The organism is Kitasatospora sp. NPDC032121 (genome assembly GCF_055580145.1).
In genome coordinates this window covers 1-54,012 of sequence record NZ_JBVILX010000023.1, presented here as the reverse complement: position 1 = coordinate 54,012, position 54,012 = coordinate 1, and the positions used below count along the sequence as shown (strand labels likewise).

Sequence of the window (54,012 nt, the reverse complement as noted above, 5' to 3'; positions counted from 1 at the left end):
AGCCAGGTACTCACGGACCCGTGTATCGGGATCGTTGATGAGCTGTTCCAGCATCTCCCTCGGTGCAGTGGCGGCGTGGATAACGAGCGCGGCCCGCACCGCCCCGTCCCGATGGGCGGCCAGTCGGATGCGGAACTGGTCCGGCAGCTTGTCGTTGAGCGCCAGGCTGTGCAGGAGCCAGTGGTCGTCGATCGCGAGAATCTCGGCGATCATGTCATCGGTAAGGTCCGGTCGCTTCGCCACCGTCCCCATGCCCCTCCGCCATGCGAATAGTCGCCGGACCATAGGAGCTGGCAGGGCAGAATTCATCGCCAACCCGTCCATCACCTTGTCGAGGTGAACCGGAGTCAGAGCGTCGTCATCCATGCGGCCAGCATGTCAGGCGGGCTTCTATGCGACGCCGCCAGGCGACAACCACGACGGCCGCTTCGAGGGATGCGCCGGCCACCGCGGTAGGCGCCAGGGCATCGCCACAGGCACGGAAAGCGGCTCGGCCGTCACCCATACAGGCGTGGGCCGAGCCGTTCACCACACCAGCCCATGGGGCCCGGTGGTGCGCGTCGCCCGCACCACCGGTGGGGTCGGGGTCCAACTTCGACCCCATCGCAAATGTGTAGCGCGCTTGACATCGAGGGGTCGGCGGGCCATGCTCAATGTCAAGCGCGCTACACATCAAGTGGCGTCGGCAGTCAGGGGATAGACATGTCGCACACGGTCACGGCGGAACAGATCCGCGAACTGTGGGAGGCCGCCAGCTCGGCGGCGGTTATCGACCGGGGCGAGGATCTCGCCCCGGTGACGAAGGACGACCTGGCCGCACTTGCCGATCAGATCGACACCGACGACCAGGGGCGCCCGCTGGCCGACCAGTGGGAGGTCCTGGCCGACCAGCTCAACGCCGAGGGCGAGTCGGAGCCGGCCGGGCCCGCCGCTGACGTCCTCCAGGCCGTCGAGGACGCGCGCCGCTACCGGGACAAGGTGAAGGCCGACGCGGACCGAGCGTTCAACGAGGTGATCCGCTCCGCGATGCTCAACCGGAAGGACACGAAGGTGAGGGTCAAGGACCTGGAGAAGGCCGCCGACCTCAGCCGTGCCCGGCTCTACCAAATCCGTGACGGGCGTCGCTGACCCATGGATGCTGCCGACGCCGCCTCCCGCCTAGTCACCCGACGGGAGGCCGAGTCCCTTCTCGGCTACGCCCCCGGCAGCCTGAAGGCCGTGATGCAGCAACAGCGGGACCGCTGGCCCGAGCCGGTAGCCTGCCGCAGGCGCGACCGCGCACTGCTGTGGGAGCTGGCCGCCCTGCGTGCCACCACCCGGCCGGCTTCTCCGGTGCGCTCGCGGCGCCCGGACGGCGCCGACACGGACGGGCTGGTCACCTGCCTGGAATGCGGACGCCGCTTCCGATCCCTCGCACCACACCTTGCCCGCATCCACGACATGTCGGCCGCCGAGTACCGCGCCGAGCACGCGCTACCCGCCAGCACGGCGCTGATGGCCACGGACGCCCGAAACGCGCTGTCGGAAGCCCGTATCAAGGCGATGGCCGCCGACCCGGGCCTGCTCGAACCAATGCGGGCCTCGAAACCCGCGCCCGAGGTACTCGCCCGCAGCTCAGCCGCAGCACGCGCGGGCACCGACGACCTTCCCGCCGTACGCGCCGCGCGCAGGTCCGCAGCCCTGCGTACGCTCCCGGCCGCCCAGCAAGCCCGAAGGAACGCCCTGGAGGCCACGGCCCGAGCGGCTGGCTTCGCCTCGATGGCGGAGGCCATCGACGCCACCCGCGGGCTGCCGAGCCGTGCCGCGGGGGAGCGGATCGGCGTCGGGGCGAGCACCGTGAAACGCTGGCGCCGACAGTCCTCACTGTGAGGCCACAGGTCGTCGGGTTCATTCATGATCCACACACTCGCACGCGCCGCTGACACCGGCCCTGGCAGGCGAGCCGCCGGCCTCAGCCGGGCCGTCAAACCCGCCTGTCCATCGGTCAAGACCACGGGTCGAAAGCCAGCGGTCCCAGGCAAAGGGGCATCGACTCCTTCTTGTCCCTTCTGCGGGCTGGCCCCGGTCTCAGTTTGTCTGGTCCGTCGGTGATGCTGTCGGTGCGGGATGGCAGGCTTCGCCCATGAGTTACGACCTTGCTGTCTGGGAAGGCGAGCGGCCGGCAGATGACGCTGCCGCAGGCCAGCGCTTCACCGATCTGTACAACGAGTACATCGCCGCGGGCAGGCCTGACGTCCCTCCGGCGGAGCGAATCGCGGCCTATGCCGCCGCGCTCTTGGAGCGATGGCCCGATCTCACCCAGGATGAGGACGACATCTCGCCCTGGTCGACCGGTCCGCTGATCGGAGAGGCAAGTGGCCCTCTGATCTACTTCCCGATGCGCTGGAGCATGGCCGAGGAGGCGTCCGCCTACGCGGCGGAAGTGGCCTCGTCAATGGGCCTCAACTGCTATGACCCGCAGACACAGCGACTTCGACTCTGATAGCCGCCAGGGGAAGCCAACTCTCCGCTGAGCTGGATCAAGTCGGTCGTCCGAACCAACCACCCGAGGGTGCCAGCCGTCAGCGGGCGCCGATCACCAGCTGCTTGACCAGCCGCACCGTGTGGGGTGCGGACAGCTGGCCGCTCTCCGTCCCGACAGCGGCGCACATGGTGATCAACAACTGGACGAACGCCACCGGGCGCAGCGACTCCTCGGCTTCCTCCCACACCAGGTGAGCTGCCCGGACACCGAGCTCTCGGTGAACGGCCAGCAGCTCCAGCACCATGGACGTCACCCGGTCCGGCGTCGCGGTCGCGGCCTGGCGCAGCCGGGCGACGCTGGCGTATTCGTCCAGCCGGCCGTAGACCGGGCGGCTGGAGAGCATCGCCAGGCAGACCAGGGCTCCCTCCCACAGGGCGTCTGTGCCCCGCTGGTCCAGGTCGTCGAGAAGGGCTCGGACGGCGGCGGGATCGCCGGTGCGTACGGCGGTGTCGGCAGCTTGGTCGATGAGGTCCTCGACGGACAAGGCCCCGGGGCTGGAGGGCGACTCGTGGTCGGGGGGATCGGCGTGCATGCCGAGACGGTACCCGTGCCGGTCTGCCGGCGCCGCCGCCGGACAGGCCCGCCGATGCTCGGCCCCGGCGTCCAGGTGAAGACCAGAGGGCCCTGCAGGAGAGCGTGCTCGGCTTCACCGCCGCCTGCCAGCACACCCTTCACCCCGAGGAGTCCGCGGACCTCGTGCCTCGGCACTGGTCGGTCTCACGGTTCCGCCGGCAGTAGCGCGGCCCCCGGGCTTGTGGTCTGTCAGCGACTCGACGTTGTAGACGGGCGTCACGGTCGGCGGGCGAGCCACCGCAGGGCGTTCGGTCCGGCATCAGCGGCGGTGACGGCGTCGCCGAGCACCTCCCGGTTCCAGAGCACAATCTGGACTGTGCCGTCGTGGTACCAGCCCGGTCCTGTGGCCAGCCCGATTCCGGGCTTCCCGGCGACCCAGCCGTGGACCTCGTCCTCCTGGTGCTCGTAGCCGTACAGCGACGCCGTGATGGCTGCCGGCCGACGGTCCTTCACCCAGTAGAGCGGGTGGTCCAACCAGCTGGGCAGGGAGTCGTAGTTCCGTCGCACGGTCTTCCCCAGCAGCCAGTCGGGATGGCCCCCAGTGCGGCCCAGCCGGACCCCGTGCTCCTCGGCCCAGGCGATGCAGGTTTGCATCCGGGTCGACCAGGACTGGTCCTGCCGGCGGCGCTGCTCCTCCGGTAGGGCCCGCCACTTCTGGAGACCTGCCATCGTGGCTGGTGCGACCAGCTCGTATGGCTCCTGCCCGGACCTGCTGCCCGGGATCACCCGCCGCCTGCTCCTCGTGTTCGTCATGGCCCAGGACCGTAGCGGCTTCCTCCTCTCGTCGGTGGCTACGTAGGGCACTGTCACCGGAGTTGGCGCATCAGCCCAGTTCAGGGCACCCGAGTTCGCCAAACTTGGCCACCCGGGGAGTCCAAAACGATCACGGCCCACTACCGGGCCCGCCCCGGTGAACCCCGTCGCCCCCCGCTCAGAATCCGGTAGAGGGGGGGTCTGAGAGGCCACCGGGGGGCGGGACCGGACCCGTACCGTACCCCGCGCGCTAATCCGGCCGTCCTGGCCCCGAGACAGGTCGCTGTCCCAGGCTTCCGCTGGGCCTATTCGACGGGTCGGAGCCTCCCTTCGATCTCCCCACTTCGGAACGTGGCCTACCTGCCCTGCCAGGCGAGCCGGAACTGGGCGGCAACCTGAGAACCGTCGCGGTAAGCCCCCGCCCGGGGTGGTCGGCCGCGGAGCGCTCTGCTACCGCACCCTGGCCAGCGCCCAGGCGGCGCTGGACCCGCCACTGCCGCCTGCCCTGCGCCGCCGGATCCGCCGTCAGGGCCGTAGCCGGCCCCGCCGTCGGCCCGTCGCCGCACCAGCCGGACCGTGGACGGTCCGGCCTGGGCTTCCCTGGCAAGTCAGCATGTTGAGATCATCAGCGGTTGAGTTCATGTCGGAGGGCACTCGCGTAGCGGTGAGGGGCGTCGCCGAATTCCGCGAGCGCCCGGGCACTGAGCGTCGCTCCCAGCCCGGGTTAGTGCTCTGACCGGCAACGTTCACCGGGGGTGCGAGCCGTGCTGTGACCCGAGCTACGGTGAACACCGGGCGAAAGTAGTGGTGTTCGGAGGGGAGGCCGACATGGCGGCAGTCAACGTTCCGGGACCTGAACCGGACTGGGAGACAGCCCCGTCGTACCAGGGCAGGAAGCGCAACCCTGCGTTCCAGCCGAGCATGTGGGAGTTCGCGGCCAGCTCGTTTCAAGTGGTGGCGGGGCTGCAGCCGCGGCTGGAGGCGCTCGCGGCGCGGTTGCGACTGACCGTCGAACGAGGCTGGGAAGACCTCGGCTACGTGGACGTTGCCATGTTCCGGATCGAGGAGACGGACTTCGCTCTGAGCGAGCTCGAAGGAGCGCCGGTCCCGTATACGTTCGTCTGGGTGAGCCGCGCGGTGGACGATGTGGAACCGGCGCTTAATACCCTGCTCAACGCCCTCGGCATTGGTCGCGAGGCGTTGGCGTTCCGCGGCAGCGTGGAGACCGGCTTCGATAGCTGCAATGGCTGGCCCGGATAGGGCCGCAACCGAGCCTGCCGCTCACGCGGCTTCGGAGAATCCCCGGCCCGAAGGCCAGTCACCTCCGCGCGGGCGGGGCGCACCATGTCTGACCAGGCATCTTGTGTCCAATCATCGGGCCACCTCCGCGCGGGCGGGGAGGAGCCCGAGCTGGTCGACGAGCACTTCGTGAGTCGATCCGTCCACCCGATGTGGCACCTCTGTCGGGACGACGGAGGTGCCACACCGGGTGATGCCTACTCGTCGTCCTCGTCGTCCTCGGACTCGGCGGTCCACCACAGGTCGATCCGATAGGTTTCCAGAGTCTCGTGGTGGGTCGCGAAGACGGTGTCCGAGTTGAGTTGACCTTCCGGAGTGGCCAGTTGGGCACGCAGTCTGCTCTGCTGGTCCTCGGCGGCCCCGCGTCCCTTCCAGGAGACACGGCCCTCGTACAGGCCGGGACGTGGCAGGTCGAAGCAGCCGGCGATCTCGGGTGAGAATGCGCGGATGACCACGCATCCTGTCGGTGTGTCGAGTTCAACCTCGCGTTCGCCCTCGGCTCCCCAGTCGCTGCCGGTCGCTGCCGGGCCGTCCCACACGCGAACCAGGATCTCGGCGGGGGCAGTGCCCTGGAGGCTGTGGACGTAGATCTGGGAACCGGTCCCGGCGACCACCTCCCGCCGGCTCCTGACGAGAGCTTCGTTGCTCGGCACGGTGGCATCGGAGTCGTACACCACGATCTTGCCGTTGTCAGGCCACGCTTCGGTGCGGAACTCGAAGAGGACGGGCACCACTTTCTCCTCGCTGCTCTGACCAGCAGTCGGCTACGGAATGATCTTCACGTAGAAGGAGTCACCGTCCAAGAGCCGGTTGACGGAATAGACCTCCCCGATCATATTGCCGCCCTTGCCGTTGTCGTCCCCGTCTATGAGCCGTGCGGAAAAACTGCTCCTCGGCCCGACGATGCGCTCCCCCTCCAACGCGGTGGCCCCACGCACGAGTCTTGAGTTCTAGGGATCGTTGCAACACCCCAGCTGGGGAGTGCAATGACCTTCGAGACCCGCACGGACCGAAGGGGGCAGGGACGACGGAAGCTGGTCCATGAGCGGGAGGAATACTTCCGGCTCATGGACCAGGGCCTGAGCAGTAGGGAAGCCTGCCGGATCGTCGGGATCAACTCCCGGACCGGCAAGCGGTGGCGCAACGGCAGGAACCCCACTGGCAGGACAGCAGGGGCGCCGCCCGTCCGGCGGGTGGCGCCCTCATCCGGTTCGTCCCGGTACCTGCGGGAGGTGGACCGGATCCACATCGCTGACCGGCTTCGGGAGAAGGCCACGATCCGGGCGATCGCCGCCGAGTTGGGCCGCAGCCCGTCCACGATCAGCCGCGAGATACGGCGCAACCGCCATCCCGACAGTGGCGCCTACCGGCCATACGCAGCCCAGGCCCGTGCGGACGAGCGCCGGCCCCGCCCCAAGCCAGGCAAGATCGGCCAGAGCCCCGAGCTCCGGGACTTCATCCAGCACCACCTGGACCGGAAGTGGAGCCCTGAGCAGATCTGCCAGGCTCTGCGGGACACCTTCCCCGAGCGGCCGGAGATGCACGTGGTCCACGAGACGGTCTACCAGGCCCTCTACGTCCAAGGCCGCGGCGAGTTGCGCCGCGAGTTGGCCGGCGCCCTGCGTACCGGCCGGGCCCGTCGCAAGCCTCGCCGCCAGGCCCAGCAGCGCCAGCCGCGCTTCATCGACCCCATGGTGATGATCAGCGAGCGTTCCGCCGAGGTGGAGGACCGGGCGGTGCCCGGGCACTGGGAGGGCGATCTGATCATCGGCAAGGACGGTGCTTCTGCGATCGGCACCCTGGTCGAGCGCGCCACCCGCTACGTGATGCTCCTGCACCTGCCGAACGGCCGCACCGCCGAGCACGTGCGCGACGCACTCGTGCAGACCGTGAAGACCCTTCCCAGCCACCTGGTGCGGTCGCTGACCTGGGACCAGGGCTCCGAGATGGCCGCGCACGGCTCCTTCACCGTCGCCACCGGCGTCCCGGTCTACTTCTGTGACCCGGCCAGCCCCTGGCAGCGCGGGTCGAACGAGAACACGAACGGCCTGCTGCGGCAGTACTTCCCCAAGGGTACCGATATGTCAGTCCACGGCCCGGAACACCTCGTGGCGGTCGCTGCCGAACTCAACGGCCGCCCACGCAAAACGCTCGGCTGGGAAACCCCAGCCGAGCGCCTGCATAAACTACTCGCGGCCTGATCAAACGACCACGTGTTGCAACGACCCCTAGAAACTGCCAGTCGTGCGTGGGGCCACCGGTGGGTGATGCTCCAGAGCGAGCGCCGTCTGATCCTCAGCCAGGAGTCGGTTCCGCGCTACCGGTACCGCCGGAAGGACTACGCTCAGCCGGCTTGCTGGATCTCCAGGTCACGACCGATGCGACGGTCGTAGTAGGTCACCTTCCAGCTCCGGCCGAGCTCCGTCGCGAGATCCTCGGCAAGGGCCCGGCCAGTCTCATAGAACTGATCCTCGGCTTCCTGCGACGCAAATCCGGACGACATCGGGTCATCTCGACACAACGTTTCGTCATATGCGTCCGACCAGGCGTCCAGGCGGCCGATCAGCCCCGCACTCAGTGCCAGTGCCGGTTCCGCGGGAGACAGATCTCCCGCGTCCTCACCGGTCAACCACAGTGGGTAGCACTCATAGTCCGCAAGCACGCGGATCAAACGCTGTTCAGCCATTCGGCACTCCAGTGCCCTTCATGTTCACTCCGACGATGAATCCGTTGCTTCCCGTGGTCACCGCAACCGTCTGGGCCTTCACGTTGAACTCGACCTCGTAGATCGGCCGTCTCGCACCTTCCAGGCCTGGATGACTGTCGACCACTCCGAGGGCATCGCCTTCCGCGAGCAGCTGGCCGCCCGCCTCCGTGAGCGCGAACTCGTCGGGAGCCGCTGATGACCACGACCACCGGGGCCGACCTAGCCCGCACTGCCCTGCGCGCCGCCCGCCAGGCCGCCCGCACCAGCGGCAACGCCCCCGCCCAGCGCACCACCCGGCAGACCACGGCCGCGCCGCGGCGAGGCCCGCGCGAACCCGGGTCGATCGCGGACGTGTTCCGGCACTTGCCCATGCGGCTTTGGGTCCGGCGACCATCTTAGGGAGGTGAAGTAGGGCGTCGCGTACCGTCACCTCGGCATCGAGCCCCGCGAAGCCGCTACGGGCGTACTCGGCCAGGTGCAGCACCCGGCCGACTAGTGTCCGTCCGACCCGCGGACGGTCAGGCCGCCGCGATGCACGGGAATACCGGCAGGCCAGAGGCCTGGCGCGAACAGTATGATCACGATCTATTTGTTCGTATGGAGGGGTTCAGGCGTGGAAGCCGACGTTGTCGTCGAGAAGGGGGCCGAGCCGGTCAAGGCCCGGGTAGGTCTCAAGGTAGTCGCTGCGGCCGGCGTGCTGGGCGGCGCGGTCCTGGCCGGGCTGTGGGGGACAGGGCAGTTCGCCAGCCCGACGGAACCGACCGAGCACGCCGAGCCGGCCCAACCGGTCGAGTGCACGCCCCCGGAGCCGAGCGACCCTCAGCGGTCCGCGGCCCTTTGCGCCGCACTGAACCGAACCGACCTGCCCGCACTGCTGGGCACGCCGACCGACCCCGTCGTGACCGCGCGCCCGATACCGCACAGCTTCGAGTGGAAGCCGACCGTGGAGGTGCGCCTGAAGCACTCGGCCGTGGCCCTCGCGGAGGGCTACGCCTCGGTCGACGAGCAGTTCGGGATACATCATCCGGACTCCATCACAAAGGCGACCGTCCTCGGCCACCCCGCTGCGATCTACACGACCGGCACGTCCTCCATCTCCCCCGAGGACCCTGGGCACGGCGAGCTCGTCACTGTGCCCGGGCCTGATGCCCAGACCCTCATGGTCGCCCAGGATCCCGACGTCTCCCTCGGCCCGATCTTCGAACTCGCCGTCATCCGGCAGGACGGGACGGCCACCGACCACGAGACGCTGATTCGACTCGCTGAGACCGTACTGCCGACCATCCCCGGCTGGGTTGCCTCCTGACATCCGTCACCACCGGCCGGGCCGGGTGCAGCGCTCACCTCCGGACGGGCAGCGGGCCGCCGATCGGCCACCGCGGGACCTCCGGGCTGCCCTGCCAGGCAAGTGGTGGCTCGTCGGGCGGGGTGTCCCTCTCGGCGTGCTAGAAGGTGGTGGGTAGTCACCACACGACGCGGACCGTCGTCCCCCACCTGGGGAGCTCCCAGGTGGGGGACGACGCGGTGGGCGGGCAGGCCTCTGGGGGCGCAGGACCACGACGAGCGGTCGTGCGGCAGGTGCACGACGTCCTCGCCCGCGAGGTAGACCGAGCCAGGAACACGGACCTCGCTGTTGCCTCCATCAGCGCTCTGTCCGTGAGTGCGGTGGTCAGAGGCTGCTGGTGATCATGGTTCCGGTGTGGTTGCCGGGGATGGCGGTGAGGTCGAGGGCCTCGGGGGCAGCCCAGGTGCCGTCAGCGTGGCGGGCGGTGAGCAGGACCTTGTTGTCGGTGGTGGCGATGGCGAACTGAGCATCGGTGTCAAGGGGGGCGGCGCTGATGCTGGTGCCGGTCACGTTCCCGATGACGCCGCCGAGGGAGGCGACGGGCTGCCAGCTGCCGTTGGCCCACCTCAAGGTGTGGTACTGGCCGTCACTGGCGATAAAGGCCAGGTTGAGATCGAGACTCTGACGGGAGATGGCGACGGCGGTCACGGGCGCGGTGGCACCGGCGGCGTCGGCGACCGACCCCCACGCACCCCAGCGCCCGGCGGCGTTACGCAGAGTGTGGTAGATCTTCCCACCCGACACGGCGGCGATGTGCAGGTCACCGCCGGCGGCCCCGGCGGCCGAGATGGACGTGATGCCCTTCAGCGGACCGGCGACATCGGTGACCACACCGAAGCCGCCCCACTGGCCGGCACCGTTACGGACGGTGTGGAAGAGGATGTCGTCGGCGACGACGACCACGTGCAGACTGTCACCGATGGGGGAGATGGAGACCTGCGTGATGTTGCCGAGGTCGTTGAGTGCGATGTTGAGGTCGACGAAGCGCTGCGCCCAGCTGCCGTCGAGGTTGCGGATGGCGTAGTGCAGATGCCCGTCACCGCCCAGGGCCATGATGTGGGTGGACGTGTTGATGCCGGCGCTTGCGACGGCCCGCACACCGCCGATGTTCCCGGCCGCGGCCTGGACGTCCTCGTACGGGGTCCAGGAACCGTCGTAGAGACGGGACGCGAAGTAGAGGTTGTTGTCGCTGCGGATCAGGGACTGGGTCTTCCAGCCCACGGCCTTGGCGCGGGTCTGCTGGACCCAACCGACGATGTCGTCCACGCGGGTGTTGTAGGCGCCGGTGCGGGTCTCGGTCTCGCCGGCGCAGCCGCCCTGCCAGGACTGGGAGGCGACCGCGACGAGTTCGGCCTTGCCGCCGGTCTCACGGATCACCGGAGCGCCGGTGTCCCCCTTGCAGAGTGCCGCGCCGCCGGTGCCGGTGGTGCCGATACCCGTGGTGGTCACGGTGTCGAGTGAGAAGGCGCCCGTGTGCATCGCGCCCGGCCGCCACTCGGTCTTGGCGCGTCCGAAGCCGGGTGCGACCAGTGTCTGTCCGGTGACGGGGGTAGTGGCGGCGAGGGCCACCGGGGCGATGCCGTCGACGGGAGCCGCGAGGCGGGCCATAACGAGGTCGCGGTCCGTGCGCGGTGTCAGGTCGGCGATGGCGACGCTCTTCCCGCCGATGGTGGCGGTGGTCGTCCACTTCGGTGCCCCGGCCTGCAGCGTGTTGGGCTGGGCGGGGTTATCGGCGAAGCAGGACGCAGCCGTGATGATCCAGTTGCGGTCCACCAGGGCGCCGCTGCATGCGCGGAAGTTGTCGCCGATAGCCAGGTTGGCGGTGTAGGCGTAGGCACCGCTCGAGGCAGCGTCGCCGGTGACGGCACCGGCAGGGGTGGAGGCGAAGGTGGCCAGCGTGCCGGCGGCCACGGCTGCGGCGAGCACACCCGCGCGAAGCGAGCGGGACGAGGTCGTGTGGGACATCTAGGAATTCCTCTAAGGGGTCTCGGACCGTGGCGGTCCGGGCGAAGCTGATGTGGGTGGCGTGGCGGCTTCCCCAGGATCTGTGGTCAGGATCTCTCTGGCCGGTGCGGCTGAGCGCATGATGAGCGCGCCGCAGCATCATGCGCCGTTATCTGTATGACGCAAGGAGCGGCGGACGAGCTCCTCCCTCGACGCAGTCCCAGGGGGGAGTGATTCGGCGGATGTCAGCCAGTGACGCGCAGCTCGATGAGGACTGCGTGCTGACCGCTGTCTCCCGCCTCGCCGAAGGTCGTGTAGTCGTTCTTGGGCGCGCTGACGACGCTTTCCTTGCCACTGGAGGTGATCTTGGCCTGGACGGGGTGATCCTCGGTCCAGATGCCGTAGGCCTCCGGAATCTCCATGGTGAGGTATCCCTGCTTGGCGTTGACTGCGAAGCAGTAGTTCTTCTGGCCGGTGCGGGACTTGACCATGATGTCGTACGCGGACTTGCAGTCGGTCAGCATGATGTGGCCGTCGCCCTGCTTCAGGCTGATCTTCTGTTCCTGGAAGATCCTCTCGGAACCCGGGTGCACAAAATCCTCGACGGCGGGGGGCATCGCGTCGCTGGCAGTCGAAGCCACTGTGGCGGCGGACTGGGGGCTGCTGGGTGCGGCCTGGGCGGTGGTCAGGGCAGTGAGTCCGACGACTGTCGCCAGGATGGCAACCGGGGCCAGGAGCTTCGGGGTTCGGTGCAGCGGCATAGGTTCCTCCGTGGTTTCAGACGGGGGCGATATTTGGATCGCACACGTAAAGCCTGAGTAAGGTACCAGTAGAGTCTTACTCATCGCTGACTGGCCATAGGTATCTCTTCATGCCTGCCGCTATGGTCTTTTGACGATCCGACAGCTTCAGTTAGCTCTCGAAGGTTTCCGGGGGCGGTGTCTACCCGTCAGAAGAATTCGGACTTTTCGGGGGATCTCGGCGGTTGATGAGGGGATTCTTTCCCTGTGATCTCTGTCACACAAATAGTGAAGGATATTTTCTGTGAGATGGCCCCTGCGCTCGTGGAGAGCGCCAGCCGACACTGCACGAAATCGGACCGTCCGTAGAGCGCTGGTGCCAGGCGTACGCGGCACGTGTGCTGTTCTGTTGCCGGTAGCACTCGCGGCCGGCCTGCTCGGGAGCACTCCGGCTGTGGCCGACGGAGTCGACGACTGGTACGCGACGGCCGGCCGCGAGGCGGTCGTGGTTCTGTGGACTTCTGGCGGACCCGGGGTCAAGGCCGCGGCCGAGGTCGCACTGACCGGTTCCGACGAGGACGTGAGGAAGTTCCTCCTCGGAGCGAAGGAGATCCAGCAGGACGACGACCTGGTCGAGGTCAGCCAGATCTTCAACGTGGGCGGTCCGGGTGTGCGCGAGGCCGCGAAGAAGGCGCTCAAGGGATCCCCGGACGAGGTCCGCGCGTTCCTGAAGAGCGGTTGGAAGGCAGCGCTTCAGGACGACCAAGCCGTTGAGGCTTCCCGCGTCGTCCACTACGGCGGGTACGGGGTCAGGGAAGCCGGCAAGGCGGCTCTGAAGGGAACCCCCGAGGACGTCGCGAACTTCCTGAAGGCCGGTCAGTACGTCGAGCGTGAGACCGACAACGAGGTCCTGGTCTCTCAGATCATCAACTCCGGCGGCCCCGCGGTGAAGGCGGCGGGAAAGGCAGCCCTGATGGGAGGGCCGGAGGACGTCCTGGAGTTCCTGGAGGTCGGGCAGTTCGTGGCCCGCAACCGGGACCAGGAGCACGCCACCATCGAACAGCTCGCGCAACAGGCCGAGCAGGCCGGGATCCAGGCGCAGGCCGCCAAGGAGGCCGCGGAGCAGGCCTCGGTCGGGGCTGTCCAGGCGTCGAACCAGGCCCTGATACTCGCCCAGGCGGCCGCCAAGGAAACCGAGGGGGCCAGGAACGACTCCCAGAAGGCCGCGGCCAAGGCCCAGCAGGCCGCTGACGCCGCCCGGGCTGCGGCCGGCGCCTCCCAGCAGGCCATCAACGCGGCGAGCGCCGCGAACCGTTCGGCTCGTGTCGCGGCACTCGCGGCGGCGCAGACGGCGAGCGCCGCGGCAGCGGCCGCGAACGCCGCCTCCGTGGCCTACAAGGCCTCGATCGCCGCCGCCGGCGACGCGGGCAAGGCCGAGGACGCTCGGAATGCCGCTGGCGCCGCCCGCATGACGGCTGCTTTCGCCGCGAAGTCCGCAGCCGCCGCCAACGCGGCCGGTGACGCTTCGAAGGCCGCGGGAGAGGCGGCCAAGGCGTCCCTGAGTGCGAGTTCCAACGCGGACGCCGCCGCGGACGCAGCCGATGCCGCGAACGCCAGCGCGAAGGCGGCCGGGGTGAGCTCTGGCCGGGCTTCTGCGGCGGCCGCCGAGACCCGTCGCCACGCCAACGAGGCCCGGCGTGCCGCCGGCGCCGCGCAGACCCTCGCCAACCAGTCGGCCGCCGCAGCCTACGAGGCCCGCGACGCCGCGAACTCGGCGGCCAACCACGCGACCAATGCCGCGAACGCGGCCGACCAGGCCGCCGACCGGGCCGGCCAGTCAGCCGACTACGCCGCGGAGTCGAACCGGCAGGCCGAGGCCGCGAAGAACGCGGCCGAAACCGCCAGCGCGGCGGTCAAGGCCGCCCAGACGGTGTTCACGGTCGCCCGGGCCGCCGAGGCGCAGGACCTCGCCACCCGCACCGCCGCCGACATCGAGAACGCGAAGTCCGAGAAGGACCAGACCGACAGCTTCGTCACCGAGGCCGCCGCGAGCACGATCGAGAACAGGGGCCTGGACGCCACGGCGGCGGACCTGGCGGCCGAGGCCTCCAAGCCCGGCGCCGACACCAAGGCCGTGGCGGCCAAGGGGCGCTCCCTCGCCCTGAAGGCTATGAAGAGCAGCGGCCCGTGGAGCCAGGAAGCGGCCGCCCGCGCGCTGTCCGGCGATGACAACGGGATGCTGGAGTACCTGCGCACCGGCTGGAAGCAGGCCGCCCAGCAGCAGATGCGCGAGAACGTCCGCCAGATCAGTACCCAGAGCGAGTACGAAGACGTGCGTACCGCGGCCGCGAACGCCCTCAAGGGCAGCGACCAGGAGGTCGCGGACTTCTACACCACCGGTCAGTACGCCGCCGCGGACACCGAGTACCAGGTCCGCATCTCCCAGATCTACAACGCCGCCGGGCCTGGCGTGAGGCAGGCCGCCAAGGAGGCTCTCGCCGCCGAGGATCCCAAGGTGCGTGCGGCCTTCCTCGCCAACGGCCGGTACGCCGCCCAGAACGACGACGAGCAGGTGACGGCGTCCAAGCTGTACAACGCCGGCGGGCCCGAGATGAAGGCCGCGGCGAAGATCGCGCTGGCCGGTCCCGCGGATGAGCTGCACGACTTCGTCCAGGTCGGCCAGTACATGGCCGCCCGCAAGGACCAGCTCACCGACAACCACGTCGACCAGATGCAGCGGTTGATCGCCGAGGCCTCCCAGAGCGCGGCCAAGGCCCAGGAGAACCGCTGGATCGCCGCCCAGGCCGCCTTGACCGCCAACAACGCGAAGGACCAGGCCCAGGCGGCCGCCACCGAAGCCGGCAAGTCCGCGCAGCAGGCGCAGGGCTACGCGCAGGACGCGGCCAAGGCCGCCACCAGCGCAGAGTCATCCGCTTCGAGGGCGGCGAAGTCGGCCGCCACGGCACGCAACGCCTCCGCCGCCGCCAACCGCGATGCGGCCGCCGCCGCGGAATCGGCCGCCAGTGCGCGGTTCTCGGCGTCCTACGCCCGTACCTCCGCTGCGCAGGCCACCGACTCTGCGGCCAACGCCCGCGCCTCTGCCCTGGCTGCCGGCAAGAGCTCGACGGAAGCCGACGCCCTCGCGTCCCAGGCCTGGCAGGCCACTTTGGAACTGCGCCAGGCCGAGAAGGCCGCCGAAGAGCGCAAGGCCGCGGAGCAGCGCAAGGCCGAAGAGGCAGCCAAGGCCGAGGCGCAGCGCCGCGCCGAGCAGGAACGCTCCAAGAAGCGTTGCGAACCCCCGGTCAACCACGAGATCCGCGGTTTCCTGCCCTGCGCTCTGTCCTCGGGCGGGCAGTTCTACGTTCCTCCGCCGACGATCGACCCCACCTTGAACAAAGCTGTCTGGGAGCTCACCGGTCTCAACGACATCAAGGCCTGCGTCGACAATCCCAGACTCGGCAGCTGCACCGCCGCCATCGTCACGGTCCTGCCCGTCGGCAAGCTCGCGATATTGAAGAAGGCCGAGGAAGGCGTCGAAGGCCTCCTCGAAGGGGCGCGCTTCCGCCAGATGAAAAAGCTGGCGGAAGCCTGCGCGCGGAAGGTTCCGAAGACGCACAGCTTCCCCGCCGGTACCCCGGTCCTGATGGCTGACGGGTCCGCCCGCCCGATCGAGCAGATCCGCATCGGCGATCAGGTGCGCGCCACCGATCCTGAAACTGGTAAAACCACCACCCGTCGCGTCGACGCCACCATCTACACGCCCGACGATCGCGATTTCACCGAGCTCACCGTTGCCTCCGAGACCGGTGCGCCCGGCACTGTTGTGTCCACAGCCCACCACCCTTTCTGGGCCGAGAACCAGAGTGCCTGGCGCGACGCCGCGGACCTCACCACCGATGACACCCTGCGCACCGCTACCGGCCAAGCTGTGGGCATCACTGCGACCAGGCACTGGACCACCCTCCAGCCTGCCTACAACCTCACCGTCGACAGCGTCCACACTTACTATGTTTTGGCCGGGGAAACGCCGGTGCTGGTGCACAACACTGGCCTTGGCTGCCTTGAGGGCGAGCGAGATTATGATGTGTACCACCCGACGACCGGAAACAGGGTCACCGACATTGATCACATCAGCAATGGCGTGCTCTGGGAAGAGAAGAGTGCAATTTACGGTGATGAAACGTGGATTTCCAAGCAGATTGACGGAAAGCTGAAGAAGTATCTCGAGGCGCGCCAGTACATGCCTGGATACGAAAACGCCCCCATCGGTTTCCGGCTAACCAACTCTTCGATCGACCCGCGCTTCCGCTCTGCGCTTGAATCGCAAATTGACAATCTAAGGAAGGCGAACCCTGGCGTGGACATCAGACTGGAGTTTGCCCAGTGAGCTACTATTTCGAGGTCGCAGGGGAAACGGTATGGGAGCCCTCCCTTCGCATCGGAAACTGGTATGTATCCTTCGCGGATGCTGCAGCACAGCTAATCGAGCGTCCCAATGGCTTGGCGCCTGCGGATGATGACACATGCGCCGTCGATGTGGAAGTATTCCATCATTTTGTCGAAGGGCTGATCGAGTGCTACGCCTCAACGCGACACCCCGTACAGCATGGTTTGATGCGCGGCCTGCTTCTCGCCTCGATTGTAATGTTGGAACGTGCGGGCATTGCGATCGCCCCGAGGGCCGAGAGGGTGGCATCCGTCCTGGAAGAGGCGAAGACCTTCGCGCGATCGATGTAGGGGTTGCCGCATAATCCTCGCAGCAACCTGCTCAGCAGGCGGATGGCTGGCCCCGAACTTATCTTGGGAAGTATTTCAGGGCTAGCTGTTACACCTTCCCTGATAGTCCAGAAGTGCACAAAAAGAACTGGACTTGGAAGTATAGCGGGATCCTCCACTGAAACATATTTCAGTGGAGGATCCCGTTCGCCTTGACGGCAACACCAACGGAACGGCGTTCTACTGCGCGCCCGGTGAGGACGGCGCCCACGAGAAGGGCGGGGTGGAGTACGAGGGCGGCCGGTTCCGCCGCAAGCACCTGGTCCCGCCTCCCGCGGTCGAGTCGCTGGCGGAACTGAACGAGCGGCTGGTCGCGATTGACATCGCGGAGGACGCCCGGCACATCCACGGCCGGCCGACCTCGATCGGAACGCCCTCCACGGCCGAGTACGCCACCGCCACGAACGGCCCAGCCCTGGCTCCCGCTCACGCTGAAGCAGTGGCTCTCAGAGGGCGTTTGAAGTGAGTGGATTGCCCTTTATGTTCTAGTAGGTTCCTCGCCAGGTTGGTGGGGTCTCGTCCGTTATGCGCTTGGTGAGGTTGTCGATCGAGGCGATGTGGATCATGGCTTCGGAGCTGGCCGGCAGGGTCTCGTAGTCGCGGGCCAACCGGCGGCGCTGCATGATCCACCCCAGACGGAGTTCTGGTTGCCCGTCGAGGCGGACGTCGGCAAGTCAGACGTCGAGGGCCAGACCCTGGCCGGCGGGATCCGACGCGACCGCGAAGCCGTTCTCGCGGCACTGAACACCACGCTCACCTCAGGAGCAGCCGAGGGAAACGTCACCAGGATCAAGCTACTGAAGAGGCAGATGTACGGCCGGGCCAACTTCGACCTTCTACGCCGTCGCATCCTCCTATCACCATGATCAAGCAGCCGAGACCCCTCAATCAGCGACAGAGCCCAAAAATTGAGCCAGAACCCGAAGTGCTGAACATGTGCGTTCTCGTGAACAAAGCCACCATCGCACCCGCGGGGGTCAGCCGGCGCAGTCCTTCCCGCGTAGGCGGGGAAGACGACCAGTGCACCGAGTGTCGGCAACGGGGAGACGACTAACCACGACGGCGGATCAAAAGCGGGTCACCCCGCGCTGGCGCAGCCGGCCACCGGCTGAGGCCCGCGGCGTTTCGCGGAGGCCGTCCTCGCCTCGGTCGCCGTCCCGCCGCCCGGGCCGGAATCCCGGTGCGCCGTCCCGACGGGACTACAGCACGACCCGCCAGCCGATGCGGTGGTGTCCGGGGGCGTGTCGGTGGGTGTCCGGGACGAAGTGGTGGAACGGCCGGCCGGTGGTCAGGCTGTCCGTCAGGGCCGTGAACATGTCTGTGAGGCCGGTGGCCCAGAGGCTGCCAGCGGCGTCGCCTGAGCCGAGGCCCATCTCGTAGACGTGCCCGTAGACGGGGCCGGGGAGGTGGTCCACGAAGAGCAGGCCCCCGTCGTTCGGCAGCGCGATGGGTACCCACCAGTGCGCGTGGCTGACTAGGACGCGCCAGTTCTCGGGGCCGAAGGTCTCCCCGGGGAGCACCTCGGCGAACTCCCGGTGGCGCGTGAGGATGTGCTCTGTGGGGATCAGCCGGTGTCCTAGCGGCAGGAAGGATCCCGCGGGGTACGTCTCCCCGTCGGGTGGCTGCGCGAGGCCGTCGTGCAGTTCGAGTAGGGCGCGCAGCTGGGGGTGCAGGGTGAAACCGAGTCCTTCCTCCAGGCGTGTGATCCGCCCGGCGTCGGCCGGCGGGCGCAGGGCCGCGTGGTCGTCGGGGGAATGGGCGGCCAGCCAGGCGCTGAAGTGCTGCCAGGCCGCGGTGAGAGCTGCGGTGTCAGTATCGGTCACACCGGGACCGTAGGACCGCGCACCGACAGACCGGTCGGGCGTCCCTCGGCTTTCCCCTGGTCGGGAGCAGAAGGAGTGAACAAAACCCGAGCCGCCGACGGCAGGGCGGCCCGGCACCGTCCGGGCCATCGACGTCGTCCGTGTCGGCCCCGCCCCTGCGCTGCGGCTCGGCGCTGCAGCGAGCGGCCTCGGCCTCAACACGTTCACCCTTGCCACGCAGATCAACCGGATCGAGCGAGAGCTCAGTGGACCACTGCTGGTGAGAGCCGAACGAGGACGGCTGATGACGCTGACTTCGCATGTCATGACCCCTGAAATTCGGTCGTCCGAACCCGGCACACCCAACCGCCCGAGGGTGCCGGCCGTCAGCGGGCGCCGATCACCAGCTGCTTGACCAGCCGCACCATGTGGGGTGCGGACAGACGGCCGCTCTCCGTCCCGACGGCGGAGCACATAGTGATCAGCAGCTGGACGAACGCCACCGATCGCACCGGCTCGTCGGCTTCCTCCCACACCAGGTGAGCCGCTCGGACACCGAGCTCTCGGTGAACGGCCAGCAGCTCCAGCACCATGGACGTCACCCGGTCCGGCGTCGCGGTCGCGGCCTGGCGCAGCCGGGCGACGCTGGCGTATTCGTCCAGCCGGCCGTAGACCGGGCGGCTGGAGAGCATCGCCAGGCAGACCAGGGCTCCCTCCCACAGGGCGTCTGTGCCCCGCTGGTCCAGGTCGTCGAGAAGGGCTCGGACGGCGGCGGGATCGCCGGTGCGTACGGCGGTGTCGGCAGCTTGGTCGATGAGGTCCTCGACGGACAAGGCCCCGGGGCTGGAGGGCGACTCGTGGTCGGGGGGATCGGCGTGCATGCCGTGACGGTACCTGTGCCGGTCTGCCGGCGCCGCCGCCCGACCTCCCCTTCGGTCTTCCCCACCCCAGGCCGGCGGGCCACCTGCCCTGCCGGCCCGGCCGGGAACGGGCGGCAACTGCGAGCCGACGCGGACCGCGGCAGCTTAGGTGGCTGGGCGCGGCGTGCTCCGCCCCCGCACCCGTGGCCAGCGCCCGGCGGCGCTGGACCCGCCTACCTTGCGGGGGGCTCCTCCCCCCGCGCCCCCCACCAGCCCTGCGCGGGCTGGACATGCGCTGCCGCCTGCCCTGCGCCGCCGGTCCGCCGTCAGGGCCGTGGCCGGCCCCGCCGTCGGCCCGTCACCGCACCGGACCGGGCCGTGGCCGGCCCGGCCACTGGGCAGTTGCCATCGAGAAGGCGGCCGGTGTCAGTGCCGGGTCGAAGCACCTGCCGCCTCGGTCTGCGCCAAGTACTTCGGCCTGCGCACCCACCGAGTGGTTGGCGACGCCACATCCCACTTGGCCTGCACTTTGTTGACCTTCGGGAGCTGTGAAGTGGCCTGTCGGGGTGTGGCGTGGCGGTGGTGGGCTGGGTGGGTGCGGAGGTAGGAGAAGGAGGGTGGCAGAGGTGTTGACGTTGGGTTCGGCGGAGGTCGGCGGGCCTTTTTATGTAAGAGGGTTTCCGGGTGATCATGCCTCTGAGCTGCAAACTTGGAAAATCAAAGGTATGGCTCCGTCGACATTTCGTGGTCTGGAGTGCCACTGGGAGCCGACATTCGGCGCCAATGTTTCGCAAAACTGCGAAACATTGGGTCTGTCCTGCCTGACGCCCACTCGCGGCCGTCGTGATCATCCGCCCAGGTCGGACCACCGGCCCGGCCACCGGCTCCCCGGCAGCCGCGACACGTGTTTCGCACCAACACGCAGAATCCTTCGCACTGCTGCGAAGGACGTGTAGCGTGACGCTGACACCATCAGCAAAGGATCACGGTCTTGGCACAGGCAGAGCGCGACACCACCCGCCGGCAACCTCCCGGGCGCACCCGCCAGCCGCGACTCCAGCCCGCAGGCCCCCAGCACCAGCGCGACCTCGCCGCAGAAATCGTCCGCGGCTACGCCGGAGACCTCCCCAACGGCGTCTACGAAGCCCGCACCCGCTTCTACCGCCGCGCCCCCCACGAAGTCCTCGGCGCCGACGGCTACGCCCTCCTCAGCCGCTACTTCGCCCGCTACGTTCTTCCCCAGGCCCTCATGTCCGGCGAGATGACGAAGCTCCAGTGCGCCGTGCTGTCGAACATCGTCGGCCGGGCCGAACGCGGCGTCTGCCACGCCATCCAGCGCGAGATCGCCGAAGAGATCGGCACCAGTCGCTCCAGTGTCAGCCCCGCCCTCAAGCACCTCGCCGCCCGCAACTACATCCGCAGCGTCGGCCGGGGAACCTGGCAGCTCAACCCCCTCATCGCGTACAAAGGCAACGGGGACGAGCAGCAGAGCTTCCTCGCCGAACTCCGGGCCCTCGCTCTGGAGAACGGATTCCCTGACATCATCGGACTGGAAGCCCTCCGGAACAGGGACAAGGAGTCGCCAGCATGCTGATGGTCACCGACCTGTTCGGGATGCTGCGGCGCCTCGAACTCACCCCCACCGCGACGAACGTCCTCTCCGTCATGGTCGAACGGCAGAACCCCGGCGGCGCCGTCCCCATCACCCAGCAGGACATCGCCGAAGAACTGCAGATCCTCCCCTCCGTCGTCAGCCGCGGCATGACCCTCCTCGTCGAACGCGGCCTCGTCCTGCGCAAGGGCTACCGCTACCGCCTCCACCCCGCCATCGCCGGCTACAGCTCCGAACTCGAGATGCAAGCCGCCATGGCCCGCGCCGCCCGCGAAGGCGTCCCACCCATCCTCATCCCCGACTACCAGGCCGCCCCGCCCAAGGCCGGCCGCTCCCGGCTCCGCGCGGTCGGCTGACCGCCAGGGCGCACACGGGGAGCACAGGGCACCTCAAGACGAGCCCGCGCAGCGGCACTACCAACTCCACCCCCGCCGCTTCTGGGAGGGCAGCAGCGCCGCCCAGTCCGCAGCTTGCCCCCCCCAGCTGAACGCGCCGCCCATCGCCCCGGATGACAAGGCCTGCGCAGTGACTGCACGGCGCGGTGAGAGCTACGTGGGCCGGACCGGCCGCAGCTCAGGCGTCCCCGGACGTCCCGGCATACGACCCGGGTACCGACCGACATCGCCGGAGGGGGACACTGGTACCGAGCCCGCCCGTACGAGATGCCCGGAGGACCTGTGAGCGCAGCGCCCCTGCACGGCCACCACGACGGCCAGCAGCCCATCCCGCGTACCCAGGACGCCGTCGCCGCCGCGCTCCCGCCCGCGCAGCGGATGGAGTTCTACCGGGAGATGGGGGAAGCCGACGTCGAGACGATCGGGGGCGTCCTGAAGCGCTGGTGGCTGCGTGCGGAGCTCTACCGCGACCCGGAGGGCGACCGCATCCATGCCGCCGTCCAGGCCGGCACCGCCGCCGGCACCTCCGCCTCCGCGCTCCTTCGCCGGCTCGGGGCCCAGTGAGCGACGACCACGACGAGTTCCCGGACGACCAGGACGACCCGGTCACCGTCTCCCCGGCCGTCGAGGAGTTCCTCGGCGACCCGGACACGCCCGCCGACGTGTTCTCCGCCGTCGTCGCCTTCCTCGTCGACCTCCGCGAGACCCCCTTCCCCCACCTGAGCATGCCCGTCCCCGGCCGACCCGGCATGCACTCCGCGCCCCTGCGCAGGGACCTGGGCCTGGTGGAGTACGCGGTGAACGAGGACTCGGATCCGCCGCGGATCTACGTCTCCCGGGTCTTGCGGGTCGACTGAGCAGATTGTTCTCGCTGTGCTGCGGGTCCGGGCCTCGGAAGGGAGCGGACCCGCGGTTCGTTGTCGGCTTGCAGGGCTGACGGTGGTGTCAGGGCGGTGAGCGTGTGCTCCAGGGCGGTGGACCAGGCTTTGAACTGGTGGGTCTGGGCGTAGAGGATCCGGGTGTCGCCGCTCCAGCGCAGGATCGGTTCGAGGGCGTTCCTGGCGAGGGGGAGTGCGGCGGCCGGGTCGGGGTGCTCGCAGTGGTAGAGCCTGCGGAGCGTGGTGACGGTGTGTTCGGCGATGAGTTGGGCGAGGACGCGTCGTTGCTTGTCGTCCCGGGGGTTGTTGCCGGGGGTGCCGAGAACGACGCGGATACGGACCCTGCTGGCGGTGGTGAGTTCCGCGGCGAGAGCGGCGAGGCCGGCCAGCGCCTCGTCCCGGGCGACGATCAGCCGGGCGGAGGCCAGGTCCTCGGGCGTTGTCCTCGCGCTGGCGCGGGCCATCGGCACCATGGCCTCGAACGAGAGCCGGGCCTCAGCCCTGAGCCGGGCCTCGGTTCTCGCCCAGGCCGCCGTGAGCCTCTCGTCGTCCAGCGTCTCCAGCAGACGCCGCAGTGCCTTGAGTGGATCGGTCGTGCCCTTTGTGGTGATCACGTGGTCCCTCCCCTGGTGGGGATGGATTCCCCGTGGAAGGCGGGGCACACATGGGGACGGAGCACAGGGAGACGGCCGTCCCGGGACGACCGGAGGACAGGGGCAGCGGCAGGTGGGCCTGCTATTTGGGGCCGGGCGCCCGGGCCGGGCGGTGTGGCTGCGGCAGGGTGAGCGTGATCTCGCGCTCGGGTGAGGTGAGGGTCACGGTGGCGTCGCCGCGGCCGATGGCCTGGTCGATCTTCTTGATCTCCGTCCAGGTGAAGCCCTGACGCCGATACTTGTTGCGCTGACTGGGCTTCATGTGACGGATGTCGTCTTTGCCGGCCGTGGTCATGCCGGGGTGCCAGGCGGCCGCCGGGCCGCTGGTCATCTTGCTCACTCTGCCTCCTTGCCGGGTCGGTCAGTGTGTGCCGTACACCAGCCCTTGCCGCCTGGTGACGAGAGAGCGCCACCGTGCGCGCACGGCGTCGGGGCCGTCGTACCAGCGGGCGTCGGAGGGGTACTGGAGGTCGCGGTCGGCCATGAAGTGGGCGATGTCGGTGTAGTAGGCGTAGTCGTGGCCGCGGGTGAGGTGGTCGAGGTCGCGGATCGCGGTGTCCAGTGCGTCGTTGTCGTCGAGGACGGCGTGGTGGAAGCACACGGCGAGGGCGAGGGTGGTGCGGGCGGCGCGCACGCCGGAGGCGCGGACCTCCGTGTCGAGGACGGTGGCGCGGTCGAGGAAGTCCTGGCCGCCGGTGCCGGCGTCGCGCAGGAGGGCGGCGATGCGAGTGGTGAGGGTGGTGGCGCGCAGGTCGAGGCCGGCCAGGAGCTGGGCGGCGAGGTCGAGGTCGTCGTCGGCAGCGGCCGGGTCGGTGAAGGCGCGGACGAAGGCGAGCTGCGCCTGGGAGGTCGCGCGTTCGCCGGCGACGGCGTGCTGCTCGGCGTCAGTGCGCGCGGCGAGGTAGGCGGCGGCGGCCTGGTCCATCTCGGCGTGGACCCACCACAGGTCGCCGAGGACGCGGTGCTGGCGTCCGGCCCAGCCGAGGTTCTGGGCGGCGGCGAGAGCGGCGGGGAAGTCGCCGTCGAGGCGGGCGAGGTGGGCCAGGCCCCGGCGGGCGGCGGGGGCGAGGCGGGTGTCACCGGCGGCGACCTGCTGCATGCCCTGCCGGGAGGCGCTGGTGCGGCCGAGGTCGCGGCGGGCCTTGGCCCGGTAGTACAGGGCCATGTCGGTCAGATCCGCCGGGAGCAGGCAGCTGTCGACGACGCGGGTGAGGCGGTCGGCGGTGCGGGTGCGGTGCTCGCGCTGGCGGGCGGCGAGCGCGCTGAGGGTTTCCACCAGGGCGTCGGCCGGGGTCTCCAGCGCCGCCACGGCACCGGCCGGGTCGTCGGCGGAGGCTTGCCCGGCGGGTGCGGGCGGGGCGAGGGGCTCCCAGACGGAGTCGGAGACGTAGGACCAGGCCGCGGCGGCGAGCCAGCCGAGGTCGAGGCGGTGGTCCCGGGCGAGGGCCAGACCTTGGCGCAGGCAGGCGACCAGAAGCGTCCGGCCACGACTGGTGCCGACGGCCCACTGGTCGCCGATCGCATCGAAGGCCCGGGCCGCGGCGCTCGCCCAGTCCTGGTCGGACCAGCGGTCGTCGGTGTGGTCGTCGGCCCGGCGGATCGTCGAGCGCACCACCGCATGCAGGTGGTAGGGCCACATGGCGAGCGGGTTTTCGCGGACGAAGGGCCGCTCAGCCAGGCGCAGGGCGGCAGCCTGGTGGGCCATGCCCGCGGCCGTGGCGGCGAGCGGGACATCGAAGGCGTCCAACAAGCTGACGGCGCGCAGGACGTGCCGTTCGTCGGGGGTGAGGTCCTGGAGGGTGCGGGCGACGAGGGCGGGGAAGTCGTGGTCGAAGTCAGCCGGCTCGGGGGTGCGGGTGCGGCGGATCTCCAGGAAGCGCAGCACGGCGAGGTCCAGGTACAGGGGCAGGCCGTGGGAGCGGGCGGTGATGACGCGGCGCAGGTCGTCGCCGATCAGGGGCCGGCCGTCGGCGGTGGTGAGGCGTCGGGCGAGGTAGTCCTCGCAGTCTTCGGGGCTGAAGTCGCCGATCAGGACCTGCCGGTCGGCCGCTGCCCGGGTGCCTGCCAGGACGGCTCCGGCGCCGTCTCCGGCCTCGGGGCGGGAGGCGTTCCGGGCGGAGGGGATGTGGGCGGCGAGCTGTGGCCAGGCCGCGGGCCCGGTGTAGTCGAGCTGCCCCTGCAGCGCCTCGTCGGCCCACTGCAGCCGGCTGCGGCCGGTGACGATGAACTGGACGTTCGGCATCAACCACACCACGCGCTGGATCAGGCGCTCCAGGTCACGGTTGGTGCGGTCCCCGGTGTCCTCGAAGGTGTCCAGCAGTACCACCGGCACGACCGCCTGCTTCGCGGGCAGCCGGTGGACCTCGTAGGCGAGCAGGTGCGGATAGAAGGAGAGCGCCTCCAGGTCCGGCTCCGCCTCCAGCAGGTCCGCCAGCCGCGGACAGCCGGCCAGCGCCCGGGTAGTGGTGCGGCGCTCGCGTACCGCCCGCACGACGGCCGTGGCGACCTGCCCGACCGCGGAGCCGACCATGCCGGGCAGCGCGAGCTCCTCGGCGGCCTTCGACAGCGCGGCCTGCACCTGGCCGGGCAGCGCCTTCGCGAAGCGGCTCACCAGCCCGGCACGGCGCAGGTACTCCTCCAGGCTCTCGCCGGGGTGGTTGTGCTCCCAGTATCGGCCCAGCGCAAGGTCGAACGCGGGCAGGGCGCGGTCCAGGCCAGCGAGCGCCAGGCGCAGGGTGAGGACGAGGCGTTCGAAGTCCGTCCCGGCGGAACGGGAGAGGTCAATGCGTACCGGCAGCAGCCGCGGCGCCTGCGGCCAGGTGGGCTCGCCCCATTGCGCGGGCCGGTGCTCGGTCGCGGTGAGCGCGGCCTCCAGCTTCCGCGACAGCGTGGTCTTGCCGACGCCGCCGATGCCGTGGAACACGAGGATGTTGCGCCGGGCCGTCTCCAGGTCCTGGACGTCGAAGCCGTCAGCGGTCACGTGGGCCAGGTGCTCGGCGAGCGCGGCCGCGACCTGCGCCCACTGGCTCTCCCGGTTGGTGAACGCCTCCTCGGTGCCCAGGCTCCGGTCATTCGAACCGAACAGCGCCCTCAGATCCCGCCCCGTCATCGACGACTCCCCCTCCGCACAGACCTGACCAGGCATCAACCTACGCCCTTACGGGCCGCGCCGGCCGGGCGCAGGCACAACCAAGCGGGGACCGTAGGCTCCGTCCTGTCAGAACGCGCTGGCCTGCGCATCTTCGAGAACGAGGCGGTTTGCTGTGCACGACCCTGAACCCCCTGCCCACCTGGCCAGCGCGGGCGCCGGCCCCGGCACACCGGACAGCACCGGGCGAGACGGTGCTCGCCGCCGGATCGCGGAAAAGATCGAGGAAGTCGCGGCCTGGTACACCGAGCAGATCCATGCCGAGCGTCGGCGCCCCGTGGCCGACCCCGAGCGCGTCGAGCGGCTGCTGGCCGAGCGTGCCGCCAGCACCAAGGCGCTGCGCGACCTGCCGGAGATGACCGGGGCGGAGCTGGAGCGGATCGAGGCCCTTTACGACGCCAGGCTCAGCGAGATCACCGGGGCGTAGGAGCGCGGCGCCGGGAGCGCCACGGGCGGGGTGAAGGCGAGCCGACCGGGCTGGAGTGCGGGCGGCAGCAGAGGCCAGGCGAGGCGGGTGATCGCGTCGATGTCCCGCCGGTACTGCGGCAGCGCCATGCGCAGCTCGCGCTGGTGGGCGAGGAATCGGTGGGCCTCCTGCTCGGTGTAGGGCCGCACCTGCCCCGCCCGGACGGCGAGTGCGGCACCGCCCGGACCGGCCCACCGGCTGTCGGGGCCGAGCGTGTTGCGGAAGACGGCGGTTCCGTCGCGTCTCACCACGCTGAGGTGGTCGACCAGGTGCTGCTCCTCGACGGCCTGAACGCAGTCCAGTACCGCCGCGAGGCACCGGTCGTGTCCGGTGGCGGTGGTGAACCGGCCCGGCCGGGTGCCGCACCGGCTGACCTCGGCGTAGCGCAGGGCGGTGCCCTGGCGGCTGTCAGCCGCGCGGACGTCCAGGACCAGCAGCTCGACGCGGTACCCGGTCCGGCGCCACGCGGCGGCGTCGTCGAGGAAGGAGGCCGCGCTGCCGGGGGCGATCTCGATCACCGCGTCCGCGCGCCGCTGGCGCACGTACGCCTCGGCCCGGGCCTGCCACGCCTTGTAGTCCGCGCGGATCCGGGCCGAGGCGGTGCGCGGGTGCTCGCGCAGCAGCCGGAAGTAGTCGGGATGGGCCGCCTTGAACAGCTCGCCCGCGATCCACACCGGCCGCCGTGCGCGCAGTGCTCGGCGCACCATCATCGTCGCCTGGGTCTTGCCCGCTCCGGGTGCCCCCATGACGTACACGACCACGGGCCGCTCCTGCGCCACGATCTCCCCGAGGTCGGGGACGATCAGGGTCTCGAAGGTCCACTCGTGCTCGTCAGCGGACAGCCGGTGGTAGTCGACGCCGGGCGGCCCGTCGATCGGCTGGGCGGGTCGCCGCACCGGCTCGGCCAGCGCGGCGACCCGCTCCGCATTCCGTACGACGGCCAGCACCTGGTCTGCGGGCAGCCGTGCCTCCGCCCGCACCAGAGCGCGTTCGGCACCGGACAGCGCCCGGCGGAAGGACGCGGTCTCCACGGCGTCCCACCATCGGGCCCGCTCGGCCTCCACCGCTCGGGCCGCGCCGCGCGGCCGTGCCCACGTCCCGTCGACGAGCTCGTTGCCGTACAGGGGCTCCAGGCCGCGCCGCACGACGGTGACGCGGTCGACCAGGTGCTCGGACTCCAGCACGCCCAGGGTCCGGCTCAGCTGGCGGGCGCACTCGTCGTGGTTGGCCCACGACACGTACCGCCCGGCCCCGTCGCCGTCTCCGAGGTAGCGCTCCAGCACGCCGAGCTGACTCCACGCCAGGGCGCACGCCACGGCGACCACCTCGATCTGGTACCCGGCCGCCCGGTACGCCAGCGCCTGGGCACGGGCCTCGTCGGGGTCGGCGAGGGCAGTCTCCACGAGCGCGTCCAGACGGCGGGCGCGCACGTGTTCCTCCACGGCGGCCTGCCAGCGGCGGGTGTCCGGCCGGACGAGGACACCGGCGGTGCGCACGTCCTTCCCCAGCAGCGCCTCGTAGTGCCGGTGCGCGGCCTTGTAGAGGTCGGCGCCGACGCGTACGGCGCCGCCGCGCAGATCGAGCACTGGCATCAGCAGATCGCCCAGGGTGGTCTTCCCGCTGCCGGGCGGGCCTGCCACGAGCAGCACCACCGGCTGCTTCTGCGGCACGGCGTTGCGGGTCCAGGACGGCAGGATGACGCCGCTCAGGACGGTGCCGTGCTCGGCATCGGACAGGTCCGTCGTGCCAGCGTCCCGCTTCTCGTGCACTACCGCTCCCGTTTCGCGCTCGGCATGCGGCAGCACACCACTGAATCCAATGGGACAACTTCAATAATGATTCGCGGTGACGTGGTCGTCAAATGACAACTACAGTTGCCCCATGGATGAACCGGAAACCGAGCCCCCCACGGCCGAACAGGCAGAGCTGATCCGCGCGGTCGGGCAACTGGCCCAGGACTGGATCCGAACGCGGAACCCAGCGACCAACGATTCCCACGCCGGCGAGCTTCGCCTCCTGGCCGTACTCAAGCAGATCGACGAGGCTTGCCAGGCCGCCGCCGCCCAGGCCGCCGTCGCCGCGCTCCAACAAGGCGCGGATTTCGAAGACCTCGGCCAGGCCTGGGGATTCAGCTGGCAGGCCGCCTCCAAACGCTGGGGCCACCTCGCCCGCGGCGAGCACGTCGCGGTGGTCATCTCCCGCCGCAACCGCGTCCACCGCGACGGCTACGGGGAAGTCGGCGGCGAGGAACAGTACGACGCGGACCGCGGAGCCTGGCCCGTCGGCGAGGAAGTCCGCCGCAAGGCCCGCTACGCCGTGATCGCCGTCGACGGCATCGTCCAGCGCGTCTACGAGATCACCGACGGCTGGGAACCCGACCAGAGCTCGCCGAAGTGGCACTTCAGGGGCAAGCTCCTCAACGACCCCGAGATCGCCGCCGCACACGACGCCGGCGACCTCCCCCTCACACCCGGCGACTCCTGCCCGACCCAGCGCGGCCGGGCCTACCGGCCGCACTGGTTCTGACCGGACAGGACCTGGGCGCGCGCCGGGCCCCTGCTTGGCATGTCTGCACCCGAAAATGACGAGCCGCGCTTCTCGTAGTACGGGACAGGCGGCTACCGCCCCGGTGCGGCACCGTCGATCGCGGCCAGCAGCCGGGCATGGACGGCGCCGGCCGCCTCCCGGGTCGCCGGGTCCTCGCTCTTCAGCTGGGGCACGATCAACTCGGCGGCCGCGGCGAGGACCGGCACCGGGACGGTCGCCTCGCGCAGGTGGAGAAGCTGGGAGGCGGCGCGCTCGCCGGGGGTGGCCTGGGCGCGGGCGTCGGGGATCAGAGAGGTGAGGCCCCGGGGCAGGGGCTGGGTGCTGGTCACCCGGTCATTCTCCCGCGCCCCGGGCGTAAGTGATCACCACGGCCGGTCGTCGGGTTCCTCGTCGGGCAGGGGGCCGTGGTGGTGTCGGGTGATGGCCTCGATCAGCGCTTGGCGAGTTCGCCGATCGCGCTCTGCCAGGGGCCAGTTGTCCGAACATGCTGCCCACCAGCTCGTCGACGGCGTCTGCCGGGTTGGTTCCGAAGGAGCGCGCTTTGGTGGCGTCTCGCCGAGGACGTCCTCGTCGTCCAGGCCGTCGAAGGCGTCGCTCCACGGATCGGCCCGCTGGGTGGGCGGGTTCTTCCCGAGCCGGGGGTGTTCGTGGGTGCGGCCCGTAGCATCTGAGTATCTGTACGGATGCGTAGCGCACACAGCAGGTCTAGCGTCCTGCGGGGGAGTGGGACTAGGCGTCCATCTTCGGGGAGGGGAACCCACATGGGTGACAACGCCACTGGCAGGATTGCAGTTCAGCCGACGGACCTGCGGGCCTCCGCAGGTATCGCGAAGGGTCTGGGGGAGGAACTGGGCACGCCTGTCCAGAACGCGGTGACCGCCAGCGAGACCGTCTCCGGCCAGCTCGCCGGCTGGTCGATCGCCGGCGGACTGGCGCAGTTGGGCACCGGCTGGTCCCAGCCGCTCGGTGACCTGCGTCAGCGCCTCGCGGACACCGCGGCCAACCTGAACGCCAACGCCACGGCCCATGAGCACAAAGACCGCGCGATCGCCGGTGCGTGGGCCGTCGCACCGCAGGGGGACAAGTGAGCCTCTACGAACTCCTGACGAGGTTCGACCCGCACGGCCTGCATGACGCGGCGAAGGCCTGGACGGCACTGGGTCACGCCGGGGAGAGCATCGGCCAGCGGCATCGTAGCCAGGTCACCGGACCGCTGGCCGGCACCTGGGAGGGGGACGATGCGAAGGCCGCGCTCTCGTACATGGCGAAGACGGAGCAGCAGCTGAACATCGTCAAGATGGAGGCGGACGCTGCGGCTCGGGTGCTCACCACCGTCGCCGACCGGATCTACCAGGCGCAGACCAACCTCACCAACGCCGTGAACCGCGCGGTGGACGCCGGCCTGAACGTGTCTGCCGACGGTGTCGTCAGCCTCCCGCCCGAAGGAAAGGGGGAACACAACGACCCGGAGGCACAGAAAGCACGGCAGCAGCTCGGTTCGGAGGTGAAGGGCTTCCAGGACCGGATCAACACCGCGCTGAAGGACGCCCAGACGGCGAGCGATCAGGGCAACACGGCGCTGGGTCGGCTCAGCTCTAATGCCCTTGACCCGACCCGGGTGAACGGCGCACTCGCCGGGGCCAAGAATGCTGCCGCCGCCGCGATGCAGGACCTGGGCCTGGTCGACCCATACATCCCGGACGGCAAGGACCCGGAGAAGTCCGCCGCGTGGTGGAAGGGGCTCACCCCGGAACAGCAGGAGGCCTACCTGGCCCTGCACCCCGACAAGATCGGTAGGCTCGACGGTCTTCCCGCGACTGTCCGAGACGAGGCGAACCGCCTGGTGCTCGACGAGAAGCTGGACGCCTACCGGACAGGGAAGCCCACCGACTTCGGCATCGACGAAGACGAGTACAAGTCGCGGATCGCTGCCATGGAGGAGATCCAGAAGAAGCTGACGGCGTCCGACGGGAACGTGGAGCCACACCGGATGTTCCTGCTCGGACTCGACCCCGAGGCACACAACGGCCGAGCCATCGTTGCCACGGGCAACCCCGACAAAGCCCAGCACACGGCGGTCTTCGTACCGGGTACCGGGACCGTTTTCGCCGGAGTACCGGGGCAGATGGACCACATCCGGCGACTCCAGAAGGCCGCCGAGGACGAATCCGACGGCCAGAACGTCGCCGTCGTCTCGTGGCTGGGCTACGAGACACCGAACTGGCTGGACGGCTCGGTAGCCGAGGGGGACCGCGGAGATGCCGGGGCACCCCTGCTGCGTAACTTCACCAAGGGCCTGCGGGTGGCCGAGGGCGAGAACGGCACCTGCTCGCATCTGACCTTGATGGGGCACAGCTACGGCAGCTACGTCGTCGGGGTGGCCGCACGCGACGGCGGGGCGAACGCCAACGACCTCCTCGCGCTCGGCAGCCCTGGCATGGGAGTGCGAGGCGCGTGGCAGCTCAACGTCGACCCGAAGCACGTCTGGGTCGGCACGGCCAAGGACGACTTCATCCAGATGGTCACCGGCACCGTTCTCGGCGACAGTCCCCAGTACAGGGACTTCGACGCGCAACGCATCCAGATCGATACCAGCGGACACGGCGGCTACTGGGACATGGGCCCCAACGGGGCAAGCGAAAGCCTCAACAACCAGGGACGCATCATCGCGGGCCGCCCGCCGACGCTCGCCCCCACAGTCCCGCACTGACCCCGCAACCAGTCCACCCAACCGCCGACCGGCGACTCAGGAGCACCATGGCTGCCAGCGTATCCCGCACCCCCCGGTGGTTCACCGCCACCGCGCTCCTGCTCACGGTACTCAGCGGATGCTCGTCCGCCCATCCCGCCGACAGGAGTGACACACCACCCGTGAAATCCAAGGCCGACGCTCAAGCCTGGGCGCACCAGATCACCGAGCACATGGCCCAGACCGCCGGAATCCAGACCGACACGTCGACCATCGACGCGCTCTTCACCCCCTGCACCGGCAAGAACGGCGAAACCGCCTCCGACGACCGGTACATCCTGATGTACAGCGTCAAGAGCACGGTGCCGCGTGCGCAGCACCCGGACGTGGTCAGGAAGGTCCGCGACATGCTGGTCCGCGAAGGCCTGACGGTGAAGGGCTACCGCGAGACCGTGGACGGCAACCCGGACGCGCTCGTCGACGCCTTCCACCCCAGCAGCCGCTACTCCGCGACAGCGTCCACGTCGGGCACCGCGGACCGCATGTACCTGCGGGTCATCACCCCCTGCCTACTCCCTCCCCCTGAAGAACCGTCCCCTACGTCCTAACGCCAGCCACCGCGGAGGAAGGTCCGAGAACGGCGAGGCCCCACCAGCCAGGGCGGCCTCGCCGCTTCAGCAAGCGGGGCGAAGGCGATCCCGCCGTCCGGTGACGAGAGCGCGCCACCGCTCCCAGACGGCCTGGTCGCCTCGCGCAGGTGGAGAAGCTGGGAGGCGGCGCGCTCGCCGGGGGTGGCCTGGGCACGGGCGTCGGGTTCCTCGTCGGGCAAGGGGTCGTGGTGGTGCCGGGTGATGGCCTCCAGCAGCGTGGCGCGGGCCCGACGCCAGCGGACGTCCTTGGTGCGGCTGGCGTTGGCGGCCGGTGACCACGGCGGCGGAGTGCGGGGCGTCCGGACGGTGTCGGCCAGCACCCGTGCGGTGCCGGCCCGAGCGCCCGGCGCCTGGTCGTGCTCACCCGGCCAAGCCGGTGGCGGTGGTGGCGGCGCGGCCGGCGGCGGTGGCGGCGTCCAGCTCGTCGGCGAGCAGGGTGAGTTCGCGCGGCAGGTCGCCGAGCACGCAGGACGGCATGGCGGCCGCGAGCGCGCACACCGCGACCAGCGGCATCCGCTCGCCCGGCGCGAGGTCGGGCAGGGCGCCGGTGTAGGTGGCGCCGAGCAGCACGTCCGCGCCGAGCGAGTAGCGCAGTTCCTCGGCCAGCTGGCCGTCACCGCCCGGGACCACCTCCTGGTGGCTGGCCCGCTCGATCCCCGCGGCCGCGTGCTCCAGGGCCAGGGTGTGGCGCTCGTCCTCCTGGCGGCTGGCCAGCTCGCGCACCCACGCGGCTGCGGCCTCCCCGGCGTCGCGGCCCCGGTGGAGCGCCGCCAGCTCGACGGGGCCGGGCACCTGCTCGTCGGACCCGGAGGCGGGCTCGTCCTCGGCACGGTCGGTCGGGAAGGGCAGCGGCGGCCAGTTCAGCGGGGAAGTCGTCATACCGGTGCAACCGCCTGCCGGACCGGACGGTCACGGGTGTGGCACCGCGGGTGCGGCCACCCCCGTTACACCCGCGGTGCCGCGACCGCGGCGGCCCGCGCAACCGCCGGCCGCTACAGTGCGGTCCGGATGCGCGAGGGCGGGCGCGGGGCAGGGGCGTGGAGTGCGACGCCGCAGGTGGGGGCGGTGCGACGGGGATCGCAGCCGCGGGCGCCGCAGGCCTTCGCCGGACAGCCGGCCGGGTCGGTTGCGCCCCGCGCCGACCGGCACCTGCCCGGCGAGGCCATGCCGGGCAGGTGCGGTTCATCCGGTGGCGTCGGCGGTGTGGATGGCCCGGACGTCGTCGATGGTGGTGTTCATGAGGCGGCACAGCCGCGGCAGGGCGTCGGTGCCGGTGACCACCGCGACCGGGAAGGCGGTGGCGACGGCGGCGAGGGTGGCCAGCGCCACCGCCTCGGCCGGGTCCAGGTCCGGCCCGTCGGCCAGGCCGGTCGGACCGAGCAGCACATAGGCGGTGAGACGGTGGCGGACGTCCTCGCCGATGCCGCCCGGCTCACGGTCGGCGGGGTCGGGTCCGGTGCCGAAGGCGGTGAGCGCGGCGGCGAAGTCCTCGAGCGCGGCACGGTGTCCGGCGTTCTCCTGGCGCCGGGCGAGGTCGCGCACCCACAGCGCGGCCCGCGCCGCGGTGAGCCGGGCGCCGATCAGCGCGGTGCGCTCGTCGAGGACCCCAGGCTGTCCGAGGCCGCCTCCGGGGTCGGCCTGGTCGGGAAGGGACACCCCTGCCGCACCCGGCCCCGCTGCACCGGAGCCGTGCCGCACCGCGGCGTGTTGCGAATGCGCAGCGGGACAACCTGCACGCGGAGCCGTAGCCGGGTGGCTGTTTCGTTGCCGCAACGCAACCCCTCGTCTTGACGGGACGTCCGTCAGCGTCGGGTTTCGTGGCGGCAACGGAACCCGGAGGGTCGTGGTTCCCCGTCGACTCGCACGCGCATGGGGGGCCGCGGGCCGCACCCTAGGTGTTTCGTTGCCATGCAACGAAACACCTAGGGTGTGCGAGTGACTGTGGACCAGCCGATGCTTGTTGACCTGCCCGTATGTGCCCCGGTGTGTCTGGAGTGCGGGCGCGCGCTCCAGGTCGCCGGGACGGGTCGGCCGGCCCGGTATTGCGGAGCGACGTGCCGCTCGGCTGCCCACCGCCGACGCAGGGCCGAGGCGGCGACACCTCCGGAGGAGATGCCGAAGCCGACGGCATCGGAGCGCCGCGGCCGGCTGCTGGAACTCTCCGCAGCCGTCCAGGACGCCACCGGCGTCCTGACCGGCGCCCTCGATGACGGAGCCGCCGAAGCAGCCGACCTCGCACTCCGGGCGCTGAGCGCCGCTACTGCTCACTTGCTGGAACAGGCGGCCCTCGAACGGGCGTCCTGCAACGAAACCCCGGACCGCGACGGCCCCGAGGCCGACCAGGCGGCTGTGCGGGCCGAGGGCGCCGACGGGCTGTTCCGTGGCGGAAACGAAACCCCCGCGCATCCCGGTACGTCGCAGTCGGCCGGGTTCCGTGACGGCAACGAAACCAAGACCGCCGATGCCCTCCGACCGCAGACCGTACCGTCGCAGCCCTCAGTTCAGCGCGGCGAAGAGGAAGCGCCCCCTGCCGCGCTTGAAGGGAACGCCACGGTCGACGGGACGACGGGGACCCAGCTACGCGACCTCGTCGACCGGCGCCTGGCCCAGCAGGATGCGACCGGCCCTGTCCCGGCAGCGCCCGAGCTCCCGGAGCCGCCCATGGCCGAGGTCACCGTCCCGGCCGACCCGATGCTGCGCCGCCTGCCCACCACCGACGTCGCCGTCGTCCTGGACCCCCGGCTGTTCGGCGACTGGTGGACGCTGGCCGGATGGACCGTCAACCCGGACGTCTACCTGGTGCTGGGCGAGGGCCACCAGGTCGGCTGGACCGAACGCGGCCTGCCCGGCCTCGGCGACCGGTGGGTGGCGGTGTACGGGAACTACTTCATCGGCGACCCGGCGACGCACGAGGCGATGCTCCACGACACCCCCGAGCAGGCCGCCCGCACCGTCCAGCTCGCCTACCTCCACAACCTGTGACCGCTCCGGATCGGGCGATCCCGCAGCCGGCTTCCCCAACAGCCGAAGGCTAGATGACTGACGCCAAGGGGTTCAGTGGTCGTACGCGGTAAGGGAGCGCATGATGGGCTGACCGGTCTGGTCGTTGTGCCAGATCGCGGCGGTCAGCGCGAGGATCCGCTGGAGGACGCGGACCATGACGCCGCCGGGCGTGCGGCCCTGGTGTCGTTCGAGGTCGAGCTGGCCCTTGAAGGTGTCGTTGACCGACTCGATGATCTGCCGCAACGGCTTGAACAGCTGCGATCCGGTTCGCGTGGCCTCGCCCTTGCGGGCAGGCCGCAGGAGCCGGATCTCCATCTCGGCGAGCTCGCGCTCGAACGCGGCGCCGAAGTAGTTCTTGTCTCCGATCAGGGTCTGGCCGCGCCGGGCGGCCACGAGGGCGGTCTCGGTGTCCAGGATGTCCAGCAGGGTGGTGCGCTCGTCGGCCTTGGCGCCTGTCAGCGCGAAGGCGACGGGCAGGCCGTGCAGGGTGCACGTCAGGTGCAACCGCAGGCCCCAGAAGAACCGCGAGTGGCTGGCGCAGTAGCCGTACTCGGCCCATCCGGCCAGGTCGGAGCCTGGGCCCGCCGGATGAGCTGAGCGCCGGATTCTTCATCGCCGAGTACGGCGATCGAGGTCGACCTGACGACCCGCAGCGTCCGGCGCGGTGTCAGCCGGCGGCGCGGGCAGGACGGGCCGGCCGGGCCGTGCGTCGTGCGCGCAGACCTGGCGGCGGGCTACGGTCTCGGCGATCTGCCGGGCGATCCGCTCGTCTTGGTCGCCGGTGTCGGGCAGGCGCGTGAGCAACTGGGCGGCCCAGGTGCCGAGGGCGTCGGCGGCGGCCCCCGGGGCCACGCAGGCCCGGCCCCGCGGGCCGCGCGCGTTGACGTCGGTCAGCAGCGCGCCGCTGCTGCGCAGGACGGCGGCGTCGTCCAGCGCCCGGGCGGCGTCGCGCACGACGTCGGCGCGGTGGTGCTGCCGCTGGTGGGCGGCGCCGGCCCAGGCGGCGACGTCGTCGTGCGGGTCGCCGCGGGCGGTATCGGTAGCGGCGCACCCCTCCCGCACGCAGGTCCACCGGGACCAGTCGCCCCGGCTCTCGACGCGGTAGCCCCTGCTGCTCGCTGGTGTCGGTTCATCAGGGCGGGCCCGGACGACGGCCCGTCGTCGCCGCCCTGGTCATGCTCGCCGCGCCCGCGGCGGCGGCCCGGTCTGCCGGGGCCGGCCCTCAGCGGGGCAGCAGGCTGTAGAGGCCCCACCCGATGAGGACCAGCACCACGAAGAGGCTGGCCGCGAAACCGGTCTGGCCGGGGGGCTTCGGGTGGGGCAGGGGGGCGGGGTACCCCATCGGGTACCCCGCCCGCCCGCCCCTGTCGTCGGGGCCGATCTCCTCGGCGGTGAGCGCCCGGACCTCGTCGCCCTCGGGCGTGCGGCCGTGGTGGACGGCCGCGATGTGGGCGCGCTGCTCGTCGAGCGCCTGGAACTCGTGGCGGTGCTTACTGACGGTCCGGCAGACGCCGCACAGGTAGCGGTAGCGCCAGGTCATCGATGTACTCCGTTCGGTAGTCGCTCCGAGGATGGCACGTCGGGCCGGGCGCGCGGGGCCGGATCACCGCTTCCAGGCAGGACGACGGCCGCCGGTCGTCCCGTGCCGAGCCCCGCCGCCCCGGTGACGCTGCGCGCTCACCGGCCCGCGCCGCGTGCCGTTCCCGGGGCCCGAGGCGCGCGTACGCGAGGAGATACACCCTGCGTAGCCGGATCGGCCCGCCCCGGCCCAGCCGGGCCTGGCCGCGATGACCGGGAGTGGGAGCAGCGCCTGGTCGAGCCGGAGGAGCTGGGCGGCGGCGCGCTGGCCGGAGGTGGGCCGGGGGAGGTGAGGCCGCAGCGGAGCTGACCGGTCATCGGACTGTTCTCCCGGCTCCGGCGTGGCCCCGACCACGTCCCGGGCCGGTTCAGGCACCGCTGCCCGTCGGTGCCGGGTGCTGTCGGGCGGTGGTGAAGTCCCAGTCTGGGCGGCCGGTGGATTGCCGGACGAAGTCCCGCAGCTCCACCAGGGTGCGGGCCGCCACGATCCCCTCGGTGCGCCGCCACATGGTGACCTCGTCGGAGGTGAGGCCGGTCAGCACGTGCATCGCCAGCTCGATCTTCAGGTAGCGCAGGAACGCCTCGTCCGCCGCGCCCTCGAACACGAACGCGCGATCGGTGGCCCGGTTCAGCCGCCTGCGGGACCGCTCGTGCCGGCACCGCTGCCACCACCCGGCGTCCTCACCCGGCGCGGGCCGCTTCTCCCGCAGACAACGGACGAGTCGGTCGACGGCGTACTTGCGGGCCAGCTCGTCCGGTGCCGCCGTCGGCGCCGCGTTCTCCGTCTGGCTCACGGCCGGGCCTCGGACGCAGCCGGCCGCGCCGCGGCGGCGAGGGCGAGGGCCTGGTCGATGGCCTCGCACAGCAGCGCCAGGTCGCCGGCGATGTCGTTGAGGACGACCCGTGGAGCGGACACGGCGGTGAAGCCGACCGCGAGCAGCGCGATGCGCTCGGCGGCGGTCAGCTCCGGGTGGTGCTCGGCCAGGGTGCTGCCGCACAGCACGTAGGCGTCCAGGGCGTAGCGCAGTTCCTCGGTCGGCTCGCCCTCGCTGCCGGGGATGATCTCGCGGCGCAGCACCTGCTCGACGGCGTCGGCGTACCGCTCCAGGACCTGCCGGTTATCGGCGTGCTGCTGCCGGGCGGCGAGGACGCGGATCCAGTCGGCGGCTTGCCGCCCCGTGACGGCGGCCCGGGCAAGGGCGTCGCGCTCGGCTCCTCGACGTCGAGGGCCAGGCCGAGGCCGCCGCCTGCCGCGCCCGTGAGCAGGCCGGCCTGCACCCGCTGCGAGGTGAAGCTCACCGACACGGAGCGGGACCGGGCCCGTTGGGGCGAGCGGGTGTGCACGGCCTGCCAGGCGGAGGAGTCCGACCGGAAACGGGCCCAGCTTGCCGCCGAGGCCGAAGCCGCGGCCGTCGCGGCCGCCAGGGCGAGGAACACTGGTTGCCCCTGGTGGCGTCGCTCCTGACCTTGGGCGGTGCTGCAACGCGCCGGGCCGCCGTCCGTGGCGGTGCGAGGGTTTGACCGATGTTGGTCGGTTGTCTTGCCACCTGGAGGTGGTGTTGGCAACGGGGGCGCGTCGTGGGACAGGGGGCGACGGGTGCTGGCAGCAGGGCGGCCCGGGGTGTGCGAGGCCGTTCCGCCCGGGGGCCGCCCGCTGAGCACCGAAGATTGCGTTTCGTTGACCTTGCGGGCGGACGTTGCCGGGCGATATGGAACGAACGAGCCACGATCCGGAGCTGTTTACGCCTTTGTTTGACGCAATTCTTTCGCTTCTGATCGCTTTGTTCGAATGATTTTCCGTCGGGTGGCAACTAAGAAGATCAGCCGTTAACGCGGTGGGGTGATCGCGTTGTAATCTCGCGAATGCGGAGAGCCCCGGCGGCCTGAGAAACCGTTGTGCCGGGGCTCTACGCGACAACATCACTCACTGATCAAGGAGCTCTCGTGAGTCCTGACCCGATTCGCTACCTGGTCGCCTTCCGGCGGCCCGGCCGTGATCTCGAAGCTAACATGCCTCCGCTGACGGGCGGGGAAACCCCGCCCGCTGTTGCCATGTGGGTACACCTGCGCGGCGGCCTTCTCGTGGCCGTTCCGGGGGCGATCACTGCCCTGTTCGCGGGGACCGCCCCCGGGCTGGGGATGTCGGTCCTGCTCTACGCCGCAGGCCGCGTCGCCAACGCCTCCCGCGTCAGCTACCTGCGCCGTCGCGCCTGACGCCCCGCTGCCGTTCGGCACCACCAGGCCAGCCCTGGCGGCGCCGGACGCCGCTCGCAGCGACGGGTGAGCGAAATGCAATTCGTACGGGCCGCACTGGAATACCGGGCGCCCGCGAACGGAATACCCCCGAACAGGTCACCCGTTTGCGCCATCCCGAACGCTTCGAGGAACTGGACATGACCCATCCGACAGAGCCGCGCGAAGTCTGCGAAAACTGCGGTTCGACCTATACGCCGAGCCCCAGGGGGCGTACGCGCCGCTTCTGCGAGGACAAGTGCCGGGCCGCCTTCAACCGCGCGAAGGACGGGACGAAGGAAGTCCGGGCGGCGGCGGTGGACCCCATGGTGGTGCCGATCGCCACCAGCCTGATGAACCTCACGCGCAAGCTCCGGAACGTGGCGAAATCCGCCGACCACCCCGAACTCGGGGACTACGCCGAACTCACCATCGTCGCCGAGCTCGGCAAGGAGTACAACGCCCTGGTAGGCAGCGTCGTCCTCCAGGCACGCCAGCGCGGCGTCCGCTGGTCGGCCGTCGCAGCGAAGCTCGGGGTGAGCGCCGAGACCGCGCGCACCCGCTGGGAGGAGGAGAAGGTCGCCCGGCTGCTGGAGCGCCGCTGCGAACGCGGCCGCAAGAGCGCACGGCCCCGGGGCTCCGCCCCCCGCGGCCCCCACAACCGGCGCGCCGTAGCCGGCTCCCTCGACGCCCCCGGCCGCCTCGCCAGCGCCCTCTCGCACCTGCTGCGCCTGTCGGGCCGCTCCATGCGCGACGTGGCCGGCGAGGCCGGGGTGTCCGCCTCCTACATCTCCCGCGCCGCCACCGGGGAACGGATGCCGCGCTGGGACGTGGTGGCCTCCATCGCCCGCTCCTGCGGCGCCGACCCGGAGCAACTGCGCGTGCTGTGGGAGCAGGCCAACAGCAAGCCCACCGTCAGGCCCTTCTTCGCGGGCCGGCCGGAGGCCTACGAGAAGGCCCGCTTCGAGCTCGCCTCCGCGATCCACGGACTCCACCTCGCGGCCGGACGCCCCACCCCCCAGCACATCGCCGACCGCTCCGCCCACCCCCTGACCGCAGCCCAGGCCGCCGAGGCTCTGCACCACCCCGAACGCTCGACCTGGCCGGACATCGCCGCCGCCGTCACCGTCCTCAACGGCCCGCCCGAGGTCATCAAGCCCCTGTGGGAATGCCTCCAGCTCGCCGAGAACCCGAAATGGACACCGGAACACCCGCTACCCCCGGCCCCGCGCACCCACATCACCACCCTGCCCGCCGAGTCCTTCTAGACCCGGAACCGAACCGTAGGACCCCGTACCCGCCCGCACCCCGGAGGGAGACCATGCCCGCCACACCCGCCGAACTCGCCCGCGAGAGCGCCGCCCCGGTCGGCCCGCGCGCCCTCTACGACCTCCACCACCGCCACTACCAGCGCTACGCCGACCTCCTCCTCGCCGACGACGACGCCCAGCTCGCGCTGCGCGCCACCCGCGGCTACCTCGCGGACGAGTGGGCGCAGGCGGCCCGGGCCGTCAGCCCGGCCGCCTTCGCGTGGCAGGCCCTGCGCCACCGGGTGTGCCTGCTCGCCGGAGACCGTCCGCTGCGCCCGCTCGCGCACCTCGGCCCCCGGCAGCAGGACCTCGTGCTGCTGCACCACGTTCTGGCGATGGGGCCAGAGGAGATCGCGGAGCTGACGGGTACGGAGGCCGCCGCCGTGCGCGCCGAGATCCTCGCGCTCGCGGTCGCCCGCCAGGGCTGACGGCTGCTCGTCTGCCGCTGGGTCCCCGGGAGGTTCGGTCCCGCGCTGGTGCGGGGCCCTGGCGACGTTGTTTCTTCCTGTCGCTCGCGAGCGGAAAGTTCTGGTTCTTCCTGGCGCGGGGGACACCGCCAGGCGTTGACTTGGCGTCAGCCGCCAGGGGTTGCCGGTCCTGGAGAGCGGGCCACCCCGGCCTCCGCTCTGACGGGTCGCACCCGGTGAGCACCTGATGGTGGATCACGGCTCTCCGGCGCCGGGCCGGCGCATCAGGTGCCCAGCGTCCCGCCTTGCCCAAGTGGAGTGGAACGATCACGTTCGGCTACGCCTGCCAGCTGTCGCCTACCGTGACCGCCCCTCCGTGCGGGCCCCGCATCAACGAAGGAGGTCGCGCGTGCGCGATCGTAGAGGCAACCGGCCCCGCTGGTACAGGACCGAGCAGGTCGGGGCCTGGTGGCACCGAAGCCGCGGGCGCCGCCGTTGGCTGCGACGGCGCTTCATCGGTGGCGTGGTACAGGGAGTCGGCATGCTCCTGGTGAGGCTGCTCGGACACCTGCTGCCCTAGCGGCGGCGGGATCGTCCCCCGGCCGGCCGCTGGAGCTCGCCCGCCTCAGCGGTCCACCGGGGCCGGCCCGACATCGTCCGACGCCACGACGTTTGCCCCCCATCCCCTGGTGCCTGTACCGAAGCGGGCTGGTTGTCACTGAAGGTGTCGGGCGACCTCAGTGAAGCCACGAGGTGAAGCACGATGGTTGTCACCGTTTTGGCGGGCTACCTGTCACCTCAGCCGCGGTGGTCGGGCCGAGGTAGTACGGCTTGTCGTAGGCGGGGGGGTCGACTTCGTACCGCCGGTGGGCAGGGCCTTGCCCGTCGAACTGCGCGGGGCGGCGGTCTTCGTCGACGTGCTCTTGACGGTGCGGGCGGCGGTCTTGGGGTGGCGTTGCTGGGCATCGGCGAGGGCACGTTCGAGGGCGGCCATAAGGTCGACGGCGGTGCCCGCGGCGGGCGGCAGGGCGCCAGCGGGGTGCGGTGGCTCTATGCCGCGCAACTTGGCGGCGACGACCTCCTCCAGAGCCTGGGCGTAGTCGTCGTGCTCGGCCTCCAGGTGCAGATCCTGCGAAATGGCGTCCATCAGGGTCCGGGCCAGCGCGAGCTCCGTCTCCTGCAGTTTGATGCCGTCCGGGGCGATGCCTGCGGGAGATCGGAGTTCATCGGGCCACAGCAGGGTGTGCAGGACCAGGGTGTTCTCGCGCACCCGCAGCACCGCGAGGCTCTCGCGGGTGCGCAGGGCGGTGCGTACGACGGCAACCTGGCCGGCCTCCAGGAGAGCCTGGCGCAGCAGCGCGTACGGGCGCACGGCGGCCGCGGTGGTCGGGCCGAGGTAGTACGGCTTGTCGTAGGCGGTGGGGTCGAGGCGCTCGGCCGGCATGAACCCGAGGACGCGGATCTCACGGGTGGTGGGCAGGGGCAGCTGGTCGAGGTCGTCGGGGGTGAGGACGACGGTGCGCCCGTCGGGGGCCTGGTAGCCGCGGGCCACCTGGTCCGGCGGGACGTCTTGGCCGTCGTGCTCGCAGACGCGGCGCTGGCGGATGCGGCCGCCGTCGGTGGCGTGGACGAGGTGGAGCGGCACGGTGTGCTGCCCGGTGGCGGAGTACAGGGACACCGGGGTCGAGACCAGGCTGAACGTGATCGTCATCCGTGCGATCGCTCTCGCCGCCATCACGGGCCTCTCGGGATCGGCGCCATCGTCCGGCTTCCCCCATCGGGGCCTCTACCCGGCGCGGGGCCTCGACCACCGCGAGGCCGCCCAGCGTTTGAATGGGAACATTCGTTCGATTTATCGTGGAGGGGTGACCAGCGCAGTCCCGTTCTCCCGCTCCCACCCCGGCCACCCGGACCACCAGCCCGGCGACGCCGAGCGGGCACCGCGCGAGCTGATGTCCGGCCCGGGCCGCTGCTGGACCACCGAGCCGCGTTGGCGCTGGGCCGAGATCCGCCTTGGCGGCCGGTGGCGGCCGTGCCGCATCGAAAACTGGCGCCTGCACCAGGGCTCCACCACCTGGGTCGCCCTGATCCGCTGGGGCCCAGATTTCGACGACTGGGGCTGGTACCTCCACCACCCCGACACGATCCGCCGGACCCCGCAGCCCACTGACCCCAACGGCCCGGCGAGCTGGTGAACACCAGCACCGACAGCGAGGGCGCCGCCGCCGACCTCGCTGACGCCCTCGAAGCCTTCGCCCACGCTGCCGCCGTGGCGTCAGCCGGCCGGACGGGCCTGGGACAGCCGGCGCCCGCGCAAAGGGGCGCGCGGGCCGCGCTCCTGGGCCACGTCGCTCACCTGGAGAGCACCGCCCACGCGTTTCTCTCGGCGGTGGACGCCGATCCGGTGTCCGCGCACGAGGAGTTCAGTTAGAGAGGATGGCTCGAACCTGTCATTACCTGCACTACAAGGTTCGCTGGCCGCCGGCAGAGTGGCAGGGTGCAGGGGACTGTGGAGCGGGCCATGCCGTCATGTGTCGACTGGCCTCGTCGAAGGGTGGGGTATGAGCCGGGGTGCTGGACAGCAGGAGATCGAGCGGGAGCTTCGCCGAAGGGCGATCGGCGGGGCGTCCATGCTGGAGATGCTCACCTGGCTGAAGGGCGACCTGGAGGCTCGGATCAGCGATCCGGTTGACCGCGCCGGCGCGATCGCTTTCTGCATGATCGCGACGTTCACATCAGTCTTCGACCTCGAGCTCACCCCCGGACGGTTCATCGCAAGCTGGGAGCGGTTCGGAGGGCACCTGAACGATGAGGAACTCGTGGCCAGACTGGGCTCGCTGACCGTGGCACCGGACGAGGAACCCCGCCCCGTGCCGGCGGCTGGCGCTCGGTGAGGGCGTGGGATCAGTGGTTGCGGAATGATTCCCAGGGGTCGGGGAGGGGAGCGCTGGGGTCCTCGCCTTCGGTGGACAGCCCGACGTAGGCGCGTAGGGCGGGGCGGGTACCGGGGAGGCCGTACCGGGTGAACCGTTCGTGGAGGTCGGAGCCGAACGGCCAGGACTGGAAGTCCGCGGCGGTCAGCAGCTCGGCCAGGACGCTCAGCAGTTCTCGGCGCCCGGGGGAGAGTCCGGCGAACAGCGGCGCGGTGTCCGCGGGTTCGAACAGGGCCTCCAGTAGATCCCCGGCGCGGACCGCCAGCGGGCGGGGCACGACTTCGGTCTCCTCGATACGGGGCAGAGCGCGGACGATCTCCAGAAGGACCCCGTCCGGATCCTCGGCGGCGCCCATCAGGCACATCAGGCTGCGGACGGTGTAGCTGTGCAGGTCGCCCGAATGGTGGGCGGTGGCGGGCGCAGGGGCCGGTCCGGCGCCGAAGGCGGCCAGCTCTGCTGCGATGCGCTCCGCCGACGGCAGGCCGGGCGCGGCGGTCGGGCGCGCGGCCAGGAGTCGGGCCAGGGCGGTGGCGGCGGCCCACCGCAGCAGGGGGTGCCCGTGGTCGAGGTGACGTCGGAGCCGGCCGTCCGGGTCGTGGTCGGCGAGCAGCCCGACCGCGACGAGGACCGTGGCGGCGCATGCCGGGTTCCGCTCGCTGTCGAGGCAGGCCAGCAACGGGGGCAGGGTGGTGTCGGCCTCCTCGGGGAACCAGCCGAGGAGGTACGCGGTCTTGGTGCGGATCTCCGTGTCCGGGTCGCCAAGCAGTTCGAGCAGAGCGGGGAGCTGCGCGCGGACCGCGTCGTAGGAACGCAGTGCGCCCTCGCGGGCGCCGACGGGGTGCCCCGCCGCGCAGTACGCCCGTCCCTCGCGCAGGTTCTTCAGCCGTTCCTCGTCGGTCTCGGCGGCGATCTGCTCGTCGTACCACCGCAGATTCTCTTCGGGGCTGATGGCCGCGGCGCGCCACGCGGCGGTGTCGATGCCGAGCGGGAGGTCGTACTCGTCGTGCCAGTCGACGGCCAGACGGGTCAGCAGTAGCAGGGCGTCGGCTCGGGTGCCGGCCGGGCCTGCGACGGCGATCCGGGTGAGGAACGGCACGGCGTACGGAGAGGCCGAGTACCGGCTGCCCTGATGGAAGATGTTGCTGAACAGGCTGCGGAAGGCGCTCTCCCGGGCCTCCTCGTCGGGCCCGCACACCGCCCGGAGTTGGCCGGGTACGTCCTTGGCGCTCCCGTAGGCATGTCCCAAGGCCGCCCAGTCGATGTCGTCCAGTCCTGCCAGGAGATCGTCGGATCGTTTCATGATCCGTACGCTCTCAGGCGCCGCTGACACCGTACCTGAGCGTGTCCACACCCGCAGCCAGCGCTCGCCCTGTCCCAGCACCGTCCCAGCACGCCTAGCTATAGTGAAGCGATCATTTGGCTACGCGGAACCACCCCGGCCGCACCTCGGCCAGAAGCGGTTGCAGCGACCGCACCGCTGTTTGCAGGTCCTCATCCGTGACGTCAAGAGGTTCCGGAAGGCTCCGCCCGTACTGGTGCAGCCGCCAGAGGTCGAAGATCTCGCTCCCGTCAGCTGCGAAGTCCACATCAACCTCGGTGCCGTTGTCGCTCACGAATCGACACCCGGCCCCATGGACCATGTACGCGTACGTGCCGACGTGCCCGCTCCGGCTGATGATCCGGCGCGAACGGACCAGGTCGAGGACATCTGCGAGTCGCTCAAGCGAGGGGATCGCCGCCCTCATGGCCTCGCCAACCGCGTTCAGAGCGTGGACGTAACCAAGCACGAGTTCCCGTGCAGCCCCAACCCGCTCCATACGGCGCCAACCCCCCTGAGCCCGTGACTAAAGGGATTGTTCCACGGGCCGCCAGCGTCTCCGCAGAACGACATTCTGAAACGATCAGTTAGCGAGAATGTCACGCCGTCCCCGAGCCGTGGATGCCCGGGCCGTCGCACCGTTCCTCGACGGCCCCGACACCGTCGTCGCCGAGGAGGCGCTGTGCGCGACCTCCAGATCACCCGCCGCGCCGACCAGCCGCTCACCCCCGCCGCGCCGCCCACACCGACCACCGAGCCGTGGATGCGCTGACCGCCCGCCAGGCCGCCACCACCTGGTGGCGGCCGCCGTTGAACCGCACAGCCGAGAAGGGGAGGCACCAACATGCCGGAATCCGTGAAGCCGGTCCCGTCCTACACCTGGTGGGGCGAGGTACCCGACCACCTGCGCACCAGGACCCAGCTCGCCGCGCTGGACCTGCCGCGCCAGTCGGCCGGCCCGGTCCGCGCCACCATCGAGACCCGCAACCCCGGCACCGGACGGAAGGACGAATTCGACCTGTACGACGTGCGCGAGTCCGTCCCGACCGCGGCCACCGCCGCGCAGCTCCTCGCGGCCGGTACGCGCCGCACCACCAACACCCGTACCTGCGAGGACTGCGGCGCCCACCCCGAGACGCCGTGCACCTCGGCGGCCGACGGCCGGGCCCTGTGCGGCGCCTGCGCCCACATCACCCGCCTGCGCACCCGCCAGGCCGAGATCCGCGCCGCGGCCCAGGACGTCGCCGAGACCGCCGCCCGCCTCCTGGCCGACGAGCACCTGGCCGTTCTTCAGATCGACTACACCCCCGGCGAGCCCACCGCCGCCGGAACGCCCCGGCCGCCGGCCGCCGCCCGCCTCACCGCCATCGACCGCACCGGCGCCACCCTCTACGACCGCACCGTGCGCCTGACCGGCCCCCGCACCCCCGGGGCCCCCGACCACGCCATCGACCCCGCCCCCGCCCTGGCCGACCTCACCAACGTTCTTGCCGAGCGCACCGTCGTCCTGTGGACCCCCATCGACCTCGACCCCCTCTACGACGCCCTGCGCCGCCTCAAGCTCAACACCGCCCTGCTGCCCGAAGGCCGCGTCAACAGCCTGTACTCGGCCGCCACCCAGTGGCGCGCCGACCTCGACCCGCGCACCGGCGACCTTCGCCGACCCACCCCGCCCGGCACCGCCGACCGCCTCCTCCTCCTGCTCCGGAAGATGTCCGCCGACGCCCTGCGCCTCGACCCGACTGACGAGTACGACGACCCCGACCGGAAGCTGTGGAACTACCAGCTCACGGCCAGGCGGGTGGACCCGGCGCACCCCGGGGTCTCCGTGATCGTCACGCACGCCTGTGCCACCTCGGTGGAGGACGCGGTGCGCCTGACCAGGAAGAAGCACGACGGCCACCTCTACGGCGACGGTCTGTACCGGATCGTGCGCGTTGAGGAGGAACGGCCGTGACCAGAATGCGCCGCAGCCAGTTCTGACCGGCCCTTCCGCAGCGCGCCCCGGCCGGTGACCTCTGGCTGAGGGCGCGCGGCTCCGTCGTCGGCACCGCTGTCCACAGCCGACCTCGGCCAGGGTGGCCGCCATGACGACGAAGAAGACCGCAGCGCCCTGCCAGGCCCACGGCGCCTACGGCCGGGGCAACTGCCCGGTGGCAGAGCTGCGCACCGTTCAGACACGGCTCCTGGCGCTCCTGGAGCGGTACGCCGACGGCCCGCTGAGCATGGACTACCGGTTCAGCCCGGACGAGACCACCCAGCGGGCGGTCCGCCTGCTCGCGGCCCTCCTGAACGTGTCCCCCAGAGCCGTACGCCGCCACGCCTGCGGCTCCCCCTGGCCCGCCGGCCGCAGGCTGCGCCAGGCGGTGAACTACCGGACGGAGGAGGAGTTCTGTCCTGCGCGCCTGGCGAAGCAGGCCCGCGCGGAGGCGGCGGATGCCCGGCGCCGGGCCGCGCGTGCGAGCCACGGGGAGAAGTAGCTCATCCTCCGCCGCAGGTGTGACCTGTTGGTTGTTGTGGCGGGTCGGTGATTCGTTGGGTCGGGGTGTTCCCGGGCTGGGGGTTCATGGGTTGGTTGAGAAGGGCTAGGCCGTGGTGGGGTCTCGTTCGGGACGGGGGCCGGTTTTCGGGGGGTGTTGCTGGCTGGGTCTCGGTGTGGTTCGACCTGCGCGTTTTGGTTGAGAAATTTCGGGTTGCGTGAGATGCACTGGGGTTTTCCGCAGTCTGGATGAGAGCCCTGTATGTGCCGGGTTGGCCCGACCCGGACCGTGTCGGTGGTGGGTCGTAGGGTGCGACGGGTGACGACATCCGATTCGTATTCCGGTCCGCCCGTGCCCGGTGTTCTGCCGGATCCGTGGGTGGTGGTGAGGGGGACCGACTGGCTGTCCCTGGACACCGGGTTCGGGCCGAACGCGGAGGTGCCCAGGGTGCTGGCGCGGCTGCTCGTCGACGACCTGACCGGAGAGGAGGCCAGGCGGGTTCTCGGTGATCTCGGGCTACGGCATCAGAACACGATCTACGAGGCGACCGTGCCGGCGGCGTTGTGCGTCGCCGCTGTCCTGGCGCGCCGTGCGGACCGGTGTCCGGGGGCGGCGGACGGGGTGTGCATTGTGCTGCTGGAGTGGCTGGCAGGCGTCGCTCACGACTTCGACGACGCCTGCCCGCCGGGCTGCCAGCGGTACTTCGACGACGTCTTCGTGGACGGCTTCACCCCGGTGATGGCCGCCGCGCGCGCCCTGAGGCCGGTGCTGTACCTGGCTGTCGCCCCGTTTCTCGACGATGTCGACGTTGGCGTGCAGGATTCCGCGCTGTGTGCCGCCCTGGTGTTCGCCGAACACCCCGACCTGGCCGGGCAGCGTGAGGGCCTGGCCGTGCGCGCCCGCCGCCTCCTGCTCACCTGCGACATCCGGTGGCAGCGCCGTCAGGCTCTCGATGCTCTGACCGCGTGGGGCCACGACATCACCGGCCTCACCCGGCCCGGCGACGAGGACCGCGGCCCGTATGTCACCGGTCCGGCTTGGCCTCTCGGCGACGGGTACTCCGACGACCTGCCCTTCTGACCGTCCCGACGGGGAAGAGGGCCCGCCGCTGGGGACGGTCTGAAAGATCTGCGAGACGTACTGGCGGCCCCCGCTACACCAAGGCACCTCAGCTCGACACCGCCGGCGCGTGGGTGCCTGCCGTCCTTGCCGGGGGCGCCTCGTCGCCGTTGTCCGGCCCCGCGTGTGCGGCCGGTGGGCCGGTTCTGCTGGCGGGCTCTGCTGCACGGGAGTCGGGTGTAGCGGTCACAGTGGCCGGTGCCAGTTGCGTAGGTGTGCGGGGGTCTGGCGTAGGCGCTGTCGCTGCTGGGTGGCCGTCAGGCCGCCCTGGTGGCTGCCCGTGGAGGACGTCCGGGAGCCCTGGGGGAGGCCGTGTGGGGTCGTCGCGCCTGCTGTCGCGTTGGGCTGTCGTGTGGGGTGGTGTCGTGTGGTGTGACGTGGGCGGATACCCGGTTTCTCCTGTGTGTGGTCTGGGCTGCCCTTTGGCCTCAGTTGATCCAGGCTGCGTCTCTTTGACCGGTGGTTGGCTCGCTACGCTGCTGGGATGAGTGCCAGCGAGCTGGTCGTTGACCTTCGTGGTCGGCAGATCGAGACACTGAACGACTTCTGGGACGCGGTGAGCGAGCCTTGCGGGCTGCCAAAGTGGTTCGGCCGGAACCTGGATGCGTGGTCGGACACGATCGAGACCCGGGGTGTCTCCGAGGTGATCGACAGCCACGACATCCTTGTCGTGCACGTCGACCAGCGGGGTCTCTCCGAAGGGCACCAAAGGGAGGCCGACGCCCTGGCCAGCACCTTCGACGGAGAGCAGAACCGGCTCATCGTTCACGGACCGGATCGGCCTGCATAAACGACTCGATCCGGTCTGCTGCGTCCCCTTGGTCTCTTGCCACTGCGCCCCGGTCCGCCCGGCTCGGCCGCCCGTCCAGGCTGTCCCCGCCGGTGGCGGTGCCGTCATGCTCTGCCACGGCCACCCCTGGCCCAGCCCCACGCTGCGCCTGGAGGTCACCGGCCGGCGGTGGTCCGGGCTCGGCGACGGTTGGGGACAGCTGACCGGCCGCCAGGTCGAGGTCCGCTCGTCCGGCCGGGGCGCGGCGTACCGTCCGCGGACCGCCCGGTTGTGGCTCCCCGACGAGAACGGTGCCGTCGCCCCTGCACTCCCGGGTGCCGTCACCGGCTCCCAGCGGCCAGGGGCTGTCGCCGCGCTGGCGTAGCCGAGGGTGCGCCGCGCCATCGCGCACCCGCACGCTGGGACACAGGCCGGCCCGCTGCCCGAACCCCCGATCGGGCACGGGCCGACCTGTCCCTGCGCTCACAGGTGCCGGGGCCCGCTGGAGGCTGGGCGGCATGGCGACCGAGGGACTATGCGCAGGTGTCGAGCATCTCGACCAGCGCAGCCTTCTCGGTGTCGGTGACGTTCAGGCCGTAGTCGTGCTTGATGGACGTCCAGGCGCGGGAGTAGGTGCACCAAAAGTCGCTCGCCGGCGGCCGCCACTGATCCGGCCCCTTGTCTGCCTTCGACCTATTCGAGGCGGCGGACACGGCCACCAGCTGAGAGCGACGGGTGTCGTTCGCGAACTGCTCGCGGGTGGCCTTCGTCCAGGTATCGGCACCGCTGCGCCAGGCGTTCGCCAGCGGGACGACGTGGTCGATGTCGAGGGACTTCGCGTCGGTGAACACCTTGTGGTCGTACGGGCTCTCCCACGTCCCGGACAGCGCGCGGCACTGGTCGTCCTGGGCGACGTCCTGTCCGTCCCGGGCAAGGACGACCTCGCGGGTGTCACAGGTGCCGTACTGGATTTTCCAGTGGGGGAACTCGGCCCGGCTGTACCCGGCCATGCTGTGCGGCGCCGTGACCGGCAGGTCGTTCAGTTCGGCCCGGATGATGTCGAGCGGCGGCGGGTCGGGAAGAGCACGGTGCGCGGCGGCGGTTGGGACGGGAGCGTGGGCGTAGGCGGGCGCCGCGGCCGGCAGGAACACCAGGGCGGGTGCGGCGAGGAACGTGGCGACGTGGCGCCACCTAAAACTGATCACGGTCCACGGCTACCGGTTCCGTCCCGTCACCGGCGGCAAAGTCACTCCGAGGCGGCGAGTCTCCGGCACACCGTTGACCACCGCTCCCGCGACTGCTTCCGGAGGTAGATCGCACAACCGCCTCGCCGGGGTTCTGCACTTGCCTCCACCGCTGATCGACGAGTACCAGGCGGTCCGTGACCGTACCGGTGTCGCTGGCCTTCGGTGGTGTGCCAGGACCCCGGGCGCGCCCTGCGTCTGCGCGGCGTACGCGGCCCCGTGCATGCTGGCCTCGACGTAGGCGCTGATCCGTGGAGACTGCGGCTACCTGCCATCTGCCATCGAGACCGCCGGCACCGTCCGGCCCCACCATGCCAGGGGCCTCTACGCTGTCGCCTGGTCCTCGGCCGGGTCGTCGATGTGCTGGAGCCGGCTTCGGGCGGTGACGCGGTCCTCGCCGGAGAGCGTGGACCAGTACTCGTCGGCCCACACCTCGTGGGCGGCCTGCCGCTCGGCTTCCTCCAGCCGGGCCGACTCGGCCAGTTGCTCCTCGGCGAGACCCTCCCGGGCCACCTCCAGGTCACCGCTCCAGGACCCGAGCGCAGCCAGGTAGGCGCGGCGCTCGGCCTGCACGGCCACCAGCGCCCGCTGCGCCTCGATCAGACGGTCGGGGTACTCGAAGGTCTTCTGCTTGCCCACCGCGCAATCGTACGTGCGACCCATTCCCGCTGGGCTGCGCCTCTCCGCCCCTCCGGGGGTGTGACCTGTTGGTGGGTGGAGGCGTGTTTTGGCCTCGTAGGCGGGGTTGTCTGGACCTTTGGTTGTATCTGTCTGGGGGTGCGCGGGGTTGGTGTCGCCCGTGAGTCGGTGACTGTGTGTGGTGGCGTGGTGGGTCGGGGGTCGGGTTGGGCTGCTCGGGGGCCGGTGGGGTGTTGTGGGCCTGCATTCGGGGCTGAATTCCGCCCGGTATTCCGCCTGGTTGTTTTGGTGGATTGGCTGTCGGGTGGTGGTGTGAATTCGGATCGGATTTGCGGGGTGGGGGTGGTGGCGGGGGTTGGTGTTCGGTTTGGTGGTGCCGGGCTGGGCCGTGGGCGATGGTCGTCGATGTCCGTCCGCTGTCCAGTCCGTGCTGTCGTCCTGGTGCCCCTGTCCTGGCCTGCCGTCCGGCCGTTGCGCTCTGGCCCGGCCCGCCTGCTGCGCCCGCCGTCGGCTCGGTTTCCGGGTCTTGCCGCCGTCCGGGAGAGGTTCCCGCTACGGGCAGGTCGCTGTGTTCCGCTGACTTCCTGCGGCCGGTCCTGGCGTGCTGGGAGGGTGTGGTGGTGAAGAGTGTGCGTGGGATGGGTCCGGATCGTGTCTGTGTGCTTCCTGGCCGCCCGGATTGGATTCGGGATGTCGCCTACCTCGGTGATGAGGTGCTGGGGATGCTCGCTACGGCCGTGGAGGCGAACGCGTACCGGGATGACGGCCGCTACCTGCTGTCCGCCGACACCTACCGGACGGCGGGCCTGGTCGTCGAGACCTTGGCCGGGTCCGTTCCCGAGGGCGGCCGTGCGGGTCAGGTGGTGCTGTACACGTTGGCGGCCTGGAAGCTGGAGGCCCTGTGGGACGTGCTGCTGGTGCTGCGCCGCACGGTGGCCGGTGAGCCGGACACGGACGTGGTGCGCGGGCTCCTGGAGCTCCTGGGCACCGACCTGGTCACGCCGGCCCGCACGGTGGAGCAGGTCGCTGCCGACCTGGAAAAGGTGGTGGCGGTGCTGATGCTCGACCTGCCGGCGGTCGCGGTGGTGGCCACAGCCGTGGTCCTGGGCGAAGAACGGGGCGAAGCCGTCATCGACGCCTACCACCAGCTGACGGCCGCGTGGACGGAGGCCGGAGTCCGGCACTGACCTACCAGCGGCCGGTGCTTGGGGGCCTGGTGGCGGGTGCACACCGGGCGGTGTTGCGGGTCTGACCAGGCGTTATGTGGCGGGGCGCGGGGCGGGCGGGTGTGTTGCGGTGCCGTGTTGCACCCGCTGCCCGGTTGGCCGGCCTCGGCGCTTCCCGCTGCCCGCGCTGCCCGGGTGCCGCGCCACGCTACTGCGCCCTGGTCGCCGTTCAGGCCGCCAGGCCCTCCCGCTGCGCCCGGTGGGCCGCCGTCCAGGCCCGTGCCCCCTTGGAGGCCCTGCTGGCCGGTCTTGGCCGCCGTCCTGGCCGTCCTGGTCCCTGGCCGTCCCGGCCGCCTCCGGGCGCGCCCTGCCCGCCACCCGCGCTGCTGCGCCCTGGTCGCCGTTCAGGCCCCGCCCGTCCTGGCCCCGGTGTTCGGTTTGGTGGTGCTGCTGTGGGAATTGCTCTGTTGGCGCCGTGCGGGGATTTTCCGGGCGTCCTGGATTGGCGGTCGTGGTGTCGGTGGCGAGGGCCGTAGGCCCCTTTCTGGCGTGCCTGAATGGGATTTCTGGTCGCTGCGCCGCATGGGGCTTTTGAATTGCGACCTGAAAGGGCAGTGGAAGGGAATTCGTATTCCGGCTGAGAGTGTCGCCGGATAGGGCCGGGACGGACGGTTGCCGCGAGGTTGTGTGTTCGCATTCTGCGCCCGTTAGCGGGCCGTTAGGATAGAGCTGTACAACACCCCAGGAAGTATCGCCGGAATCGCTCCGTGGGCCGGGTCAAGATTCCCGGTTGAGGGCCTGTCAGGGGCCGCCGTCCGGGCCACTCGTGAGGGCTCGACACAGGGGCGGTGGAGCCCCGGGCCCGGACCGGCGCCCCGGGGTGTCTCCCGAGGGCCGCAGGCCCCGCTCCGAGGGCGGTGGATGGGCCGACAGCCCAGCAAACGCAAGGCGGGACCGGCCATCGGCCGGGACCGAGGGAGGGCCCAGGGGGTGGGGTTGTGACTGATACCGGAAGTTCGCGGCACATCGTCAACGCCGAGGGCCGCAGGCCCCGGCCGGCACCCCGCCCGATGGAGGGATGGGGCTACTACCGGAATTTCGCGTCACATCGTCAACGCGAACCCCCGGGCGCAGCCCGGGAAAAGCTGCCAGCAAATAGGGAGAAGGGCCGCTAACCGAAGTCTGCGTCACATCGTCAACGCCCATCATGACGGGCCGTAGGCCCGTGCCCGACACCCCGTCACGTGAAGCCCCGCCAGGGGCTGCAGTCTACCCACTAATTCGCCGCAGGCGAATACCCCCGCCACCCACTGCCCGGCGCAGCCGGGCTCCGAGGCGCAGCCTCGGGCAACCACCCACGGTGACGCCGCCAGGCGGCACCCCCGCACCTGGCGGTGCGTCAGCACCGCCGCAGGGCCGCCAGGCCCTGCTTAAGCCGCAGGCTTCCGCTCCC

At 70.8% G+C, this 54,012-nt stretch carries 60 protein-coding genes and 2 pseudogenes (1 of these 62 only partly in view); 33 read left to right on the top strand and 29 right to left on the bottom strand.

All coding sequences use genetic code 11. The features are described from left to right. A protein-coding gene (locus tag ACZ5OX_RS34995; RefSeq protein ID WP_465635800.1) for a hypothetical protein crosses the window boundary here: on the bottom strand, positions 1–366 show its beginning. Its footprint begins 1,110 nt before the window's first position; the window shows 366 of its 1,476 coding nt (coding positions 1–366); its start codon is at positions 364–366; its stop codon lies off the left edge, out of view. A gap of 336 nt (positions 367–702) precedes the next feature. Here ACZ5OX_RS34995 and ACZ5OX_RS34990 point away from each other — a divergent pair, with 336 nt between their 5' ends. The 3 genes from ACZ5OX_RS34990 to ACZ5OX_RS34980 all read left to right on the top strand — a co-directional run bounded on the left by ACZ5OX_RS34990 (position 703) and on the right by ACZ5OX_RS34980 (position 2,482). Then, positions 703–1,128 (top strand): hypothetical protein, encoded by a 426-nt coding sequence (locus ACZ5OX_RS34990; protein ID WP_465635798.1) that lies wholly within the window; start codon positions 703–705, stop codon positions 1,126–1,128. A gap of 3 nt (positions 1,129–1,131) precedes the next feature. Then, on the top strand, positions 1,132–1,869 hold the full coding sequence (locus ACZ5OX_RS34985) for a MucR family transcriptional regulator (RefSeq protein ID WP_465635796.1): 738 nt from the start codon (positions 1,132–1,134) through the stop codon (positions 1,867–1,869). 253 nt (positions 1,870–2,122) lie between these two features. Next, the gene (locus ACZ5OX_RS34980; RefSeq protein WP_465635795.1) at positions 2,123–2,482 is read left to right on the top strand and encodes a hypothetical protein; all 360 of its coding nucleotides are present in this window, start codon (positions 2,123–2,125) and stop codon (positions 2,480–2,482) included. Positions 2,483–2,561: 79 nt separating this feature from the next. On the opposite strand, the gene ACZ5OX_RS34975 is transcribed toward ACZ5OX_RS34980, so the two are convergent. Both ACZ5OX_RS34975 and ACZ5OX_RS34970 read right to left on the bottom strand, forming a co-directional pair. After that, positions 2,562–3,056 carry a hypothetical protein gene (locus ACZ5OX_RS34975; RefSeq protein ID WP_465635793.1) on the bottom strand — a complete coding sequence of 165 codons (495 nt, stop codon included), beginning with the start codon at positions 3,054–3,056 and terminating at the stop codon, positions 2,562–2,564. A gap of 257 nt (positions 3,057–3,313) precedes the next feature. After that, positions 3,314–3,850, bottom strand: a complete 537-nt coding sequence (locus tag ACZ5OX_RS34970; RefSeq protein ID WP_465635791.1) for a hypothetical protein — start codon at positions 3,848–3,850, stop codon at positions 3,314–3,316. Between the two features lie 828 nt (positions 3,851–4,678). Here ACZ5OX_RS34970 and ACZ5OX_RS34965 point away from each other — a divergent pair. Next, entirely contained in the window at positions 4,679–5,110 is a 432-nt protein-coding gene (locus ACZ5OX_RS34965) for a hypothetical protein (protein ID WP_465635790.1), read from the top strand. A gap of 236 nt (positions 5,111–5,346) precedes the next feature. On the opposite strand, the gene ACZ5OX_RS34960 is transcribed toward ACZ5OX_RS34965, so the two are convergent. Together ACZ5OX_RS34960 and ACZ5OX_RS34955 are read right to left on the bottom strand one after the other, a co-directional pair. Beyond that, complete coding sequence (locus tag ACZ5OX_RS34960) at positions 5,347–5,880, bottom strand: hypothetical protein (protein ID WP_465635788.1); 534 nt, start codon at positions 5,878–5,880, stop codon at positions 5,347–5,349. Between the two features lie 33 nt (positions 5,881–5,913). Continuing rightward, a complete protein-coding gene (locus ACZ5OX_RS34955) occupies positions 5,914–6,087 on the bottom strand; it encodes a hypothetical protein (protein WP_465635786.1) in 174 nt (57 codons plus the stop codon). A gap of 48 nt (positions 6,088–6,135) precedes the next feature. Between ACZ5OX_RS34955 and ACZ5OX_RS34950 the strand changes: the two genes are divergently transcribed. Further along, positions 6,136–7,350: an IS30 family transposase gene (locus ACZ5OX_RS34950; RefSeq protein ID WP_465635784.1), complete on the top strand. Its 1,215-nt coding sequence runs from the start codon at positions 6,136–6,138 to the stop codon at positions 7,348–7,350. A 143-nt stretch (positions 7,351–7,493) separates the two neighbouring features. Here ACZ5OX_RS34950 and ACZ5OX_RS34945 read toward each other — a convergent pair whose 3' ends face one another. After that, a complete protein-coding gene (locus tag ACZ5OX_RS34945; protein WP_465635783.1) occupies positions 7,494–7,835 on the bottom strand; it encodes a hypothetical protein in 342 nt (113 codons plus the stop codon). Positions 7,836–8,051: 216 nt separating this feature from the next. Between ACZ5OX_RS34945 and ACZ5OX_RS34940 the strand changes: the two genes are divergently transcribed. Together ACZ5OX_RS34940 and ACZ5OX_RS34935 are read left to right on the top strand one after the other, a co-directional pair. Then, positions 8,052–8,255, top strand: a complete 204-nt coding sequence (locus ACZ5OX_RS34940; RefSeq protein ID WP_465635781.1) for a hypothetical protein — start codon at positions 8,052–8,054, stop codon at positions 8,253–8,255. Between the two features lie 175 nt (positions 8,256–8,430). Next, complete coding sequence (locus ACZ5OX_RS34935) at positions 8,431–9,162, top strand: DUF6215 domain-containing protein (RefSeq protein ID WP_465635779.1); 732 nt, start codon at positions 8,431–8,433, stop codon at positions 9,160–9,162. A gap of 363 nt (positions 9,163–9,525) precedes the next feature. On the opposite strand, the gene ACZ5OX_RS34930 is transcribed toward ACZ5OX_RS34935, so the two are convergent. Both ACZ5OX_RS34930 and ACZ5OX_RS34925 read right to left on the bottom strand, forming a co-directional pair. After that, positions 9,526–11,166, bottom strand: coding sequence for a trypsin-like serine protease (locus tag ACZ5OX_RS34930; RefSeq protein WP_465635777.1), 1,641 nt, complete (start codon positions 11,164–11,166; stop codon positions 9,526–9,528). Between the two features lie 224 nt (positions 11,167–11,390). Then, positions 11,391–11,906 (bottom strand): hypothetical protein, encoded by a 516-nt coding sequence (locus tag ACZ5OX_RS34925; RefSeq protein WP_465635775.1) that lies wholly within the window; start codon positions 11,904–11,906, stop codon positions 11,391–11,393. 433 nt (positions 11,907–12,339) lie between these two features. Here ACZ5OX_RS34925 and ACZ5OX_RS34920 point away from each other — a divergent pair, with 433 nt between their 5' ends. The 3 genes from ACZ5OX_RS34920 to ACZ5OX_RS34910 all read left to right on the top strand — a co-directional run bounded on the left by ACZ5OX_RS34920 (position 12,340) and on the right by ACZ5OX_RS34910 (position 17,127). Beyond that, positions 12,340–16,272 carry a polymorphic toxin-type HINT domain-containing protein gene (locus ACZ5OX_RS34920; protein WP_465635773.1) on the top strand — a complete coding sequence of 1,311 codons (3,933 nt, stop codon included), beginning with the start codon at positions 12,340–12,342 and terminating at the stop codon, positions 16,270–16,272. Continuing rightward, positions 16,269–16,622: a DUF6086 family protein gene (locus ACZ5OX_RS34915; protein WP_465635771.1), complete on the top strand. Its 354-nt coding sequence runs from the start codon at positions 16,269–16,271 to the stop codon at positions 16,620–16,622. Before ACZ5OX_RS34920 ends, ACZ5OX_RS34915 begins: the two co-directional genes overlap by 4 nt. A gap of 172 nt (positions 16,623–16,794) precedes the next feature. Then, entirely contained in the window at positions 16,795–17,127 is a 333-nt protein-coding gene (locus ACZ5OX_RS34910) for a hypothetical protein (protein ID WP_465635769.1), read from the top strand. A 19-nt stretch (positions 17,128–17,146) separates the two neighbouring features. On the opposite strand, the pseudogene ACZ5OX_RS34905 reads toward ACZ5OX_RS34910, so the two are convergent. Then, positions 17,147–17,305, bottom strand: a pseudogene (locus tag ACZ5OX_RS34905) (IS5/IS1182 family transposase); the annotation flags it as partial. Positions 17,306–17,308: 3 nt separating this feature from the next. Between ACZ5OX_RS34905 and ACZ5OX_RS34900 the strand changes: the two are divergent. After that, positions 17,309–17,527, top strand: coding sequence for a transposase (locus tag ACZ5OX_RS34900; RefSeq protein ID WP_465635768.1), 219 nt, complete (start codon positions 17,309–17,311; stop codon positions 17,525–17,527). Positions 17,528–17,860: 333 nt separating this feature from the next. Here ACZ5OX_RS34900 and ACZ5OX_RS34895 read toward each other — a convergent pair whose 3' ends face one another. Further along, positions 17,861–18,484: an SMI1/KNR4 family protein gene (locus tag ACZ5OX_RS34895; RefSeq protein WP_465635766.1), complete on the bottom strand. Its 624-nt coding sequence runs from the start codon at positions 18,482–18,484 to the stop codon at positions 17,861–17,863. A 365-nt stretch (positions 18,485–18,849) separates the two neighbouring features. Beyond that, on the bottom strand, positions 18,850–19,344 hold the full coding sequence (locus tag ACZ5OX_RS34890; RefSeq protein ID WP_465635764.1) for a hypothetical protein: 495 nt from the start codon (positions 19,342–19,344) through the stop codon (positions 18,850–18,852). 970 nt (positions 19,345–20,314) lie between these two features. Between ACZ5OX_RS34890 and ACZ5OX_RS34885 the strand changes: the two genes are divergently transcribed. From ACZ5OX_RS34885 to ACZ5OX_RS34870, 4 genes are all read left to right on the top strand, one after another. After that, positions 20,315–20,917 carry a replication/maintenance protein RepL gene (locus tag ACZ5OX_RS34885; RefSeq protein ID WP_465635763.1) on the top strand — a complete coding sequence of 201 codons (603 nt, stop codon included), beginning with the start codon at positions 20,315–20,317 and terminating at the stop codon, positions 20,915–20,917. Continuing rightward, positions 20,911–21,291, top strand: a complete 381-nt coding sequence (locus ACZ5OX_RS34880) for a MarR family transcriptional regulator (protein WP_465635761.1) — start codon at positions 20,911–20,913, stop codon at positions 21,289–21,291. The genes ACZ5OX_RS34885 and ACZ5OX_RS34880 overlap by 7 nt, the downstream gene beginning before the upstream one ends. Positions 21,292–21,612: 321 nt before the next feature. Then, positions 21,613–21,894, top strand: a complete 282-nt coding sequence (locus ACZ5OX_RS34875) for a hypothetical protein (protein ID WP_465635759.1) — start codon at positions 21,613–21,615, stop codon at positions 21,892–21,894. Beyond that, positions 21,891–22,187: a hypothetical protein gene (locus ACZ5OX_RS34870; RefSeq protein WP_465635758.1), complete on the top strand. Its 297-nt coding sequence runs from the start codon at positions 21,891–21,893 to the stop codon at positions 22,185–22,187. Before ACZ5OX_RS34875 ends, ACZ5OX_RS34870 begins: the two co-directional genes overlap by 4 nt. Here ACZ5OX_RS34870 and ACZ5OX_RS34865 read toward each other — a convergent pair. The 3 genes from ACZ5OX_RS34865 to ACZ5OX_RS34855 form a co-directional block, all read right to left on the bottom strand. Beyond that, the gene (locus ACZ5OX_RS34865) at positions 22,157–22,822 is read right to left on the bottom strand and encodes a hypothetical protein (protein ID WP_465635756.1); all 666 of its coding nucleotides are present in this window, start codon (positions 22,820–22,822) and stop codon (positions 22,157–22,159) included. The two genes, ACZ5OX_RS34870 and ACZ5OX_RS34865, sit on opposite strands and share 31 nt — an antisense overlap. Before the next feature lie 121 nt (positions 22,823–22,943). Then, positions 22,944–23,201 (bottom strand): hypothetical protein, encoded by a 258-nt coding sequence (locus ACZ5OX_RS34860; protein WP_465635754.1) that lies wholly within the window; start codon positions 23,199–23,201, stop codon positions 22,944–22,946. 21 nt (positions 23,202–23,222) lie between these two features. Continuing rightward, entirely contained in the window at positions 23,223–25,970 is a 2,748-nt protein-coding gene (locus ACZ5OX_RS34855) for an ATP/GTP-binding protein (protein WP_465635752.1), read from the bottom strand. A 154-nt stretch (positions 25,971–26,124) separates the two neighbouring features. On the opposite strand from ACZ5OX_RS34855, the gene ACZ5OX_RS34850 reads away from it, so the two are divergent. After that, positions 26,125–26,436, top strand: coding sequence for a hypothetical protein (locus ACZ5OX_RS34850; RefSeq protein ID WP_465635750.1), 312 nt, complete (start codon positions 26,125–26,127; stop codon positions 26,434–26,436). Here the strand turns inward: ACZ5OX_RS34850 and ACZ5OX_RS34845 are convergent. After that, positions 26,400–28,244 (bottom strand): zeta toxin family protein, encoded by a 1,845-nt coding sequence (locus ACZ5OX_RS34845; RefSeq protein WP_465635748.1) that lies wholly within the window; start codon positions 28,242–28,244, stop codon positions 26,400–26,402. The two genes, ACZ5OX_RS34850 and ACZ5OX_RS34845, sit on opposite strands and share 37 nt — an antisense overlap. A gap of 112 nt (positions 28,245–28,356) precedes the next feature. Here ACZ5OX_RS34845 and ACZ5OX_RS34840 point away from each other — a divergent pair, with 112 nt between their 5' ends. After that, positions 28,357–29,001 (top strand): hypothetical protein, encoded by a 645-nt coding sequence (locus tag ACZ5OX_RS34840; RefSeq protein WP_465635746.1) that lies wholly within the window; start codon positions 28,357–28,359, stop codon positions 28,999–29,001. 92 nt (positions 29,002–29,093) lie between these two features. Here ACZ5OX_RS34840 and ACZ5OX_RS34835 read toward each other — a convergent pair whose 3' ends face one another. Continuing rightward, positions 29,094–29,351, bottom strand: coding sequence for a hypothetical protein (locus tag ACZ5OX_RS34835; protein WP_465635744.1), 258 nt, complete (start codon positions 29,349–29,351; stop codon positions 29,094–29,096). A 432-nt stretch (positions 29,352–29,783) separates the two neighbouring features. Here ACZ5OX_RS34835 and ACZ5OX_RS34830 point away from each other — a divergent pair, with 432 nt between their 5' ends. From ACZ5OX_RS34830 to ACZ5OX_RS34820, 3 genes are all read left to right on the top strand, one after another. Beyond that, a complete protein-coding gene (locus ACZ5OX_RS34830; protein WP_465635742.1) occupies positions 29,784–30,110 on the top strand; it encodes a hypothetical protein in 327 nt (108 codons plus the stop codon). Next, positions 30,107–31,732 (top strand): alpha/beta hydrolase, encoded by a 1,626-nt coding sequence (locus ACZ5OX_RS34825; RefSeq protein WP_465635740.1) that lies wholly within the window; start codon positions 30,107–30,109, stop codon positions 31,730–31,732. Before ACZ5OX_RS34830 ends, ACZ5OX_RS34825 begins: the two co-directional genes overlap by 4 nt. A 161-nt stretch (positions 31,733–31,893) precedes the next feature. Beyond that, the gene (locus ACZ5OX_RS34820) at positions 31,894–32,319 is read left to right on the top strand and encodes a hypothetical protein (RefSeq protein WP_465635739.1); all 426 of its coding nucleotides are present in this window, start codon (positions 31,894–31,896) and stop codon (positions 32,317–32,319) included. Here the strand turns inward: ACZ5OX_RS34820 and ACZ5OX_RS34815 are convergent. The 3 genes from ACZ5OX_RS34815 to ACZ5OX_RS34805 form a co-directional block, all read right to left on the bottom strand. After that, positions 32,316–32,681 carry a hypothetical protein gene (locus ACZ5OX_RS34815; RefSeq protein ID WP_465635737.1) on the bottom strand — a complete coding sequence of 122 codons (366 nt, stop codon included), beginning with the start codon at positions 32,679–32,681 and terminating at the stop codon, positions 32,316–32,318. The genes ACZ5OX_RS34820 and ACZ5OX_RS34815 overlap by 4 nt on opposite strands. A 40-nt stretch (positions 32,682–32,721) precedes the next feature. After that, on the bottom strand, positions 32,722–33,240 hold the full coding sequence (locus tag ACZ5OX_RS34810) for a hypothetical protein (RefSeq protein ID WP_465635735.1): 519 nt from the start codon (positions 33,238–33,240) through the stop codon (positions 32,722–32,724). 303 nt (positions 33,241–33,543) lie between these two features. Next, positions 33,544–34,017 (bottom strand): hypothetical protein, encoded by a 474-nt coding sequence (locus ACZ5OX_RS34805; RefSeq protein ID WP_465635733.1) that lies wholly within the window; start codon positions 34,015–34,017, stop codon positions 33,544–33,546. Positions 34,018–34,473: 456 nt separating this feature from the next. On the opposite strand from ACZ5OX_RS34805, the gene ACZ5OX_RS34800 reads away from it, so the two are divergent. Further along, the gene (locus tag ACZ5OX_RS34800; protein WP_465635731.1) at positions 34,474–35,343 is read left to right on the top strand and encodes a hypothetical protein; all 870 of its coding nucleotides are present in this window, start codon (positions 34,474–34,476) and stop codon (positions 35,341–35,343) included. A gap of 72 nt (positions 35,344–35,415) precedes the next feature. Here ACZ5OX_RS34800 and ACZ5OX_RS34795 read toward each other — a convergent pair. The 5 genes and pseudogenes from ACZ5OX_RS34795 to ACZ5OX_RS34775 all read right to left on the bottom strand — a co-directional run. Next, positions 35,416–35,937, bottom strand: a pseudogene (locus ACZ5OX_RS34795) (transposase); the annotation flags it as partial. 36 nt (positions 35,938–35,973) lie between these two features. Continuing rightward, positions 35,974–36,426 carry a hypothetical protein gene (locus ACZ5OX_RS34790; protein ID WP_465635729.1) on the bottom strand — a complete coding sequence of 151 codons (453 nt, stop codon included), beginning with the start codon at positions 36,424–36,426 and terminating at the stop codon, positions 35,974–35,976. Positions 36,427–36,586: 160 nt separating this feature from the next. Next, positions 36,587–36,904, bottom strand: coding sequence for a hypothetical protein (locus ACZ5OX_RS34785; protein WP_465635727.1), 318 nt, complete (start codon positions 36,902–36,904; stop codon positions 36,587–36,589). A gap of 406 nt (positions 36,905–37,310) precedes the next feature. Next, entirely contained in the window at positions 37,311–37,736 is a 426-nt protein-coding gene (locus ACZ5OX_RS34780; RefSeq protein ID WP_465635725.1) for a hypothetical protein, read from the bottom strand. Further along, positions 37,733–38,020 carry a hypothetical protein gene (locus ACZ5OX_RS34775; protein ID WP_465635723.1) on the bottom strand — a complete coding sequence of 96 codons (288 nt, stop codon included), beginning with the start codon at positions 38,018–38,020 and terminating at the stop codon, positions 37,733–37,735. Before ACZ5OX_RS34775 ends, ACZ5OX_RS34780 begins: the two co-directional genes overlap by 4 nt. Positions 38,021–38,994: 974 nt before the next feature. On the opposite strand from ACZ5OX_RS34775, the gene ACZ5OX_RS34770 reads away from it, so the two are divergent. The 3 genes from ACZ5OX_RS34770 (at position 38,995) to ACZ5OX_RS34760 (ending at position 40,912) form a co-directional block, all read left to right on the top strand. Next, positions 38,995–39,156 (top strand): hypothetical protein, encoded by a 162-nt coding sequence (locus tag ACZ5OX_RS34770; protein ID WP_465635722.1) that lies wholly within the window; start codon positions 38,995–38,997, stop codon positions 39,154–39,156. 179 nt (positions 39,157–39,335) lie between these two features. Next, positions 39,336–40,442, top strand: a complete 1,107-nt coding sequence (locus tag ACZ5OX_RS34765) for a helix-turn-helix domain-containing protein (protein WP_465635720.1) — start codon at positions 39,336–39,338, stop codon at positions 40,440–40,442. Between the two features lie 53 nt (positions 40,443–40,495). After that, on the top strand, positions 40,496–40,912 hold the full coding sequence (locus tag ACZ5OX_RS34760) for a sigma factor-like helix-turn-helix DNA-binding protein (RefSeq protein ID WP_465635719.1): 417 nt from the start codon (positions 40,496–40,498) through the stop codon (positions 40,910–40,912). Positions 40,913–41,684: 772 nt separating this feature from the next. On the opposite strand, the gene ku is transcribed toward ACZ5OX_RS34760, so the two are convergent. Further along, positions 41,685–42,626, bottom strand: coding sequence for a non-homologous end joining protein Ku (gene ku, locus ACZ5OX_RS34755; protein ID WP_465635717.1), 942 nt, complete (start codon positions 42,624–42,626; stop codon positions 41,685–41,687). Positions 42,627–42,756: 130 nt separating this feature from the next. Here ku and ACZ5OX_RS34750 point away from each other — a divergent pair, with 130 nt between their 5' ends. From ACZ5OX_RS34750 to ACZ5OX_RS34740, 3 genes are all read left to right on the top strand, one after another. Then, entirely contained in the window at positions 42,757–43,086 is a 330-nt protein-coding gene (locus ACZ5OX_RS34750) for a hypothetical protein (RefSeq protein ID WP_465635716.1), read from the top strand. Continuing rightward, positions 43,083–43,322 (top strand): hypothetical protein, encoded by a 240-nt coding sequence (locus ACZ5OX_RS34745; protein ID WP_465635714.1) that lies wholly within the window; start codon positions 43,083–43,085, stop codon positions 43,320–43,322. The genes ACZ5OX_RS34750 and ACZ5OX_RS34745 overlap by 4 nt, the downstream gene beginning before the upstream one ends. Positions 43,323–43,521: 199 nt before the next feature. Then, entirely contained in the window at positions 43,522–43,785 is a 264-nt protein-coding gene (locus tag ACZ5OX_RS34740) for a hypothetical protein (RefSeq protein ID WP_465635713.1), read from the top strand. 10 nt (positions 43,786–43,795) lie between these two features. On the opposite strand, the gene ACZ5OX_RS34735 is transcribed toward ACZ5OX_RS34740, so the two are convergent. Together ACZ5OX_RS34735 and ACZ5OX_RS34730 are read right to left on the bottom strand one after the other, a co-directional pair. After that, entirely contained in the window at positions 43,796–45,124 is a 1,329-nt protein-coding gene (locus tag ACZ5OX_RS34735) for a hypothetical protein (RefSeq protein WP_465635711.1), read from the bottom strand. Positions 45,125–45,236: 112 nt separating this feature from the next. After that, positions 45,237–45,641 carry a DUF6896 domain-containing protein gene (locus tag ACZ5OX_RS34730; protein ID WP_465635710.1) on the bottom strand — a complete coding sequence of 135 codons (405 nt, stop codon included), beginning with the start codon at positions 45,639–45,641 and terminating at the stop codon, positions 45,237–45,239. Between the two features lie 345 nt (positions 45,642–45,986). On the opposite strand from ACZ5OX_RS34730, the gene ACZ5OX_RS34725 reads away from it, so the two are divergent. The 5 genes from ACZ5OX_RS34725 (at position 45,987) to ACZ5OX_RS34705 (ending at position 49,895) form a co-directional block, all read left to right on the top strand. Then, positions 45,987–47,099: a hypothetical protein gene (locus tag ACZ5OX_RS34725; RefSeq protein ID WP_465635709.1), complete on the top strand. Its 1,113-nt coding sequence runs from the start codon at positions 45,987–45,989 to the stop codon at positions 47,097–47,099. Between the two features lie 130 nt (positions 47,100–47,229). After that, positions 47,230–47,622, top strand: coding sequence for a hypothetical protein (locus ACZ5OX_RS34720; RefSeq protein WP_465635708.1), 393 nt, complete (start codon positions 47,230–47,232; stop codon positions 47,620–47,622). A gap of 318 nt (positions 47,623–47,940) precedes the next feature. Beyond that, entirely contained in the window at positions 47,941–48,702 is a 762-nt protein-coding gene (locus ACZ5OX_RS34715; RefSeq protein WP_465635707.1) for a hypothetical protein, read from the top strand. A 523-nt stretch (positions 48,703–49,225) separates the two neighbouring features. Then, positions 49,226–49,531, top strand: coding sequence for a barstar family protein (locus ACZ5OX_RS34710; protein WP_465635705.1), 306 nt, complete (start codon positions 49,226–49,228; stop codon positions 49,529–49,531). Between the two features lie 106 nt (positions 49,532–49,637). Beyond that, complete coding sequence (locus tag ACZ5OX_RS34705) at positions 49,638–49,895, top strand: hypothetical protein (protein WP_465635704.1); 258 nt, start codon at positions 49,638–49,640, stop codon at positions 49,893–49,895. A gap of 148 nt (positions 49,896–50,043) precedes the next feature. Here the strand turns inward: ACZ5OX_RS34705 and ACZ5OX_RS34700 are convergent, their stop codons facing one another. Both ACZ5OX_RS34700 and ACZ5OX_RS34695 read right to left on the bottom strand, forming a co-directional pair. Beyond that, positions 50,044–50,715: an HNH endonuclease family protein gene (locus ACZ5OX_RS34700; protein ID WP_465635702.1), complete on the bottom strand. Its 672-nt coding sequence runs from the start codon at positions 50,713–50,715 to the stop codon at positions 50,044–50,046. A gap of 363 nt (positions 50,716–51,078) precedes the next feature. After that, positions 51,079–51,393, bottom strand: a complete 315-nt coding sequence (locus tag ACZ5OX_RS34695; protein WP_465635701.1) for a hypothetical protein — start codon at positions 51,391–51,393, stop codon at positions 51,079–51,081. 722 nt (positions 51,394–52,115) lie between these two features. On the opposite strand from ACZ5OX_RS34695, the gene ACZ5OX_RS34690 reads away from it, so the two are divergent. Further along, on the top strand, positions 52,116–52,580 hold the full coding sequence (locus ACZ5OX_RS34690; protein WP_465635699.1) for a hypothetical protein: 465 nt from the start codon (positions 52,116–52,118) through the stop codon (positions 52,578–52,580). The last annotated feature ends 1,432 nt before the right edge of the window (positions 52,581–54,012 follow it).

Bases quoted from the DNA above. Each gene is read 5' to 3' on its own strand.
- ACZ5OX_RS34990 (WP_465635798.1), top strand. From the start codon at position 703: ATGTCGCACACGGTCACGGCGGAACAGATCCGCGAACTGTGGGAGGCC.
- ACZ5OX_RS34985 (WP_465635796.1), top strand. From the start codon at position 1,132: ATGGATGCTGCCGACGCCGCCTCCCGCCTAGTCACCCGACGGGAGGCC.
- ACZ5OX_RS34980 (WP_465635795.1), top strand. From the start codon at position 2,123: ATGAGTTACGACCTTGCTGTCTGGGAAGGCGAGCGGCCGGCAGATGAC.
- ACZ5OX_RS34975 (WP_465635793.1), bottom strand. From the start codon at position 3,056: ATGCACGCCGATCCCCCCGACCACGAGTCGCCCTCCAGCCCCGGGGCC.
- ACZ5OX_RS34970 (WP_465635791.1), bottom strand. From the start codon at position 3,850: ATGACGAACACGAGGAGCAGGCGGCGGGTGATCCCGGGCAGCAGGTCC.
- ACZ5OX_RS34965 (WP_465635790.1), top strand. From the start codon at position 4,679: ATGGCGGCAGTCAACGTTCCGGGACCTGAACCGGACTGGGAGACAGCC.
- ACZ5OX_RS34950 (WP_465635784.1), top strand. From the start codon at position 6,136: ATGACCTTCGAGACCCGCACGGACCGAAGGGGGCAGGGACGACGGAAG.
- ACZ5OX_RS34945 (WP_465635783.1), bottom strand. From the start codon at position 7,835: ATGGCTGAACAGCGTTTGATCCGCGTGCTTGCGGACTATGAGTGCTAC.
- ACZ5OX_RS34940 (WP_465635781.1), top strand. From the start codon at position 8,052: ATGACCACGACCACCGGGGCCGACCTAGCCCGCACTGCCCTGCGCGCC.
- ACZ5OX_RS34935 (WP_465635779.1), top strand. From the start codon at position 8,431: ATGATCACGATCTATTTGTTCGTATGGAGGGGTTCAGGCGTGGAAGCC.
- ACZ5OX_RS34930 (WP_465635777.1), bottom strand. From the start codon at position 11,166: ATGTCCCACACGACCTCGTCCCGCTCGCTTCGCGCGGGTGTGCTCGCC.
- ACZ5OX_RS34925 (WP_465635775.1), bottom strand. From the start codon at position 11,906: ATGCCGCTGCACCGAACCCCGAAGCTCCTGGCCCCGGTTGCCATCCTG.
- ACZ5OX_RS34890 (WP_465635764.1), bottom strand. From the start codon at position 19,344: ATGCACGCCGATCCCCCCGACCACGAGTCGCCCTCCAGCCCCGGGGCC.
- ACZ5OX_RS34880 (WP_465635761.1), top strand. From the start codon at position 20,911: ATGCTGATGGTCACCGACCTGTTCGGGATGCTGCGGCGCCTCGAACTC.
- ACZ5OX_RS34855 (WP_465635752.1), bottom strand. From the start codon at position 25,970: ATGACGGGGCGGGATCTGAGGGCGCTGTTCGGTTCGAATGACCGGAGC.
- ACZ5OX_RS34840 (WP_465635746.1), top strand. From the start codon at position 28,357: ATGGATGAACCGGAAACCGAGCCCCCCACGGCCGAACAGGCAGAGCTG.
- ACZ5OX_RS34830 (WP_465635742.1), top strand. From the start codon at position 29,784: ATGGGTGACAACGCCACTGGCAGGATTGCAGTTCAGCCGACGGACCTG.
- ACZ5OX_RS34810 (WP_465635735.1), bottom strand. From the start codon at position 33,240: ATGACGACTTCCCCGCTGAACTGGCCGCCGCTGCCCTTCCCGACCGAC.
- ACZ5OX_RS34800 (WP_465635731.1), top strand. From the start codon at position 34,474: ATGCCGAAGCCGACGGCATCGGAGCGCCGCGGCCGGCTGCTGGAACTC.
- ACZ5OX_RS34785 (WP_465635727.1), bottom strand. From the start codon at position 36,904: ATGACCTGGCGCTACCGCTACCTGTGCGGCGTCTGCCGGACCGTCAGT.
- ACZ5OX_RS34770 (WP_465635722.1), top strand. From the start codon at position 38,995: ATGTGGGTACACCTGCGCGGCGGCCTTCTCGTGGCCGTTCCGGGGGCG.
- ACZ5OX_RS34765 (WP_465635720.1), top strand. From the start codon at position 39,336: ATGACCCATCCGACAGAGCCGCGCGAAGTCTGCGAAAACTGCGGTTCG.
- ACZ5OX_RS34760 (WP_465635719.1), top strand. From the start codon at position 40,496: ATGCCCGCCACACCCGCCGAACTCGCCCGCGAGAGCGCCGCCCCGGTC.
- ku (WP_465635717.1), bottom strand. From the start codon at position 42,626: ATGGCGGCGAGAGCGATCGCACGGATGACGATCACGTTCAGCCTGGTC.
- ACZ5OX_RS34740 (WP_465635713.1), top strand. From the start codon at position 43,522: ATGCTGGAGATGCTCACCTGGCTGAAGGGCGACCTGGAGGCTCGGATC.
- ACZ5OX_RS34735 (WP_465635711.1), bottom strand. From the start codon at position 45,124: ATGAAACGATCCGACGATCTCCTGGCAGGACTGGACGACATCGACTGG.
- ACZ5OX_RS34730 (WP_465635710.1), bottom strand. From the start codon at position 45,641: ATGGAGCGGGTTGGGGCTGCACGGGAACTCGTGCTTGGTTACGTCCAC.
- ACZ5OX_RS34725 (WP_465635709.1), top strand. From the start codon at position 45,987: ATGCCGGAATCCGTGAAGCCGGTCCCGTCCTACACCTGGTGGGGCGAG.
- ACZ5OX_RS34720 (WP_465635708.1), top strand. From the start codon at position 47,230: ATGACGACGAAGAAGACCGCAGCGCCCTGCCAGGCCCACGGCGCCTAC.
- ACZ5OX_RS34710 (WP_465635705.1), top strand. From the start codon at position 49,226: ATGAGTGCCAGCGAGCTGGTCGTTGACCTTCGTGGTCGGCAGATCGAG.
- ACZ5OX_RS34705 (WP_465635704.1), top strand. From the start codon at position 49,638: ATGCTCTGCCACGGCCACCCCTGGCCCAGCCCCACGCTGCGCCTGGAG.
- ACZ5OX_RS34690 (WP_465635699.1), top strand. From the start codon at position 52,116: ATGCTCGCTACGGCCGTGGAGGCGAACGCGTACCGGGATGACGGCCGC.